The organism is Rhizobium leguminosarum, from assembly GCF_010668065.1.
In the GTDB taxonomy this organism is placed as follows: Bacteria; Pseudomonadota; Alphaproteobacteria; order Rhizobiales; family Rhizobiaceae; genus Rhizobium; species Rhizobium leguminosarum_S.
Window position 1 is genome coordinate 55,539 of record NZ_WUEN01000019.1, and the last position, 51,270, is coordinate 106,808.

General features: G+C 60.5%; 61 protein-coding genes and 3 pseudogenes (1 of these 64 cut by a window edge). 27 read left to right on the forward strand and 37 right to left on the reverse strand.

Features of this window, described 5'->3' with window-relative positions; all coding sequences use genetic code 11:
* The 9 genes from GR198_RS32055 to GR198_RS32095 form a co-directional block, all read right to left on the reverse strand.
* Positions 1-62, reverse strand: the 5' end (the start) of a protein-coding gene (locus GR198_RS32055; RefSeq protein WP_164070313.1) for a hypothetical protein. The gene continues 511 nt to the left of window position 1, outside the view; only the first 62 of its 573 coding nucleotides appear in the window; its start codon is at positions 60-62; the stop codon falls past the left edge of the window.
* 304 nt (positions 63-366) lie between these two features.
* Complete coding sequence (locus GR198_RS32060) at positions 367-1,152, reverse strand: hypothetical protein (protein WP_164070281.1); 786 nt, start codon at positions 1,150-1,152, stop codon at positions 367-369.
* 22 nt (positions 1,153-1,174) lie between these two features.
* The gene (locus GR198_RS32065) at positions 1,175-2,149 is read right to left on the reverse strand and encodes a phage major capsid protein (protein ID WP_017990701.1); all 975 of its coding nucleotides are present in this window, start codon (positions 2,147-2,149) and stop codon (positions 1,175-1,177) included.
* Between the two features lie 15 nt (positions 2,150-2,164).
* The gene (locus GR198_RS32070; protein WP_164070282.1) at positions 2,165-3,250 is read right to left on the reverse strand and encodes a hypothetical protein; all 1,086 of its coding nucleotides are present in this window, start codon (positions 3,248-3,250) and stop codon (positions 2,165-2,167) included.
* Positions 3,251-3,312: 62 nt separating this feature from the next.
* Positions 3,313-3,624, reverse strand: coding sequence for a hypothetical protein (locus GR198_RS32075; protein ID WP_164070283.1), 312 nt, complete (start codon positions 3,622-3,624; stop codon positions 3,313-3,315).
* Between the two features lie 13 nt (positions 3,625-3,637).
* Entirely contained in the window at positions 3,638-5,746 is a 2,109-nt protein-coding gene (locus tag GR198_RS32080) for a hypothetical protein (protein ID WP_164070284.1), read from the reverse strand.
* Positions 5,746-7,317, reverse strand: coding sequence for a terminase (locus tag GR198_RS32085; protein WP_164070285.1), 1,572 nt, complete (start codon positions 7,315-7,317; stop codon positions 5,746-5,748). Before GR198_RS32085 ends, GR198_RS32080 begins: the two co-directional genes overlap by 1 nt.
* Positions 7,283-7,756, reverse strand: a complete 474-nt coding sequence (locus tag GR198_RS32090; protein ID WP_164070286.1) for a terminase small subunit protein — start codon at positions 7,754-7,756, stop codon at positions 7,283-7,285. Before GR198_RS32090 ends, GR198_RS32085 begins: the two co-directional genes overlap by 35 nt.
* Positions 7,757-7,777: 21 nt before the next feature.
* Complete coding sequence (locus tag GR198_RS32095) at positions 7,778-8,014, reverse strand: spike base protein, RCAP_Rcc01079 family (protein ID WP_164070287.1); 237 nt, start codon at positions 8,012-8,014, stop codon at positions 7,778-7,780.
* A gap of 681 nt (positions 8,015-8,695) precedes the next feature.
* On the opposite strand from GR198_RS32095, the gene GR198_RS32100 reads away from it, so the two are divergent.
* Positions 8,696-9,577, forward strand: a complete 882-nt coding sequence (locus GR198_RS32100) for a dienelactone hydrolase family protein (protein ID WP_164070288.1) — start codon at positions 8,696-8,698, stop codon at positions 9,575-9,577.
* Between the two features lie 33 nt (positions 9,578-9,610).
* Here the strand turns inward: GR198_RS32100 and GR198_RS32105 are convergent, their stop codons facing one another.
* From GR198_RS32105 to GR198_RS32125, 4 genes are all read right to left on the reverse strand, one after another.
* A complete protein-coding gene (locus GR198_RS32105) occupies positions 9,611-10,102 on the reverse strand; it encodes a hypothetical protein (protein ID WP_164070289.1) in 492 nt (163 codons plus the stop codon).
* Between the two features lie 170 nt (positions 10,103-10,272).
* Positions 10,273-10,422 (reverse strand): hypothetical protein, encoded by a 150-nt coding sequence (locus GR198_RS32110; protein WP_246711143.1) that lies wholly within the window; start codon positions 10,420-10,422, stop codon positions 10,273-10,275.
* A gap of 83 nt (positions 10,423-10,505) precedes the next feature.
* On the reverse strand, positions 10,506-10,904 hold the full coding sequence (locus tag GR198_RS32120) for a DoxX family protein (protein WP_105005317.1): 399 nt from the start codon (positions 10,902-10,904) through the stop codon (positions 10,506-10,508).
* Between the two features lie 79 nt (positions 10,905-10,983).
* The gene (locus GR198_RS32125) at positions 10,984-11,814 is read right to left on the reverse strand and encodes a DODA-type extradiol aromatic ring-opening family dioxygenase (RefSeq protein ID WP_164070290.1); all 831 of its coding nucleotides are present in this window, start codon (positions 11,812-11,814) and stop codon (positions 10,984-10,986) included.
* 150 nt (positions 11,815-11,964) lie between these two features.
* Between GR198_RS32125 and GR198_RS32130 the strand changes: the two genes are divergently transcribed.
* From GR198_RS32130 to GR198_RS32150, 5 genes are all read left to right on the forward strand, one after another.
* A complete protein-coding gene (locus GR198_RS32130) occupies positions 11,965-12,861 on the forward strand; it encodes a LysR family transcriptional regulator (protein WP_204337292.1) in 897 nt (298 codons plus the stop codon).
* 226 nt (positions 12,862-13,087) lie between these two features.
* Positions 13,088-14,140 (forward strand): sensor histidine kinase, encoded by a 1,053-nt coding sequence (locus GR198_RS32135; protein ID WP_164054835.1) that lies wholly within the window; start codon positions 13,088-13,090, stop codon positions 14,138-14,140.
* Between the two features lie 73 nt (positions 14,141-14,213).
* A complete protein-coding gene (locus tag GR198_RS32140; protein ID WP_029874406.1) occupies positions 14,214-14,606 on the forward strand; it encodes a response regulator in 393 nt (130 codons plus the stop codon).
* A 160-nt stretch (positions 14,607-14,766) separates the two neighbouring features.
* A complete protein-coding gene (locus GR198_RS32145; RefSeq protein WP_164054834.1) occupies positions 14,767-15,084 on the forward strand; it encodes a hypothetical protein in 318 nt (105 codons plus the stop codon).
* 199 nt (positions 15,085-15,283) lie between these two features.
* Complete coding sequence (locus tag GR198_RS32150) at positions 15,284-16,075, forward strand: aldolase (RefSeq protein WP_164070292.1); 792 nt, start codon at positions 15,284-15,286, stop codon at positions 16,073-16,075.
* Positions 16,076-16,153: 78 nt separating this feature from the next.
* Here the strand turns inward: GR198_RS32150 and GR198_RS36410 are convergent.
* Positions 16,154-16,240 (reverse strand): annotated as a pseudogene (locus tag GR198_RS36410) (ethanolamine utilization protein); the annotation flags it as partial.
* 210 nt (positions 16,241-16,450) lie between these two features.
* Between GR198_RS36410 and GR198_RS32160 the strand changes: the two are divergent.
* On the forward strand, positions 16,451-17,785 hold the full coding sequence (locus tag GR198_RS32160; protein WP_029874409.1) for a TadE/TadG family type IV pilus assembly protein: 1,335 nt from the start codon (positions 16,451-16,453) through the stop codon (positions 17,783-17,785).
* Between the two features lie 62 nt (positions 17,786-17,847).
* Here GR198_RS32160 and GR198_RS32165 read toward each other — a convergent pair whose 3' ends face one another.
* Genes GR198_RS32165 through GR198_RS32175 form a run of 3 tightly spaced genes read right to left on the reverse strand, consistent with a single transcriptional unit; the run spans position 17,848 to position 19,201 of the window.
* Positions 17,848-18,321, reverse strand: a complete 474-nt coding sequence (locus tag GR198_RS32165) for a nucleoside deaminase (protein ID WP_164070293.1) — start codon at positions 18,319-18,321, stop codon at positions 17,848-17,850.
* Positions 18,322-18,335: 14 nt separating this feature from the next.
* The gene (locus GR198_RS32170; RefSeq protein WP_164070294.1) at positions 18,336-18,755 is read right to left on the reverse strand and encodes a nuclear transport factor 2 family protein; all 420 of its coding nucleotides are present in this window, start codon (positions 18,753-18,755) and stop codon (positions 18,336-18,338) included.
* On the reverse strand, positions 18,752-19,201 hold the full coding sequence (locus GR198_RS32175) for a VOC family protein (protein ID WP_164049544.1): 450 nt from the start codon (positions 19,199-19,201) through the stop codon (positions 18,752-18,754). The genes GR198_RS32170 and GR198_RS32175 overlap by 4 nt, the downstream gene beginning before the upstream one ends.
* A 51-nt stretch (positions 19,202-19,252) precedes the next feature.
* Between GR198_RS32175 and GR198_RS32180 the strand changes: the two are divergent.
* Positions 19,253-19,852: pseudogene (locus GR198_RS32180) on the forward strand (TetR/AcrR family transcriptional regulator); the annotation flags it as partial.
* Positions 19,853-19,907: 55 nt separating this feature from the next.
* Here GR198_RS32180 and GR198_RS32185 read toward each other — a convergent pair.
* Both GR198_RS32185 and GR198_RS32190 read right to left on the reverse strand, forming a co-directional pair.
* On the reverse strand, positions 19,908-20,228 hold the full coding sequence (locus GR198_RS32185; RefSeq protein ID WP_164070295.1) for a hypothetical protein: 321 nt from the start codon (positions 20,226-20,228) through the stop codon (positions 19,908-19,910).
* A 75-nt stretch (positions 20,229-20,303) separates the two neighbouring features.
* Complete coding sequence (locus GR198_RS32190; protein WP_164023272.1) at positions 20,304-21,020, reverse strand: SOS response-associated peptidase; 717 nt, start codon at positions 21,018-21,020, stop codon at positions 20,304-20,306.
* Between the two features lie 196 nt (positions 21,021-21,216).
* Between GR198_RS32190 and GR198_RS32195 the strand changes: the two genes are divergently transcribed.
* The 6 genes from GR198_RS32195 to GR198_RS32220 all read left to right on the forward strand — a co-directional run bounded on the left by GR198_RS32195 (position 21,217) and on the right by GR198_RS32220 (position 26,906).
* On the forward strand, positions 21,217-21,807 hold the full coding sequence (locus tag GR198_RS32195) for a TetR/AcrR family transcriptional regulator (protein WP_164049549.1): 591 nt from the start codon (positions 21,217-21,219) through the stop codon (positions 21,805-21,807).
* Between the two features lie 71 nt (positions 21,808-21,878).
* Positions 21,879-22,508 (forward strand): hypothetical protein, encoded by a 630-nt coding sequence (locus tag GR198_RS32200; RefSeq protein WP_164070296.1) that lies wholly within the window; start codon positions 21,879-21,881, stop codon positions 22,506-22,508.
* A 230-nt stretch (positions 22,509-22,738) separates the two neighbouring features.
* On the forward strand, positions 22,739-23,317 hold the full coding sequence (locus tag GR198_RS32205) for a DUF308 domain-containing protein (RefSeq protein ID WP_164070297.1): 579 nt from the start codon (positions 22,739-22,741) through the stop codon (positions 23,315-23,317).
* Between the two features lie 171 nt (positions 23,318-23,488).
* A complete protein-coding gene (locus GR198_RS32210; RefSeq protein ID WP_029874421.1) occupies positions 23,489-23,767 on the forward strand; it encodes a hypothetical protein in 279 nt (92 codons plus the stop codon).
* Positions 23,768-24,123: 356 nt separating this feature from the next.
* Positions 24,124-26,055, forward strand: coding sequence for an adenylate/guanylate cyclase domain-containing protein (locus GR198_RS32215; protein ID WP_164070298.1), 1,932 nt, complete (start codon positions 24,124-24,126; stop codon positions 26,053-26,055).
* A gap of 116 nt (positions 26,056-26,171) precedes the next feature.
* A complete protein-coding gene (locus GR198_RS32220) occupies positions 26,172-26,906 on the forward strand; it encodes a phosphotransferase enzyme family protein (RefSeq protein ID WP_164070299.1) in 735 nt (244 codons plus the stop codon).
* 65 nt (positions 26,907-26,971) lie between these two features.
* Here GR198_RS32220 and GR198_RS32225 read toward each other — a convergent pair whose 3' ends face one another.
* Positions 26,972-27,466 carry an SRPBCC family protein gene (locus GR198_RS32225; protein ID WP_029874424.1) on the reverse strand — a complete coding sequence of 165 codons (495 nt, stop codon included), beginning with the start codon at positions 27,464-27,466 and terminating at the stop codon, positions 26,972-26,974.
* Positions 27,447-27,809, reverse strand: coding sequence for an ArsR/SmtB family transcription factor (locus tag GR198_RS32230; RefSeq protein WP_164070300.1), 363 nt, complete (start codon positions 27,807-27,809; stop codon positions 27,447-27,449). The genes GR198_RS32225 and GR198_RS32230 overlap by 20 nt, the downstream gene beginning before the upstream one ends.
* Positions 27,810-28,002: 193 nt before the next feature.
* On the opposite strand from GR198_RS32230, the gene GR198_RS32235 reads away from it, so the two are divergent.
* The 4 genes from GR198_RS32235 to GR198_RS32250 all read left to right on the forward strand — a co-directional run bounded on the left by GR198_RS32235 (position 28,003) and on the right by GR198_RS32250 (position 29,911).
* Complete coding sequence (locus tag GR198_RS32235; RefSeq protein ID WP_003557417.1) at positions 28,003-28,335, forward strand: ArsR/SmtB family transcription factor; 333 nt, start codon at positions 28,003-28,005, stop codon at positions 28,333-28,335.
* Positions 28,328-28,813, forward strand: coding sequence for an SRPBCC family protein (locus tag GR198_RS32240; protein WP_164070301.1), 486 nt, complete (start codon positions 28,328-28,330; stop codon positions 28,811-28,813). The genes GR198_RS32235 and GR198_RS32240 overlap by 8 nt, the downstream gene beginning before the upstream one ends.
* On the forward strand, positions 28,806-29,426 hold the full coding sequence (locus tag GR198_RS32245; RefSeq protein WP_204337293.1) for a glutathione S-transferase family protein: 621 nt from the start codon (positions 28,806-28,808) through the stop codon (positions 29,424-29,426). The genes GR198_RS32240 and GR198_RS32245 overlap by 8 nt, the downstream gene beginning before the upstream one ends.
* A gap of 110 nt (positions 29,427-29,536) precedes the next feature.
* Positions 29,537-29,911 (forward strand): VOC family protein, encoded by a 375-nt coding sequence (locus tag GR198_RS32250; protein WP_003557411.1) that lies wholly within the window; start codon positions 29,537-29,539, stop codon positions 29,909-29,911.
* 55 nt (positions 29,912-29,966) lie between these two features.
* Here the strand turns inward: GR198_RS32250 and GR198_RS32255 are convergent, their stop codons facing one another.
* Together GR198_RS32255 and GR198_RS32260 are read right to left on the reverse strand one after the other, a co-directional pair.
* Positions 29,967-30,326, reverse strand: a complete 360-nt coding sequence (locus tag GR198_RS32255; protein WP_164054748.1) for a VOC family protein — start codon at positions 30,324-30,326, stop codon at positions 29,967-29,969.
* Positions 30,327-30,705: 379 nt separating this feature from the next.
* On the reverse strand, positions 30,706-31,638 hold the full coding sequence (locus GR198_RS32260; RefSeq protein WP_164070302.1) for a LysR family transcriptional regulator: 933 nt from the start codon (positions 31,636-31,638) through the stop codon (positions 30,706-30,708).
* Positions 31,639-31,759: 121 nt separating this feature from the next.
* On the opposite strand from GR198_RS32260, the gene GR198_RS32265 reads away from it, so the two are divergent.
* Positions 31,760-32,452 (forward strand): type 1 glutamine amidotransferase domain-containing protein, encoded by a 693-nt coding sequence (locus GR198_RS32265; RefSeq protein ID WP_164070303.1) that lies wholly within the window; start codon positions 31,760-31,762, stop codon positions 32,450-32,452.
* Positions 32,453-32,517: 65 nt separating this feature from the next.
* Here the strand turns inward: GR198_RS32265 and GR198_RS32270 are convergent, their stop codons facing one another.
* The gene (locus GR198_RS32270) at positions 32,518-32,991 is read right to left on the reverse strand and encodes an AtaL-like protein (RefSeq protein ID WP_164070304.1); all 474 of its coding nucleotides are present in this window, start codon (positions 32,989-32,991) and stop codon (positions 32,518-32,520) included.
* A 33-nt stretch (positions 32,992-33,024) separates the two neighbouring features.
* Positions 33,025-33,894 carry an SDR family oxidoreductase gene (locus GR198_RS32275; RefSeq protein WP_164070305.1) on the reverse strand — a complete coding sequence of 290 codons (870 nt, stop codon included), beginning with the start codon at positions 33,892-33,894 and terminating at the stop codon, positions 33,025-33,027.
* A 104-nt stretch (positions 33,895-33,998) separates the two neighbouring features.
* Between GR198_RS32275 and GR198_RS32280 the strand changes: the two genes are divergently transcribed.
* Positions 33,999-34,889: a LysR family transcriptional regulator gene (locus GR198_RS32280; RefSeq protein WP_164070306.1), complete on the forward strand. Its 891-nt coding sequence runs from the start codon at positions 33,999-34,001 to the stop codon at positions 34,887-34,889.
* A gap of 108 nt (positions 34,890-34,997) precedes the next feature.
* On the opposite strand, the gene GR198_RS32285 is transcribed toward GR198_RS32280, so the two are convergent.
* On the reverse strand, positions 34,998-35,681 hold the full coding sequence (locus GR198_RS32285; protein ID WP_164070307.1) for a hypothetical protein: 684 nt from the start codon (positions 35,679-35,681) through the stop codon (positions 34,998-35,000).
* A 56-nt stretch (positions 35,682-35,737) separates the two neighbouring features.
* Positions 35,738-35,842: pseudogene (locus GR198_RS36015) on the reverse strand (CopG family transcriptional regulator); the annotation flags it as partial.
* Positions 35,843-36,075: 233 nt separating this feature from the next.
* Between GR198_RS36015 and GR198_RS32290 the strand changes: the two are divergent.
* Positions 36,076-36,621, forward strand: coding sequence for a BA14K family protein (locus GR198_RS32290; protein ID WP_164070308.1), 546 nt, complete (start codon positions 36,076-36,078; stop codon positions 36,619-36,621).
* Positions 36,622-36,719: 98 nt separating this feature from the next.
* On the opposite strand, the gene GR198_RS32295 is transcribed toward GR198_RS32290, so the two are convergent.
* On the reverse strand, positions 36,720-37,466 hold the full coding sequence (locus GR198_RS32295) for a glucose 1-dehydrogenase (protein WP_164070309.1): 747 nt from the start codon (positions 37,464-37,466) through the stop codon (positions 36,720-36,722).
* Positions 37,467-37,573: 107 nt separating this feature from the next.
* Here GR198_RS32295 and GR198_RS32300 point away from each other — a divergent pair, with 107 nt between their 5' ends.
* On the forward strand, positions 37,574-37,918 hold the full coding sequence (locus GR198_RS32300) for an ArsR/SmtB family transcription factor (RefSeq protein WP_132610369.1): 345 nt from the start codon (positions 37,574-37,576) through the stop codon (positions 37,916-37,918).
* A gap of 227 nt (positions 37,919-38,145) precedes the next feature.
* Here the strand turns inward: GR198_RS32300 and GR198_RS32305 are convergent, their stop codons facing one another.
* Complete coding sequence (locus GR198_RS32305) at positions 38,146-38,436, reverse strand: hypothetical protein (protein ID WP_164070310.1); 291 nt, start codon at positions 38,434-38,436, stop codon at positions 38,146-38,148.
* A gap of 298 nt (positions 38,437-38,734) precedes the next feature.
* Between GR198_RS32305 and GR198_RS32310 the strand changes: the two genes are divergently transcribed.
* Positions 38,735-39,718, forward strand: coding sequence for a phosphotransferase enzyme family protein (locus GR198_RS32310; protein WP_164070311.1), 984 nt, complete (start codon positions 38,735-38,737; stop codon positions 39,716-39,718).
* A 604-nt stretch (positions 39,719-40,322) separates the two neighbouring features.
* Here the strand turns inward: GR198_RS32310 and GR198_RS32315 are convergent.
* Positions 40,323-42,029: an adenylate/guanylate cyclase domain-containing protein gene (locus tag GR198_RS32315; RefSeq protein ID WP_029875757.1), complete on the reverse strand. Its 1,707-nt coding sequence runs from the start codon at positions 42,027-42,029 to the stop codon at positions 40,323-40,325.
* A gap of 296 nt (positions 42,030-42,325) precedes the next feature.
* Positions 42,326-43,213, reverse strand: coding sequence for a LysR substrate-binding domain-containing protein (locus GR198_RS32320; RefSeq protein WP_164023290.1), 888 nt, complete (start codon positions 43,211-43,213; stop codon positions 42,326-42,328).
* A gap of 116 nt (positions 43,214-43,329) precedes the next feature.
* Here GR198_RS32320 and GR198_RS32325 point away from each other — a divergent pair, with 116 nt between their 5' ends.
* Both GR198_RS32325 and GR198_RS32330 read left to right on the forward strand, forming a co-directional pair.
* The gene (locus tag GR198_RS32325; protein WP_164023291.1) at positions 43,330-44,034 is read left to right on the forward strand and encodes an SDR family oxidoreductase; all 705 of its coding nucleotides are present in this window, start codon (positions 43,330-43,332) and stop codon (positions 44,032-44,034) included.
* A 94-nt stretch (positions 44,035-44,128) separates the two neighbouring features.
* On the forward strand, positions 44,129-44,698 hold the full coding sequence (locus tag GR198_RS32330; RefSeq protein WP_164023292.1) for a pyridoxamine 5'-phosphate oxidase family protein: 570 nt from the start codon (positions 44,129-44,131) through the stop codon (positions 44,696-44,698).
* A gap of 66 nt (positions 44,699-44,764) precedes the next feature.
* Here GR198_RS32330 and GR198_RS32335 read toward each other — a convergent pair whose 3' ends face one another.
* The 5 genes from GR198_RS32335 to GR198_RS32355 all read right to left on the reverse strand — a co-directional run bounded on the left by GR198_RS32335 (position 44,765) and on the right by GR198_RS32355 (position 48,245).
* On the reverse strand, positions 44,765-45,415 hold the full coding sequence (locus GR198_RS32335; RefSeq protein WP_164023293.1) for a pyridoxamine 5'-phosphate oxidase family protein: 651 nt from the start codon (positions 45,413-45,415) through the stop codon (positions 44,765-44,767).
* 152 nt (positions 45,416-45,567) lie between these two features.
* The gene (locus tag GR198_RS32340) at positions 45,568-46,620 is read right to left on the reverse strand and encodes a Cj0069 family protein (RefSeq protein ID WP_164023294.1); all 1,053 of its coding nucleotides are present in this window, start codon (positions 46,618-46,620) and stop codon (positions 45,568-45,570) included.
* Positions 46,621-46,831: 211 nt separating this feature from the next.
* Entirely contained in the window at positions 46,832-47,410 is a 579-nt protein-coding gene (locus GR198_RS32345; RefSeq protein ID WP_246711144.1) for a hypothetical protein, read from the reverse strand.
* A complete protein-coding gene (locus tag GR198_RS32350; protein ID WP_246705800.1) occupies positions 47,392-47,586 on the reverse strand; it encodes a hypothetical protein in 195 nt (64 codons plus the stop codon). The genes GR198_RS32345 and GR198_RS32350 overlap by 19 nt, the downstream gene beginning before the upstream one ends.
* 278 nt (positions 47,587-47,864) lie before the next feature.
* The gene (locus GR198_RS32355) at positions 47,865-48,245 is read right to left on the reverse strand and encodes a hypothetical protein (protein ID WP_164023295.1); all 381 of its coding nucleotides are present in this window, start codon (positions 48,243-48,245) and stop codon (positions 47,865-47,867) included.
* A gap of 687 nt (positions 48,246-48,932) precedes the next feature.
* Between GR198_RS32355 and GR198_RS32360 the strand changes: the two genes are divergently transcribed.
* Both GR198_RS32360 and GR198_RS32365 read left to right on the forward strand, forming a co-directional pair.
* A complete protein-coding gene (locus tag GR198_RS32360) occupies positions 48,933-50,105 on the forward strand; it encodes a glycosyltransferase family 2 protein (RefSeq protein ID WP_164023296.1) in 1,173 nt (390 codons plus the stop codon).
* 391 nt (positions 50,106-50,496) lie between these two features.
* Positions 50,497-50,769, forward strand: coding sequence for a BON domain-containing protein (locus tag GR198_RS32365; RefSeq protein ID WP_164023297.1), 273 nt, complete (start codon positions 50,497-50,499; stop codon positions 50,767-50,769).
* A gap of 108 nt (positions 50,770-50,877) precedes the next feature.
* On the opposite strand, the gene GR198_RS32370 is transcribed toward GR198_RS32365, so the two are convergent.
* On the reverse strand, positions 50,878-51,135 hold the full coding sequence (locus GR198_RS32370) for a GlsB/YeaQ/YmgE family stress response membrane protein (protein WP_164023298.1): 258 nt from the start codon (positions 51,133-51,135) through the stop codon (positions 50,878-50,880).
* Between the last annotated feature and the right edge of the window lie 135 nt (positions 51,136-51,270).

Genomic DNA, 51,270 nt, shown 5'->3' on the forward strand with positions numbered 1-51,270 from the left:
AAGGTCTGTTCGACCGGTTCGAGGCTAAAGGAGGCATAAATTCCGGTGCTGCTGTCGGGCATGGTGCGTGTCTCGCTGTTGATGGCGGGGAAATGGGGAACGGGCGCCGAAGCGCCGGCTTGATGTCGCGCCCGGTGGCTGCCCCTCACCCTAACCCTCTCCCCGTTCTGACGGGGAGAGGGGACGTGCCCCGCGATAGGTCTGAGGGGAACGGAGAGGTTACGGCATATCCCCTTCGCCCCGTTTACGGGGGTCCGAAGGACGGGTCGAGACGCGTGGCTCGACCCTGGTTGGTGCCGGCAGGCGATGAGGGGCAGGCCGCGTATGGATAGATTGACGAAACGGGCGCCGAAGCGCCCGTCGATGTTAGTTCACCTTCGACAGGAACGGACGCATCAGCGTCGCCTCGAGCACGCCCGTCGCGGTGATGGTGATGCCCGAGCCGTTGGCGGTGGCGTTGGCCGAGAGGGTGATGCTCTGGACGACGCCGCTCGGGCTGTAAGTGATGCCCGAGATGGTGGTTCCGCCTGATATGCCGGTGCCGGAAACGGCCGCACCGATGAACGGGCCGGAACCGGCGTTGAGGCCGGAAAGGCTCGTCAGCAGGTTGGAGCCGTTGACCGTGGTTGCGGTAAACGTCTGGTTGGCCGCCGCGAAGTTGACGTTGGCGATGGCCTTGGTGGTTGCCGTGGCGGATGCCGGGGCGCTCGCCTGGCCGGCCGTGGTCGTGGTTTCGGCAACGACGAGGGCCGCCGTTGCGGTTGCGACCAATACCGGAGCCTGGCCATTGCGCTGCAGCCAGATGTAATAGGTGCCCGGTGCAAGGGTGATGGCACCGACCGGGCCGCCGGTCAGCGTGGGGGGCTGGGCGGCGCCGGAAAAGACGCCGCAGCGCTGGCCGACGACGGCAGCCGCCGTGGTCAGCAGTGAGGCGACATAATCCCGGGTCCACTGGAACCACTGGCCGGGCTGAAGGGTCGTCTGCGAGGCCAGCACCAGCTGGCAATAGACCCATTCGGATTCGCGGTCTCCGCCGGCGACAGCGCCGAGGGAGAAATTCGGGCCCGGAATACCGGAGCCGGAAACGATCGGGCCTTCGACGACGAACGGGTTCGCGCCAAGACGATCGGACTGGATTGAAGCGACCGACATTTGCTTTTCCTTTCGTTGACGATCAGGCGAACAACACGCCCTGCAGGAAGGCGTTGTTCATGGTGAGGTTGCCGGCGAAGCCCATGAGCTGCACGAAGGCATCCTGGTTGGTGTTCATGCGCTCATCGCCGATCGGCGCCATGTCGCGGTCGCGGTGCGGGCGATAGAACAGGTACTTGGTGTTCAGGAAGAACATCTGGTTGAGCGGCGCACCGCCGCCGAAGCCGCCGTCGAAGATCACGTCGGCGCCCATGTATTGCAGCGACTGGAAGCCGGCCATGCCCTTGTCCGCCGAGGTGATGCGCTGGATCGCCTGCAGCGATTCCCAGTAGAGGCGGAAGAAGTTGTTGTCGGCGACGACAAGGTCAGGCGCATCGGAGCCGCGAACGCAGGACATATAGAGCCGGTTCATGTAGCTCTGGATGTTGGCATTCGAGGCGGCGGCACCGCCATCGGCCGAGGCCGAGAATTTCTGGTTGCGCCAGAAACCCCAGGTGGCGCGCGAGATGCCGCCGACGGTGCCTGATGTCGGCGAGGTCGAGATCAACAGCTGCAACCCGCCGATCTGACGCCCGCCATCGGCCGTGCCATCGGAATAGCAGTCGAGCGCGATGTTGTTCTTCAGCGTGGTTTCGGCGTTTTCGATGCGCTGCTCAAGCAGGTCGAGGATTGCATCCTCGCCGGAGTTCTGCAGCTGTTCGAGGCCGGACATGGAAACGGCAACCGCAGCCTGCTTGAGGTCGTATTCGGCAGCGGTGATGACGTCGGAGGGTTGAACGTTGAGGATATCGTAGCCGGAATAGCGCTTGAAAGTGCTGTTTTCCTGGTACTGCAGTTCCTGAACGATGGTGCGGCCGCCGGAGATGGGCTTCTTGCGGCCACGGCTGTTCAGACGGGTGAGAAGACCGTTGTTCTTCGTCACGTCGTCGGCGACCGTGCCGCTGCGGTTGCGCAGCGTCGTGGTCACGATTTCAGAGAGGTTGGGCGAGATGGGCATTGATCATTCCTTTGATCAGACTTGCCCACGCGAAAAACGCATGGCGTCGCGCAGCGAGTCTCGGATGGAAGTGGGCTGGCCTCTTGCCGCATCGCGGGTCGGGCCCGGCGCGGAAGATCCAGAGATGGATCGCGAGGCGCGGCGGGCTTGATCTGCCGCTGCTGCCCTCTGGGCTTGCTGTTGGACGGGTGCCTGTGCAGTCTGGCTGATCAACTGCCGGCGAATGTCCGGGCGCATCCAGCATGCGGCGTCGTAGGCGTCCTGAAGCGACGATGCCCGCCCTGCGTTGATAAGGGCGATCATATCGTCCAGCACGTCATCGGCGTGCGCGTTTGCCGGGTCGGAAAGGAAGGCATCGACTTGAGTTTCGGTGTCCCTTTTCCGTAGAACGTGTTCGACCGTCGCCTCGACGTTGACGTGTCGAGGCTGCGGTCCTCCTTGTTGTAGTCCGGGCTGTGGTCCGGCCTGCTGCGAACTCCGCTGCAGGACGTGATCCATCTGGCCATTGACCAGGGCATGAAGATTGACCCCGGCCATCCTGGCGACGTGAACGACGGTGTTGACGGGATCGTGGATGAGCGCCTTTTCCCAGTCGATCGCCCGGCGCATGACATCGGCATGGGTCATGCCGGCCTGGCGTATGAGCGGCGTGAACTCCTCGAGCCCCTTGTAATCCTGCAGGACGCGGAAGCCGTTATCGACCTCCTGTTCCCGCTTGGTAATCGCCGCCTGCACTTCCCCGGGAAGGGTCGCGAATTGCGCCTTGGCTTCCGCCGACCAGCCGGGCGGAACCCGGCTGCCGATGTTTGCGGGCTGTTCACGGGTCTGCATCTGGGTCTGTGCTTGGGGCGTCTGTTGAGCGGCGTTTGCCGCAGGCGTCTGCCCTGCCCTCGCCGCCGCTGTCGCTTGCTCCTGCCCCTTGGCCAGGAAGCGGCCGTTTTCCCCGTCGCGCGGCTGGCCCGCAATATCGCCTTCGACGGTGTCGATCGCCGCCTTCAGGCTGTCGCGGATGCTGACTGGCCTGTCATTCAGGGGTTTGTCGTCGAACGCGCCAAAATCTTCGCTGCCGTTGCCGGCCTCGTTCAGGTCTTCCATGTCCATGTCGGAAACTTCCTTTGTCGGGGATTGATGCCCGTAAAAACAAAAGGTTAGAGCAGTTTGCTCTAGGCGTTGTATTCGGCGTGAACTCGCCGCAGCTCCTTGCGGATCTCGGCGCGATCCGTCTTCGGCTTTTCGATCGGCTGCGGCCTTTCATTGCCGATCTCGACCACGCCGGCTGCCCGGTAGGCGGAGCGCAGCTTGGCTTTCGAGGTGTAATGCCTGCCGTCATGCATCGACTGGATGTCGATGCTGTCGCTGACGAAATGCGGCGCCGGCAGATCGGACTGCGCCGGATTCTCAGCCGGCATGCAGTTGTGCGGCCACTCGTCGAGCTGGTGCCAGCCGCCGCAGACACGGCAATAACGTTCTCTCATGCTTCAACCCCAATCATTGATAGGCGGGCTGCTGCGCCTGGAACTGCTGCAAGGCCTGCGCCGCTGCCTCACCGCGCGCCTGCTCGACTATGGCGCGATGCTCGATCTCGGCCTGCGCAACGCCAAGCTCAGCCTTCCGCTGCTCCGCACCGGCCTTCACTTCAGCCGTTTTCAGCTTGATCATCTGCTCGGCCGGTGGCTCCGGCGGTTGCTTCGGCGCGGTCGCCGCCTCGGAGAGCTGGGCGCCGACCTGCTCCAGCGTGCTTTCGAGCTGGCGGCCGGCCCTGAAGCCGCGGGCGGCAAAGAGCAGCGTCTCGACCATCACGGGCACCAGCATCGGGTTCTGCTGCGCCATGGCGCCGGCCTGCTGCAGGAAGCCGCCGATCATCTGCACGAATTCCATGCGGCGCTGCTTTTCGGCGTCCTCGTCGGGCTCGATCGTCGAATCTGTTTCGATGTCGATCTGGAAGCCGCGAATGCTGTCATTGCGCAACAGCTGCACGACCTCGTCGATCGTCGGTTGCTGCATCATTTGTTTGAGCTGCGGCGGCATCTCGGGCGGCGGCGGGGCCGGCTGGCCCATCTGCTCGGCGCGCGCCGCGGCCTGCTGCGCCGCCATCTGCATCTGTTGCATCTGCATTTGAACCTGCTGCTTCTCGGCCATGGTCGGCAGATTGATGCCGCTGACCAGCATCAGCGTTTCCGGCTGGAACTGGTCGCAGATGATTTCACCGGCAAGGCGGATGATGTCGCGGGCGAAGCGGGCAAGTTCCGACTGGCGGTCGCGGATGCGGATCGAGCCCCATTGGCTCTTGATCCGCTGCGCCGTCGCCGTTTCGGACGCCTGGGTATCGCCGCGGACGATGTCCGAGATCCCGGTGATCTGGTAGACGTCCTCGATCAGCTGCTTGCGGGCCTGGATGCAGGCGATGATGACCTTCTGCACCTCGTCGATCGGCAGCGTCACGATGGCCTTCGAGCCGCCCTTGTCGGTGAAGGCCGCCCATTCCGGGATCGGCACCATGACGGTATCGTTTTCCGGCCGCATCGCCTTCTCGATCGCCGGCGAGATTGCGCCGTCGCCGGAGGGATAAAACACTTTCAGCCGCAGCTGATCGGTCAGCTTGTTGACGCGCTTCGTCAGCAGATCGATCTCGTCGCATTGCTGCTGGTAATAGACATAGTCGGGAACCGGGATCAGCGAGCTCGTCGACATCGTGCCATAGGCCGGGCGCGGGCAAGGCCAGAAGTGTGTCAGATCCAGCGGCGGCTCCGACACTTCGAGCGCCACCGGCGCGCCGTCGGCGATCCACACCGTATAATTTTCGCTCTTGCACCAGATTTCCCAGACATGGGTCTTGCCTTCGTTCTCGGCGCGCTCCGTCTGGTTGGTGCCCTTGTTGCTGCCCGCAGCTTGCGCCTGGAGCGATGTCATGGCGTCAGGGCCGAACCGCTTCTCCAGCTCCTCGTCGGTCATCGGTACGCGCCGCGCCACCCATGTCACATCCTTCCAGCGCCGCGCCGGCGAATGCAGGAAATCCGACCAGTGCACATAATCGATGCAGACACGCTCGTCGCTAATCGCCTCGGGCGGCGCTCCGCCATCCTCGCCCATGCCGCCGAGGAGACCTTCGGGCAAGCCCTCCTTCGCAGGCGCGTCGGAAGGCTGGACGCCCATGTCGAGCGGCTCGAAATCGGCCTCATAGCGCAGCCACACCGTGCCGCGGGCGCAGAGCAGGAAATCGTCGCGCACCGCCCGCATGATGGAATCGATATCGGCTTCGTCGCCCATATAGGACAGGTTACGTTCGACGAGTTCCGAGGCCATGCGCGCCACCGGCTGGGCGTCTTTGAAGCGGCGCTCGACGACGGGCTGCGGCACCCGGGCGTAGACGGCCGGCTGCAGCACCGAGGTGTTCGCCCAAAGCATCGGAAACCTTCGCTTGGCCGCATTCGTCTGGTCGGACTGCTGGTCGAGATAGATCTTCTCGATCTTGACGCAGCGGTCGTGCCAGGATTTGAAATAGCGCTGGCCACGCTCGAGCTCCTGCTGCCAACGGGCGCCGACCTTTGCCAGATCCCATTGCTGCCCGCCCTCCAAAGCCGTTGTTTCGTCTTCCATCAAACACGCTCGCTATATGCAGGGGTGGAATCGGCAAATTCGTTGAATGTCATCGTCTGGAAGGTCGGCAGCGCCTTGGCCTGCGGCTTCAGCGGTTCGGGCGCCAAGCCGGTAAAGATAATCGCCAGTCCCCCGAAAGCATCGGCGCCATGCGAGGCCCAGTTGTGCAGCGGCTCGTCGCGGAAGACGCTCAAATCCTCGTCCCAGTCCTTGCGGTAGTTCCTCAGGCACTTGATGCCCTGGATGCAGCCGGCCTGGTCGAACTCGATCTTCGCCAGAATGCGCCTGGTGCCGTTGATCCGGTCATGAACATAGGCGCGCTCGATCTTGCGGACGGTGCCGAGGCCGCGAGCCTTGACCTCTCTCAGCATCACTTCGATGCGGGTCATGCCGCCGCGCGTCCATTCCCTGACCTTGATGTCGTGCGGCATGTTGTGGACGCCGTAGACATAGCCATGCTCGGCGCCGCGCCGTTCCAGCTCGTCGAGCATGCCGTCCATGCCGGTGCCGGTATGCTCGAAATAGCCGATCATCCGGACACGGCCGGGCAACACCTGAAACAGCCAGACGCTGTTGGTATCGTCCATGCCGATGTCGGAGATGGTGTGGACGGGATAACCTTCGACATGCGGGAAAAACCCGATCCGCTCTTCGGCGTCGGCGACCGCCATCTGGTCGGCGTAATAGGCGCCCTCGACGCTCGCCTCGAAAGCTTCTGCCGGCGTCGAGGGATATTCGCGCTTCATGTCGCCGAGCTGGGTTTCGGCCTTCTTGACGTACCAGGCCTTCTGCCGGTCCGTCAGCGCGATGCCCTGGTCGGCCAGGTTGCGGAAATATTTTGCGAAAGCATCGGTGATGATGACGCCTTGAGGCGCGATCGCATATTGCGGCTCCTTCCACCAGGGGAAGAAATGGAACTTGAAATCCAGTTCGGTGAGCTTTGCCGCCTGGCGCTGCTTGACCTGGCCATCTTCGCAGAGCGTGTAGAAATGCCCTTCCTGGCCTTCCGCCGTGCTTTCGACGAAGACCAGCTGGCCGGCCTGCACGGTATTCAAAGCGCCGGTGCGGACTTCCCTCGCCTTCTCGGGATATTTCGCGCAAAGCTTCCCATATTCGGAAATATGAAGATATTGCAGCGTTCCCGAGCGCAGCGAGGTGCCGACACGGATGCTCGAATTATTGCCAAGCAGCAGTTCGGTCTGGTTGGCCCTGACGACAGGCACGGCGTTGCGGATACCATCAGGCAGATTGTCATAGGGGTATTTGATCTTGTCCCGGAAGATCGTCTGCACGTCGCCGAGCGTATGGGCGATCGTGCCGGCCCTGATATCCCGGTTGAAGACGCAGGCATCGAGCATGAAGATCTGAATGAAGGTCGTCAGACCCAGCTGGCGGGCCTTCAGCAGCACATTGAGGTAATGCATCTGCTCGAAAAAGGTCATCTGCGTCCAGTTCATCTCGAACCTAACGCGTTTGCCCGATTTGTCGGTGATCCAATAGAGGTTGTTCAGACGCCAGCGCCAGTCGGAAAACTGGTCAACGGCCGTTTGGAAGTCCGCGCGTCTTGCCATTGATATCTTCCAGCAACTGCGAAACTTCACTCGCGACGACACCATGGTCGGGCTCGACCTTGGAACCGTATTTCTTCGGCTTCAGCTTCTCGGCGACCCACTGACGGGTGGCGATGCGGAGCTGCGAACGCCTTATGGCCTCGCCATTCTCCTGCCAGCCGGTGGTCTCGCCGGCGGCGTTCTTCTTTTCGATCCAGTCGTCTGCGCGGTCATCGGCAATCTCGACCATCTCGTCGACAAAACCGTCCGCCTGGATCTCGCGCGCCAGGGCGTATTTGGCCCGAAAACCGGCCTTGTCCTCATCGGCGAGCCAGGACAGCACGCTCGACATGGACGGCATCTCTTCATCCCGACAGATCGACCGGAGGCTTTCCCTGTCGGCGATGCGCTCGCAAATCCTGTCGGCAATCGCCTGGATGAACTTGATGGGTCTGCCCATGAGGCGCCGCTTCTGGAGGGTCTAGAACAGCGCGACGATGTTGGAGGCCGTAGTCCCGGTCAGCGCCACGATGGCGGCGTGAACCGGCAGGATCGTCCCGGCCGGCACGTTTCTGAAGATGACCGGATCCATGTCCCGACGCAGCGCAATGGCAACATCGCCCGTCGTACCGATATAAAGCGCGCGGGCACCGACAATGGCGGTATCGTTCGGCGTCACCACTGCCGCCCGCGAGGCCGGAGCAATCGAAGCGTCCATTGCAGTTCTCCTTGAAAGAGGCGAGCGCTATCCGGCCCGATCCCGATGTGATCGAAGATGAGCGGTCAGGCGGAAGAGGATGGGGATCAACGATGATCTGGGGAAGCTGGCCGGACGGTGACAGACACACCGATCGGAGGGCGGCGCCGACTTGGTCGACATCACCGTCTGGATTCAAATTTCGCAGCTTGGATTTACGGTAGTCTTAACTGATTTGCCGGGGGGTGATCAACGGCTAATCGTGCGTCGCGGTCAATTTGAAATCGAGCTTGCCCGACATAACAGGCGGCAGAATACCATCCGCTCCGGCAAGTTTGGCAAGCCGCGCTCCCCACCCTCCGTCTTCCTCGGCCTTGTGGCGAGGATCCATGCCCGCTGCTGGTGGAGGTCCGCGTAGATCCTCGGGACAAGCCCGAGGATGACGGAGCATGAGGTGGGCCTGTGGCAAACCCGCAAGCCTTGGCGAATGGCGCGTACGATCGAAGGGCGGCGCCGACTTGGTCGACATTCCCTCTTGACTCAAATCTCGCAGCCTGGATTTACGGCAGTCATAAATGATGTGCCAGGGGGTGATCAAGGGCTTTTGATCGCAGGTCATGCGCCGGTTTGAAATCGACCCAACCCAACCCAATAGGTGGCAGAACACCTCGCCGCTTTGCGCGCCTTCAGGTCCGGCGTACAATGAGTGGGCTGTTGATCCAACGGTGGAGAAGTTCAGTGAAAACCACGAGACTTTTTCTTTGCCTCGTCGCTTTTCTCAGCGTCACGTTCGCTGGAAACCCAGCTGATGCCGACGAACTGGTTCAGTTCGAAAGCGCGCCCGTAAAGCTAAGCCCATTTCGAATAAGCAAGGCTAGGGAACAGGGAGAAATTCTTTCTCAACCGCAAGGTACGCCCCTGCTGGGATATCTATCCCGCCCCCGCGGCGATGGCCCCTTCCCGGCGGTCGTCGTCCTGCATGGATGCGAGGGTATGCGGTTGAGCATCAAAGACCTTTGGCCGAAACGGCTGGTTTCATGGGGTTACGTCGTGCTCGTCGTCGATAGCTTCACCACCCGCAACATCAAGGACACGTGTCAAAGCCATCTCCCCGATCGCGTCTTCGACGCCTATGGCGCTTTGAATTTTTTATCGAAACAAAGTTTTGTCGATATCAGGCGCGTCGCCCTGATGGGCTTTTCAACGGGCGGCACGGCGACGCTGGAGGGAACAAAAATTGAAGGCAACGAACAACTGATGGAGCACAAATTCCAGGCGGCGGTTGCCTACTATCCCCGCTGCGCGGCAACTCAGGGCGATGCGACGGTGCCGATCCTGATTTTGACTGGCGACCGAGACAATTGGAGCCCGGCCGACCGATGCCGGAAGAGGCTTGCCAATCTGAGTGACGATAGCCCGCCCATCGAACTCAATATCTACAAGGGTACCTACCACGATTTCGATGCCCCGGAGTTCAAGGTGGGAAGGAAGGTGTTGGGTCACATCGAAAAATACAATCCGGACGCCGCCGAAAAATCCATCCGCAGCGTTCGCACATTCCTTCGAAACTACATCTCGAACTAAAGCACGAGGCTTGGAGCGCCGCCCGCGGAGGCGCTACCGCGAGAGCATGGCCTTCAGTCGCTGTTGCAAGACAAGAGGTTCGCCGGACATTCGAACCTGACTGAGCGCATGGCGCATGGCCGGCGTGAAGGGCAGCCAATGTTGTAGACGATCCAGCAACTCCTCCGACATCATGTCTTCGAGCGGGCCGGCGCCCAATTGGCCGAGCGCTTTTTCGTGGCGAGGCAATTGGCCTTGCTCGATAATGGCGAGCACTCGCTTCAAGACGATCTCGCTCGGATCGTGCAGTAAAAGCGTCGTCCAATACCATTCGCCAGGATCTGCGAGATAGGCCTCTACATAGGCTTCAGCGGTAAGCGCTGGCTTTCCAACAGCCGTCATATCCGGCAGCCACGTCAGATCCGACGCAAGCGCGCTCCGGGTGAACGCGTCGACCGCTGGAGCGTCGGCGGTGTGTTTTTCCGAGCGCGGGTTGCTACGGTTTTTCTTGGTCACTTTTGCGCCTTCTGCGTCCACCGTCACCATAGTTCAGATGCCGGAGAAAACAAGGCAATGGCGCCAGAGCATGATGCCGAAAGTGTGCGCGGTTTTCAGGCGATGTCAGGCTCAAACCGTGCACTTCGTCCAACGCGCCACGACGCAGGCGATGCCCGGAGAGTTCAATTTCCGGCGTGACGCTCGATCGGCTCGGCCAATCAATGCTTGAGCACGACCTTGCCCGCGGCTCCGGCTGCGACCGCATTCTGCGCCGCACCGATCTCGTCCAGGGTGAAGGTGTGGGAAATCGGGATGACCAGGAGGCCGCGCACGGCGGCACCGTAGGATTTGAGAAGGGCGGCTTTCATCGTGGATCTCCAGAATTGTCGTCGCGTTTGGGCGTGAGGCCAGGCTGTCGACAGGCAGCCCGGTAGAGGCCGGTTCCCGTCGTTTAAGCCGTGGCCGGACGACGCGCGGTGTCGAGCGTCCATGCGCCACCACCGGCAAAGGCGATGTAGAGGAAGATGAAGCAGAACAGGATGGCGACTTCGCCCATGTTCAGCGCCGGCCAGAAGCCATAGGGCATGTGGCCCATGAAATAGGCTGCCGCCATTTCGCCCGAGGCGATGAAAGCGGCGATGCGCGTTTGAAAGCCGACGAGCATCAGGGCCGAGGTGATCACCTCGATGGCGCCGGCAATGATCATAATCGTAGGAAGCGGATAGGGCACGCCCTGAATCGGACCCGGAAATTGCAGGAATTTCATGGTCGCGTGTTCGAGGAAGAGAAGCGCGGTGATGATGCGCAGGATGGCGAGGACATATGGCGTCCATTTGCTGGTATCGGTCATCGGGATTTTCCAAAGAGGGGTTGATGGGAGGGTTCAGGCGGCGGATGCCGCCTTCTTGAGTTCTGGTCGTCGATCCGGCTCAAGCCGGGGCTAAGGGAACATCGCCGAAGCGGAAGCTCGACGCGGTCAGGCCGCCGGCGAAGTCTTTCTGGTGATAGGTGACGGCGCCTGGCTCGTCCTCGGCCGCCCCCACCGCCACCATCAAGGGGATCAGGTGGTCTTCACGCGGATGCGCCGCGCGGGCGGCGGGCGCCTTCTCCCATTCGACAAGCCGCTCGGTGCGCTGGTCGAAGGGCGAGCGGATCAATGTCTCCTGCAGCCAGGCGTCAAAATGACGGGAGGGGCCATGTCCGGCCGCGCCCTGCATGGCCGACAGGTTATGGTAGCTGAGGCCGCTGCCGATGATCAGTACGCCTTCGTCACGCAGCGGCGCGAGCGCCCGGCCGACCTTGAGGTGCAGCGCCGGATCGTAACCGGCATCCAGCGAGAGCTGGACCACGGGGATGTCCTCGTTCGGATAGAGCGGCTTCATGATGCTGAAGGTGCCGTGATCGAAGCCGCGGGTGGGGTCGGGCCTGGCGTCGATGCCGGCGGAGTGCAGCAGATCCTGCACATGACGCGCCAGCTCGGGGGAGCCCGGCGCGCCATATTTGATCTGATAGAGGTAATCGGGGAAGCCGTTATAGTCGTAGACCATGCCCGGATTGCTGCCCGAAGAGACGGCAAAGCCCCTCTCCTCCCAGTGGCCCGAAACGACCAGCACCGCCTTCGGCAGATCCTGAAGTTCGGCCCGCATCTCGACGAGGGATTGCTCGAGCTTATCGAAATTGCTGCGAAAACCACCGGTCATATAGGGCCAGGGGCCACCGCCATGGCTGACGAAATAGGTGGGCAGTCTTGATGTCTTCACGTCGCCATTCCTTTCGGCACCGCCGCGGCGGCTGGACATCAGGCGGATCGATCGCCTCAGTCCGCCAGCTGTATCAGCGACTGTCTTGATTTTCCCTGGATTGATCAATCGGCTTTGCGAACATGCATTCTTTCCTCTAGGTTGATGATCATGGACACCATGATCAGCCTGCGGGTGTTTTGCCTGGTTGCCGAGCTCAAGAGCTTCACTGCGGCAGCACGCCGTTTGAACCTGTCGCCGGCGATGGTGAGCAAACATGTGATGCATCTGGAGAAGCGCCTGGGAAGCCGGCTGCTGAACCGGACCAGCCGGAGTGTCACCCTCACCGAACCCGGCGCACTTTATTTCAACCAGACAAGGCAGATGCTCGAAGGGCTCGACGAATTGGAAGCGTCGATCGGCAATGTCACGGTCGCGCCGCGCGGAACGCTCAAATTCAGTGCTCCGGTGTGGGCGGCGAGTTCAGGCTTTGTGAACATTCTGGCCGAATACAACCAGCGTTATCCGGATGTCAGCCTGGATATGGATCTGAGCGGCCGCATCACCAATCTGGTCGATGAGGGCTTTGACCTTGCATTGCGGGCCATGTCGTCCGAACGGCTCGATCCGGGTCTCGTCGCGCGCCCCTTGGCGACGATAGAATTCCGCCTGATGGCATCGCCGGATTATCTCAGGCGCTCCGGGCGCCCCCAGAGCATCGCCGAGCTGAACGGCCACGCGCTGCTTCGCTATAATGGTATCAATATCAGCGAAAGCCTTCTGTTGGGCGGTCACAACGACCGGCATAAGGTCACCTTCCGCAATGTGCTGCTGAGCAGCAACGAGACACTTCTGCACCTGGCGGCTTTGCGGGGCATGGGCCTGGTCTTCCTGCCGGAATGGCTGGTGGAGGAGGATTTGGAAGCAGGCCGGCTCGAAGTGGTGTTTCCGGAGACGCTCGGCATCAGCAACACGCTCCATGCCGTCTATCCGAGCCGGAAATACCTTTCCGCCAAAGTCCGCACCTTCATCGATTTTCTCGTCCTGCGCTCGCCACAGGTATTCTGACGCGCACAGAACGCCCGACCGGGCAAACCAGTTGAGACCATTCCCAAATCTTTTAAAGCTGCAGCAATCGGCTCATCGCTCGGTATGGCAGCCGCGATATTTAGCATGAAGAGATTACGCGTCACGCGTGTTATAGTCTCCTTGTCCATCTGATCCTTCCGGCCGGTTGGCATTGTTGCCGAGTAATGACTTGCTCCGTGAGTCTCCGGCCCATGAGGGCCTCTCCATGCAAAAGATTCCCACTGTGCATTTCGAAGCGGCGAGCACTCTTGCCGTGGTGGTATCGTCCAATGAACCGCTGCTTTTCCTGTCGGACGACCAGAAGGTCATCGCGGCGAGCGCATCCTTCTGCCGGGCCTTCGACATCGACCCCAAGACGGTTTGCGGCCAAAGCCTCAGCGAAATTGGAAACGGCGAATGGGCGATGCCCCAGCTTGCGTCACTGCTGAGGGCCACCGCCTCGGGGAGTGCCACCATCGAGGCCTACGAAATCGACTTTCAACGGCCAAACCAGAAAACACGGCACCTGGTCGTCAATGCAAGGACGCTCGATGACGGCGACATCGACCATATTCGCCTGCTTCTGGCCATCACCGACGTGACCGATATACGCGCCGAGGCTCGGCTGAAAGATGATCTCGTTCGCGATAATGCGATCCTGCTGCAGGAGGTCCAGCACAGGGTCGCTAACAGCCTCCAGATCATTGCGAGCGTTCTCATGCAGAGCGCCCGGCGGGTCCAGTCGGAGGAAGCGCGCGGGCATCTCCATAACGCCCATCACCGGGTCATGTCGATTGCGGCACTGCAACGCCAACTCTCCATGTCCAACAGCGGCAAGGTTGAACTCCGTACCTATTTCACTCAGCTTTGCCAAAGCCTCGGCGCGTCGATGATTGCTGACCCCGACAGGCTTTCGATTCAGGTGATGGTCGATGACAGCGCCGTGGAAGCGGACGTTTCCGTTCGCCTGGGGCTTGTCGTGACCGAACTTGTCATCAACGCCCTCAAGCACGCCTTTCCCGATGAACGACCGGGGTCAATCGTCATCGACTATCGATCATCCGGCAAGGATTGGACTCTCTCTGTTACCGACAACGGCATCGGCATGCCTGCGGGTGGGGAAGCACTAAAGGCCGGCCTGGGGACTGGCATAGTGGAGGCGCTGGTCAAGAGCCTGAATGGTGACATCCAGGTGAGCGATGCGGGTCCCGGCACCGCCGTCACAATCCGCCACCTGGAAAGCGCCGGTTTGCGAACCGACATTTCTACGGCCGCGTAGGAACCGATTGGCTTCCCAAACGCTACACTACCGGAGCCCGCGAGGTTCACACTCCAATTTGACCGAGTGAATGATGAAAAATGGCAAGGCGGTCGTCCTGGTCGTCGAAGACAGCACGCTTATTCGGATGAGTGCCGTCGATCTGGTATTCTCTGCGGGTTACGAAGCGCTTGAGGCCTGCGACGCGGACGAGGCAATTCGCATCCTCGAGGCGCGAAACGACATCGATCTGGTTTTCACCGATGTTCAGATGCCCGGCACGATGGACGGCATCAAGCTATCGCATTACATCCGGGATCGGTGGCCGCCCGTCAGGCTGATCGTTGCCTCCGGCGCGGCAATCCTCGAAGAGAGCGATCTGCCCACGGGAAGCAGGGCCTTCTCGAAACCCTATGATAACCACGCAATTACCGATGCGATGGCTCATCTGCTGTCGATCGGGAACACGACTGAACTGGTAAGTTAGGTGCTTTTCGACGGTGGGACTCTGGGCGAGTAGTACGGCGCGCCGTCTGACACGCAACCGCAGGAACTGAACATTGACACAACCCGCAGCCGATAAGGTCCGCTTCAAATTTGTTACGCAATGTCCAAGAGATGATGGCTGCGGCGTTTTCGTCTTGCAGATGCTGACGGGCAAACCCTACGACCAGATTGCCGGCATGATCGATTGGGGCGTTCAGACCAATCATTACACGACGTGGAAAGAACTGCGCGGCGTCCTGACCGAGTTGGGCTGGCAGACTGGCGGATTACGCAAGGCAGAGAGCTGGGGCGATGTTTACGGGGTAGCGGTCGTCCATGTCGAAGGAGACCATTTCATCCTCTATGACGCCGACAACGGCGTCTTCTATGATCCGGGGCAACCCGATGGCCCCGATCTCCATAGCCGCCTCGTTCCTATGAACTACCTTCCAGTGCAATTGCCGGAGAGCGGTGCGTAAAAATGCAAAAGCACGTCCCCAACCTCCGTCATCCCAGGCTCGCGCATACGGAAAGACACACCCGCCGAGCAGCTTACTCACCCCAAATAGGCAAATGAACCGAACCATGTTTGTCTCTAGCCGGCTTGATGCGAGGCTGATCCGGGGGTAATCCAGAACACAGCCACCCTCTCCTTCGACACCAATCTGAAACGACCCCATGGCGCACTCCCTCAACACAGCCCCATCGCCTGCCGGCGGCCCCAACCAGCCGAAACTTGACACGGACGACATCTGGCAGGCCCGCGTCGATCTTGCGGCCTGCTTCCGGATGGCAGCAAGGCTCGGCATGGAGGAAGGGATCTGCAACCATTTCTCGGCCGTCGTTCCCGGCTATGACGACCTGTTCATCGTCAACCCTTATGGCTACGCTTTCGCCGAACTGACGGCCTCGATGCTGTTGATCTGCGACTTTCACGGCAACGTGGTGTCGGGCAGCGGGCAGCCCGAGGCCACCGCTTTTTACATCCACGCCCGAATTCATAAGAACATTCCCCGCGCCAAGGCGGCGTTCCACACCCATATGCCTTACGCCACCGCCCTTTCCATGACGGAGGGCGATCCCCTGATCTTTGCCGGGCAGACCGCACTGAAATTCTATGGACGTACGGCCGTCGACCGCAACTATAACGGCCTGGCGCTCGACGCGCGCGAGGGCGATCGCATCGCGGCCGCCATCGGTGATGCCGACATCGTCTTCATGAAGCACCACGGCGTGATGGTCTGCGCACCCAATATCGCCGAGGCCTGGGACGACCTCTATTACCTCGAGCGCGCCTGCGAAGTGCAGACGCTCGCCCTGTCGACCGGACGCCAAGTCCTTGCCGTCGCGCCTGAGATCGCGGAAGCGGCGTACCGGCAAATGCGCGAAGGAGACCCGGAATCGGCCCGGCTCCATCTGGAGTCCGTGAAGCGCACGCTCGATCGCAGCGAGCCGGAATACAAGCGCTGAACCGCAGACCGCGTCTTACGCGTGCGCCGGCCGCCAATGGGGATAGGTCAGTCTGTCGAGACCGAAAGCGGCTTCCAGAACGATCATGACGTCGTCGACATCAATCGTCTCGGTGAGGCTTTGGCCGGGTGCGTAGCGTCCATAACCGATGGTGACCGGCCCTCCCGACGCGCCAAGAGCGCTCGTCTATCCGCGGCGAGCATGCCGATGACTGCTCTGCGGGCTTCGATGGCGCCCGCGAGTTCTTCAGCGATTTAGTGAAAATACAACCATACGTTTTTGCCTTTGATTTAAGTTCCGCTGTTACTGATCGCGGTTGTAGCAATTTTCTTGCGGCGCAACCACGAACACGGATACCGGGAAGGCAGCCTTTGCATGTTGCATCGTTTCATCGTTGACCGATCCGGCAACTTCGGAATCATGACGGCGCTACTCGTCGTCCCCCTGTTCGGTGCGGCGGGTACAGCCATTGATTTTGGCAGCGCCCTGTCGCTTCGCACCGAACTCTATGCCGCTGCGGACGCGGCGGCGGTCGGATCCATTACACCGGCTTCGGAAGCAGCAAAGCAAGCAAACACGATGTCCGGCGATGGGGCGCTGACGCTCGGAAAATCCGAAGCCCAGAAGATCTTCTTTTCACAGACGTCACAAAAACAGGACGTGCCCGTTAACGTCGACATCAGCGTTCAGAAACAGGGCGGTGTTCTCAGCTCCACCGTATCCTTTAGCGCGACGATGCCCACGACCTTCATGCAGGTGATGGGATTTCATCAGATCACCGTTTCCGGGACGGCAACAGCCCGGTATGAGACGCCGTCCTACATGGATTTCTTCATGCTGTTGGATAACACGCCCTCGATGGGCGTTGGGGCCACCGCTGCTGACATAACCGCCATGAAAAATGCGACAGCAAACGGCCACGATGGCGGCAAAGATAAAAACTGCGCATTCGCATGCCACATCGTTTCTGAAAAGGGCGTAGAGGATAAGAAAAGCTACTACAATGTCGCTCGCAAAAACGGCGTGACCATTCGTATCGACGTGGTCGCAGCTGCCGTTAAAGCCTTGATGGCCAAAGCGAAGGACACGCAGTCCATGGCAAGCCAATTCCGGGTCGCCGCCTATACGTTCGGCAAGACGGCCCAGGACGCCAAAGCGGCGAAGCTCTTTAAGGTCTCCGACCTCGACTATGATCTTGGCGCCGTAGCAGTCGCGACGGACATGATAAGTCTTATGAGCATTCCATTTCAGAACTACTACAGCGACCAGCAGACGAGTTTTGACGAAGCGTTGAAAGGCATCGAAAGCGAAATCAAGGGTGCCATCGGCAAGGGCACCAGCAATGCCGATCGCCAGAAGATCGTATTTTTCGTCGCTGACGGCGTTGGGGATAGCTATAAGCCGACCGGCTGCACCAGCCCGAAAGGGGCAAACGGTGGACGATGCATCGAACCGATCGACACGAGCTATTGCAAGAAGCTCAAGGATCGCGGCATCAAAGTCGCCGTCCTTTATACGACCTATCTGCCCTTGCCCGACAATGGCTTTTATAATGACTGGGTAAAGCCTTTCGAGACCAAAATCGCCGCGAAAATGGAAGAATGCGCAACCCCCGGCTTCTATTTCGCGGTCAGTCCCACCGAAGGCATTGAAGAGGCCATGGAGGCCTTGTTCCTGAAGATCGTCAGCGCACCTCGGATAACCAGCTAGGCCGATGCGAGGATTGAAAGTGTTAGAGCGTCCTTTGTGCGTCCGAAAGGACGCACGGCGCTCTAAGCCTTGCCCAGATGTTTCGGCCAGAATTCCTGATGAACTTTGGCGGCTTCTTCTTCGAGGTTCGTCGGGCCAACCACGGTGACGTTGCGCGCGCCGGTTTGCAACACCGCCCGGCTCGGCACGTTCAACCCGATCCCGGCGATCTCGCCAAGCCGCGTTTCGGAGCATGCAAACACCATGCGCCCGATGCCCGACCAGTAAATCGCCCCGGAGCACATCGCACACGGCTCCGTGCTGGTGTAGAGCGTGCAGCCGGCGAGAAAAGCAGTGTCGTAGTGCTGCGCCGCCAGTTTGACCAGGTTCATCTCGGCGTGGTTGGTCATATCGTGGCCGCTGAAGACGCTGTTTTCGGCGCGCAGGATGACTTCACCGTCCTTCACCAGCACCGAGCCAAACGGTTCGTCGCCGTTTGCCAGCGCGGATTTCGAGAGTGCAATCGCCTCGCGTAAAAACGGCTCGTGGTTTTCCATCAGAGTCCCCCCAGCTAGAGCGGGATGATCTTGTCTTGAATCGGAGCGATTTCCAAGGGGCTGCAAACAGGGGTGAGGTGGGTCAGTACGCACCGCCACCTGTTACCCTCCCGGTGATAGACGTCGGTGATCCATTCGTCGGCTGATATTGGTTCGCCACGGAACATCCCCGTGTTCTGCCCGCGACCGGTCACCGTGGCGACATTGCCGAGCAGATGGACGTGATGCGTCGTCTTGGTCATCGTGTCATGGCTCAGGACACCGGATCCGATCGCCGAAAGAACAGCCTGTGCAGGGATGGGGCCACGCTCAGGCGTCACCAGCACCCAGTCCTGCGTGATGCAGGCGGCGATCTGGGTGGGATCGTTGGAAACCATCGCCGCGTTGAAGGCGCGCTCGGCCTCCTCGAGCGCTTCAAGGGCTGCGGCACTCACGCCGACATGTCCTCGTTCCAGCGGCGTTGCATCTCCTCAGGCGTGACCTGCTCGATGGTTTGCGACAACATCCAGCGATGACCGAAGGGATCAAGCACCTGCGCCACCCGCTCGCCAAAACTCTGGTCGGTCGCCGGGCGCAACATCGTCGCCCCGGCCGACAGCGCCTGCGCCAGTGCTTCGTCGGTCGACACCGTGTCCATGTGGAAGGTCACCGGCGAGCCTCCGATGGCATCGGGAGACAGGGCGCCGAAGTCCGGATATTCGTCTGCCAACATCATCATCGTCTCTCCGAAACGCAGCTCGGCATGGCCGATCCGCCCGTCCGAAGGATCGGTCATGCGGAAGACTTCCGTGGCGCCGAAAGCCTCCTTGTAGAAGTCGATGGCCCGTGCCGCATCCTTGACGATGAAGTAGGCGCTCACTTTTCGGGCAAAACTCGGCATGGATGATCCTCCTTGACTGGGTCCTTTATTAACGTTACGTATCGTAAAGATATGAGTCAAGAGAGTAATGCAACACCGAAGAAACGAGGGCGGCCGCCAAGCGCAGCCGCCCAGAGGCGTGCCTTGGAGGCGGCCCATGAAATCCTGATGGCCGAAGGTTTTGGCCGCATGACGATCGAAGCCGTGGCGGCGCGGTCCGGTGTCGGCAAACCGACGATCTACCGCTCCTGGGCCAACGCGCAGGAACTGGCGATGGCCGCTCTTCTGGTCAACCGGCTACCGGAAGCGGAGGTTGGAGGCGGCACGGCGCAGGCGGCTCTCGGCGCGCAGATGAGCGGACTGGTGACTGCCTTTGCGAGCACGCGCGGGCGGCAGATCACCATGGCACTTGCCGCCGCCGACCCGGAAAGCGAATTCACCAAGGCCTTCCGCAACCAGGTGATCCTGTCGAGCCGCAACGCGGGTCGTGTCATCCTGGAGGAGGCTCTGGCTCGGGGAGAGATCGTTCCGCCGCTTGATATGGAGGCGCTGCTCGACATGATCTATGGACCGGTCTTCTTCCGGCTGCTGGTCGGCCATCGCCCGGTCTCGCCGGAGTTCGGCGATGCGATCGTCAGGACCGCGTTGCGGGCCGTTGCACCATCGGGCGCGTCAGACCCTTCCGTCGCGATGGGCGAAGCCGATATCCCCCTGCCTGCTTCGATGCTCATGGATGCACCGTCCTCCGTTTCCCGCTCTTGATGCTCTCATAGATCATTTCCAGCCGCCTTGAGGCGACATAGGCACTGTCCTCGTATCCGGCTGACGGCCAATCCAATCGATTGCTGCCGTCAGCCGCCACGATCCAGAACCATCGATTATCGATCCCTTCGCCGGCCTGTGACCGGAATATCCTTCCGATCTGGGTATCGCCGTCGAAAGCGACGTAGTCGTCGCCGGGTTTCTCCTTCCAGGCGTGCCGCCATTTGTATTTGATTTCTCGGCCGCTGACATGTTCCCACGATTTCCATGTGATTTGTTCTGGCATGCGTCGTCCTGTCCCCTCGCGAGGTTTCCGTTTGACCGCATAGTTGATGGATGGCTCCCGCCCGAGCCGGTGAATTCAGATCAGCGTCGGTTCCGGATCGGGGTCGATCGGATCGATAATGTCAGCCGTGTCATTCTTCGGCGAACCCACATTGCGGCCGATCGGCCACATGGTCATCAACTCGGCCGGGAATGGCTTCATCAGGTCGTTCGGATCGGGTTCCGGCGATAGCCAGCGTTCATAATCCTCACGATGCAGGATGACCGGCATCCGATCATGGATCTGCGCCATCATCTCATTCGGCTCGCAGGTGACAATTGCGAAGCTCCGAGTCTCTATGTCATTGTCGCGCCGCGTCTCCCAGATGCCGGCGAGCGCAAAGGGCGAGCCGTCAGCCATGGCGATCGCATAGGGCTGCTTGTTCTTGCCCGTGCCGAAGATATCCTTCCACTCGAAGAAGCCGTTGATCGGCACCAGGCAACGGCGCGATCTGTAGGCCGAGCGGAACAGGCCGTTGGTATCGATGCCTTCGCATCTGGCATTGATCGGTGGGGGACGCCCTCCCGGCTTCATCCATGCCGGCATCAGACCCCAGCGCGCCGAGGCGAACACCGGCCCCATAATATCAGGTTCGCGGACCATGTCGCGAATGATGATTGGATAATCCAGCGTCGGCGCGCCGTTATAGCGCGGAAATCGGTTCCCGAGCGCATCGATCGCACCTCGCTCTGCGAAGGCGAAATTTCCCACCAGTTCCTCAAGCGAGGTCTTGATATAGACGCGGCCGCACATCCGGAACTCCATCCCCTATATTAGATGTTCCGATTATGTTCTGGTGGCTCGAGGCGAGTCAAGGCCGGTCGCTACAACCGACGCCGTCATCACTTTCGCCAGCGTCAAGGTGAAGCCGGTGACGGCCTCGACGACCTCCGATGGCAGAAAACTGCATTCCGCTTGACAGCCTTCCTACTGGAAGGTAGATAGACCTATGAGCAATCTTTCGACGACGTCCGACGAGATCCTGGCCTCCGCCCGAGCATTGATCATGACTGGAGGCTATAACGGCTTCAGCTATGCCGATATTGCTGCCGTCGTCGGGATCCGCAAGGCCAGCATCCATCACCATTTTCCCAGCAAGACCGACTTGGTGCGCACGCTTGTCATGCGATATCGTGAGGATGCCGAGGCGGGTATCGCGGGCTTGGAGCAGCAGGTGCAGGATCCCCTGGCGCTCCTCCAAACCTATGCGGGCCACTGGGCCCAGTGCATCGAGGATGCAAGCCGGCCGTTTTGCGTGTGCGCCCTGCTTGCGAGCGAACTGCCGGCACTGCCGCCGGAGGTCGCAGCCGAGGTCAAGGCTTTCTTCCGCTTTGCGTCGGCATGGCTGACCTCGGTGATGGAGCGAGGCGCTCAGGGCGGGAGTTTGAAACTGTCGAGCGCACCGCGCGTCGAGGCTGAAGCCTTCATGGCCTCCGTCCATGGCGCTATGCTGTCGGCCCGGGCTTACGGGACCCCGGAGGTCTTCGCCACCATTCTGGCCCCCACCTTGCAGCGGCTCACTCCGACCGCCGCTCGATAAAGTTCCGGGCGGAATATAGCCCGGAGCGATAACCACGTTCAGCGAAACTACCAACTAGTAGGAAGAACGACATGATCAAGAACATTCTCCCCGCCCTCGTGCTGGGGCTCACCACTATCGCGTCGGCGGCCCTTCCCGCGGCGCCTACCCATGCCGAAGACCAGAAGGCCGAGCAGTTCCATGTCAGGGGCAGCATCGTCACCTATAGCGGCTCCACTCTCACGGTGAAGACCCGCGAAGGAGAGACCATCGATGTCACCCTCGCCGACGGTTGGAACCTGGCGAGCGTTGCAAATGCTGCGATCACCGACATCAAGCCGGGCGACTTCGTCGGCATCGCATCGCTGCCGAGTGAAGGCGGCGGCGATGGCGCGCTTGAGGTGCTGATCTTCCCGCCGGCGATGAAAGGTGCCGGTGAAGGCAGCTACGGTTGGGACCTCAAGCCCAACAGCAGCATGACCAATGCGACCGTGGCCGACGCCGTCAAGGGCGTCGACGGCCGCACCGTCACCGTCTCCTATCACGGCAAGGAAAAGAAGATCGCCATTCCGGACGGCACCCCCGTCGTGACCATCGCTCCGGCCACCAACGACGATCTCGTTCCCGGCGCCGTCGTCTTCATTCCCGCCGAGAAGGCTGCCTCAGGGGCCCTCGCCCATCAGGTGCTTGTCGGAAAGAATGGCGTGGTCCCGCCCATGTGACCACGTCGTCGCCGGTCGGCCGGGCCGCCCCCGGTTCGACCGGCGATTCACCAGGGAATGCCGCCTGACCGGCAGGCGATGGACTCGAACGACGGAGAACGTCGTCGCGACAGCAGCCCGGCGGTGCTGGGGGCGATTCCGTGAAACCCAATCTCGATGACGGACGCCACCGCTCGTGACGGTGAGCCCGCCCCTATCAGACCAACACCATCACATTCAGGAAAGAGATCATGATGACCACCGATCAAACCACCGTCGCGTCTGGCGACAGGGAAGAGTGGCTGACGCGCTATTACTTCACGCGAGCAGCCTTTTCCGCCATCTGGGTCGCCGCAGCCTTGACGGCCGGCCGCCAGTCTCTCGCCGTCGCGGCAGCATTGCTAATCGTCTACCCGGCCTGGGATGCCGCCGCCAACCTCATCGACGCAGCGCGGAACGGCGGCCTGGCAAACAACCGCAGCCAGGCGATCAACGTCGCCGTTAGCGCGGTGACGACAGCGGCGGTGATCGTCGCGCTGACGATGAGCATGAACTGGGTTCTCGGCGTCTTCGGCCTCTGGGCCATCTTTTCCGGCCTGCTGCAGCTTGGAACCGCTGTCCGGCGCTGGAAGACCCATGGCGGCCAGTGGGCCATGATCCTCAGCGGCGGCCAATCTGCTGTCGCAGGCGCCTTCTTCATCGCCCAGGCGCAAATGCCGGAAGCGCCATCCATTGCCAACATCGCCGGATATGCCGGCCTCGGCGCCTTCTATTTCCTGGTGTCGGCCGTCTGGCGGAGCGTCACGCAGATGCGGCGGAAGCGGGCCTGAGGCGGCCGGAGTGGGAGATTTCCCGGCCGCGGCGGGCCGGGCGGCGGAGGTCGGCCTATCAGCATCTCTCGGAGCGGTTTGGACTTCGCAGGCTCCGTCATGGAACCATCGCATCCGCAAATGCTTAAAGCCATCTATCGACGATGGCGCGCAAAGCGGATGGGCCACGACATGAAAGATCAATACCAACCGATCTACACATGGCGCGAGACCTGGCCTGGAGAAGGACATCAGGATTTTAGCGGCTTCGACGGCGACCAGTCTTTCGGCCGCGTCGAGCTTGAGAACGCGGCTGACCTGAAACCCGGCCTGTGGAAGTGGAACGCTACCCACCTTCCCTGGGTGCGAAAGGAGATAATGCCTCGCAGCGGCTCGGAGGAAACCTCGCGAGAGGCATGCCGCCGGGTCGAGGAGCATTATGAGAAGCTGAAGGCGGTTCACGGGCGGTAGAGCACATCAGTTGATAGGGCTCCGGTCTCGGATCGCTGGTTCTCTGCCATTGAACCCAACCTCCGTTATCCCGGGCCTTGAGCCTGGGATCCATGCCCGCTGCCGATCGAGACGAGAGTGGATCCTCGGGTCAAGCCCGAGGAGGACGGAGCGCGGAGTGGCGGCTGGAGCAAGGACAGGACGCATGCGGACATGATCGGCGACAGGTCGCACGGTCGGCGATCTCGTTCTGCCGAAACGCGCAGCGGCGGTGTGACCGCTAGCACCGCCTTGTGTAAGTTTTCAAAAAGCGGTTAGCTGCCATCGTTGGCTATGCCTCGTGTGCTGAGACGTGTCCGCATTTCGGGGGAAATCTCGTGCACTGGTCCAAACCCCTAAGACTGCATCTCGGCGTCCTGGTCGTCGCATCGCTGCTTTGCACGTCGACGCCGATCATCTGGCTGGCGTTCAGGCAAGGAAGCGATGCTGCCGTCAGTGCGGGCGTGCAGCAGATGCGCGAGATGAGCCTGCGGCTGATCGAGGGGTACCGCAATACGCTGCAGGGTGGCACCGAGGCGGTGGCACTGGCATCGACCCTGCCGCAGCTCACCTCCCCGCCGCCTCAGGATATCGCGGCGAAACAGCAATTCTTTCTGGAGGTTCTCAGAAACGTCCCCAACGCGACGAGCGTCTACACCGGCTATCCTGACGGCTCGTATCTGCAGGTCATCAACACGCAAAGGCAGGATGTCCGCCGGATCCTCGCAGCACCCGATGGCACGGCTTTCGCGATCCGCACGATAGCACGCAGACAGGGCCCGGACGTCATGTCGACGTTTCGCTTCCTCGACCTCCAGGCAAGGCCGATCGCCGAGCGAGACGTCGACCATGCATCATTCGATCCGCGGCAACGCCCCTGGTACCAATCCGTCATCCAGCAGGGCGAGGAAGTATCCGTCGGACCCTATGTTGCGGGAACGCTGCAGCTTCCAACGCTGACGATCGCAGCACCGATGAAAGACGACGATCAGGTTGTCGTCGGCATCAACATCCACCTGATGACTGTCAGCCGGCTGCTGGATGCGCAGGAAATTTCGCCGCGGGCGCGCGCCTACATCATCGATGATGCCGATGATCTGATCGCCCATTCCGACCCGGCAATCATGAACAGGCTTCTCGGCATATGGTCGAAAAATGCCGATGGCGCCGTTGCCGTCGACACGACGACAGACAGTTACGACACGAGCCTGGAAACGGTGGCGAGGCTCAGGCGGGATCCGGCCTTTGCAAGCGGCGGCGTGGTGCGGATCGATCTCGATGGCGAACGCCAGATCCTGCAGATCGCCCCCGTCGGTGTGTCCGGTCTGTTCAAGGGAAGCGTCGCCGCAATCGTCGTGCCCCTGGAAGATCTGGTGGCTGAGGCCAATCGGCTGCTCATGCACAATCTCCTGATTGCGGCCGCCTTCGTGATTGCGGGTGTCGCTGCCTCGGTGATGCTCTCGCGCATGGTCAGCCGCTCCCTCTATCGGCTGGCGGACGAGGCGCGCAGGATCGGCGATCTCGACGTCGGCGAGAAAGGTGTGTCCCACTCCTGGATATCGGAGATCAACACGCTGGCGAGCGCGCTGGCGGCAAGCCGCCATGCCATCAGCCAGTTTGCCCTCTACGTGCCGCGCGAAGTCGTCAGGCGGATCGTCAATCCCGAAGGGCGAGCGGTCGCCAAGGCGCAGCGGCAGGATGTGACGGTGCTGTTCACCGACATCCGCGACTTCACCACCATATCCGAGCAGCATTCGCCAGAGGATGTGGTCGATACGCTGTCGGCCTATTTCGAACTGTTGAACACCATCGCCGAGCGCAATGGCGGGACTGTCGTGCAATATCTCGGCGATTCCATTTTCGTCATGTGGAACGCCCCCATTCCAGATGCCGGACATGCCGAAAACGGCTGCCGATGCGCGCTTGCCATGAAAGCGGCGGTCGACGACTTGAACGATGCCAACCGCCGGAATGGCCGTCCCGCGCTCGTCACGCGGTTTGGATTGCACACCGGCCCCGCGGTCGTCGGCAGCTTCGGCGCGATTTCCAGGCAGCAGTACACAGCCATGGGCGATACGATCAATGTCGCCTCACGGCTGGAAGGACTGAACAAGGAATTCAACACCTCGATCCTGGTGAGCGCCGCCATCCACGACGCCGTCGCCGATAGCTTCGCCCTTCGCCCGCTTGGCCTGGTGCAGCTCAAGGGGCGCGCCGAGAAGGTCGATCTATGGGAACTTGTCGGGGAAAGCCGGAGGACGCAGGAATGAATGAGGCGTTCGGGTTTGCTGCCAACGGCAGCTTCGCGCCGCCAGCAGCCTTTGTGGCGTCGTAAACTTTCTCTATTTCCTTCGTCATTTAATCATGGCCGCCAAGGGTATCGCCAATGGGATGGGAAGCACTCGGGCAATGGGGCGAAGACGCGGTTCGCATCGAACGGCTCACGGGTGGCGTTGCCAACGACGTGTGGAGCGTTCGCCTCCATGGGCAGATCGCGGTCGCTCGTCTCGGCTCCAGGAGCGACGCTGATCTTGCATGGGAAGCCGAGCTGCTCCAATACCTCGACCGTGAAGGCATGACCGTTCCAGTGCCGATCCCGACGACTGACGGCCGCCTATTCGCAAACGGTCTGGTGGTGATGAAATACATGGAGGGCGGACCGCCCGAGACGGAGTCCGACTGGCGTCGCGTCGCCGACACGCTGCGCGAGCTGCATCGGCTGACGCAGGGCTGGCCGCAGCGCCCGGGCTGGCGATCGTCGAGAGACCTCCTGCATACTGAGACCGGAACGAGGATCAACCTTGCCGCGATGCCGCCGGAGGGCGTTATTCGATGTCGAGCAGCGTGGGCGCGGCTCATCGGGCGTCAGACATGCGTTGTCCACGGCAACCCCAACAGCCCTGGCAACATCCGCATCACCGCAGATCGGGTCGCGTTGATCGACTGGGATGAGACACATGTCGACGTCCCCGACCTTGACCTGGTGCTGCCCGGCAACGCTGCCGATCTCGACGACGGCGCACATGACATCGCCGCGCAAGCCTCAGCCGCATGGGAAGCCGCCGTCTGCTGGCAGGACGAATACGCAGTCAAGCGGCTTGCCGAGGTTCGGGCGGTCTGAGCAGTTTCGCCGGATCGACTGGCCGCATCCACCAGTCAAGAGGCATGGCCGATTGAGTCGAGCTGTCACACGCTCGCGCTGAGCGTGATGAGAAGTTCATCCAACTGCTCGAACTGCTCGGGCAACGCGTCTTCCATGCCGACGAAAGACTGGTCGAGCGCTTCCTTCGAGGGATAGAGTTCCCGCAGCACCAGCAGCGTCCTGCCGTCCGCTTCCTCGAAGGTCACCGTGGTGACGGCGCCCTCCTCCCCGCCTTCGTCATTGGTCCAGACGAGGCGCGATGGCGGCGACACGTCGAGATACTTGCCGAAGAAGGCCATGGCGTCGGCGGCGTCGTGTCCGAACGCGATGCGATAGCTGCCGCCGGTGCGAACATCCATCTCGCAGGAAAGAATGGGCACGCCCATCGACTTCGGCGCCCACCACAGCTTGAACAATTCGGGCTTGGTCCACGCGTCGAATACGAGGCGAACCGGGCCGTTGAAGGTGCGCGTCACCACGAGTTCAAGCTCCGACCTCCGTTCGACCACCGTGCGGCCGTTACTCGCTCTGTCCCCCATCGACTTTCTCCTTCCGTTTCAGGGCCTCGATGACTTCATCAAGCGCGTCGAAGCGTTCGTTCCAGATCTGGCGGCGCGCTTCGATCCAGGCCGCCTCTTCCTCGAGCCCGCGTGAGCCCAGCCTGCAGGTCCGCACACGCCCGACCTTCTCCGTCGTCACCAGCCCCGCCTGCTCCAGGACGCCGATATGCTTCTTCATACCCGTGAGGGTCATGTGGAATTTCTCTGCGAGCTCCGTGATCGAAGCATCCGCGCTCCCGAGCTGCTCCAGAACACCGCGTCGCGTGGCGTCCGAGAGCGCGGCAAAGGAGGCATCAAGGCGAGCTGTCGAAAACTGAACCATCTAGTTCAGTGTTTAGCACGCGGGTTGGCGTCATGCAAGGGACCGAAATCGGCATCAGGCTGCCAAGGCTCCACCGTTCCGTCGTCCCCGAGCGTCAGTTTCTTTCCCCTCATTGCCAATCCAGCGCAAAATTGCCTTTGACATTTCGCTGAACAGAATATATCTATGCGGCTATATAGCTAGATGGTGATATATGGACGACAAGCTCGATGCGATTTTCTCCGCACTCGCCGATCCCACGAGGCGCGCAATTCTTGGGCGGCTTGCGAACGGCAAGGCGACGGTGGCTGAACTCGCTGATCCCTTCGAGTTGTCTCAGCCTGCCATATCAAAGCATCTCAAGGTCCTGGAACAGGCCGGATTGATCCGCTCCGGCCGTGAAGCGAATTCGCGTCCCCGCGTCCTCGAGCCGGCCGCGTTGAAGACGGTTGCTGATTGGGTCGCCGATTACAGACGCTTCTGGGATCAAAGCTTTGATCGTCTCGATGACTATCTGTCCAAGGTACAAGGATACGACAATGACTAATCCAGAGACCGATACCGCCAATACCCGCGACCTGGTTCTTGTCCGAAGGTTTGATGCCCCATGCGATCTGGTTTTCAGGGCATGGACCGACCCGAAAGCGTTGGTGCAATGGTGCGGCCCTCACGGTTTCAAGGCGGTGGGCGATCGGCTTGAAGCCTGGCCCGGCGGCAGACACCGCGCCTGTCTGATCGCGCCAGATGGAGAAGAGCATTGGGTCGGCGGAAAATACCTGGAGGTCGAGCCGCCGCACAGGCTTGTCTTCACACATGCCTGGGAGCTCGCAACCGGCGAAAACAGCCCGGAAACGGTCGTCACCATCACGTTCAGGGACAGCGACGGAGGCACGGAAATGACGTTTCGGCAGAGTGGATTTGAAAGCGCATCGTCACTTGAGGGGCATGAAGCCGGCTGGTCGCAAAGTCTCGAGCGATTGAGCTTCTTTCTCGGGACTAGACCCGAAGGGCCGGATCATGCCTAAGGCGGCGATGAAGCTCTATTATTGCGAGACGCTCAATCCCCGGAAGGCCTGCGCCGCCGCTCGTTTTCTCAAAGCCGACGTCGAGTTCGTCAGGGTTGACCTGGCAAGCGGAGAACAGCGCACCGCAGAATTCCTGGCGCTTAACCCGAACGGGAAAGTCCCGGTACTGCAGGATGATGCCGGAACTTTATGGGAAGCGAACGCCATCATGTGCAGGCTGTCTGACAGCATCGAATCGGATTTTTGGCCGCATGACCACCGGCAGATCGACGTGCTGCGCTGGTTGAGTTGGGATGCCAGTCACTTCACCCAGCACGGGGCAACGCTGTGGTTTGAAACCTTGATCAAGCCGTTGTTCGGCGGGGAGCCTGACGTCGCCGTGATCGAAGATGCGAAGACGAGCTTCCGACTACATGCTCGCGTGCTCGACGACCATTTGGCCACTAACAGCGTCGCGGTCGGGAAGACACTGACTGTCGCAGATTTCGCATTGGCCGCTGCACTTCCTTATGCGACTTCTGCTGAGATTCCACTTGCCGAGTTTCGGCATATACAGGCGTGGTACGAACGGCTCGAAGAACTGGATGCGTGGCGAAACCCGTTCCCAGCCTAAGAGGGTACGGGCGAAGGACCTTTTTTTGCCAGGGTCAAAGGCGTTGGCAAAGGCACGCAAATTATCGAGATCGGCCACTGATCTATTGGCTACGTTTCTGGAGATGAAGCATGTTCACCCACGTGATGATTGGAAGCAACGACTTGGAGCGGGCCAGAAACTTCTACGACGCCACGTTCGCTGCATTGGGAGGCAAGCCCGGCGAGATGGATGCAAGAGGCAGGCTGATCTATGCCCACGAGGGTGGTCGGCTGATGATCACGAAACCGATTGATGGCAAACCGGCGACCGTAGCCAACGGTGGGACTATCGGTATCGCCGCCGCAAGCCCCGACCATGTTCTAGCGTGGCATGCCGCCGGTACCGCGCATGGTGGCACAGCGATCGAGAGCCCGCCACGGGAACGTCCGAACGGGTCATTCGTCGCCTATCTTCGCGATCCTGACGGAAATAAACTGACCGTACGATCGCAGCCGACGAAATGAGATAGCCTTCAGCAGCGCCTACTGGACAGCGTGGTCGAGAGCGACCCATGTGCCATCAATCCTGCGCCGGCTCCCACAGCTCGACTGGGTTGCCTTCGGGATCGTGAATCCGGGCAAAGCGGCCTACCTCCGAGTTCCACTCGTCCCGGGTTTCCACCGCAATCCCACTTGCCGTCAGGCTGGCGATCAGCCCATCGAGATCGTCCACGCGGAAATTGACCATCCATTGTTGTTCCGCACGACCGAAATAGTCGGTGTCCTTCGAGAACGGACCAAATATCGTCATCCCGGCCTCCTGCCGCCATACCGACTTGTGCAGGTCGTCAATACCGAGATGCTTTTGATACCATTCAGCCAGGTCGGCCGGGTTCGCCGCCCTAAAAAACACACCGCCGATTCCAACGGCCTTCGGCATAGAATTCTCCTCATCTTGAAACAGAACAATGCAATCGATCGGGCACGTGTGCAACCTGAAGGTTGGGAGGGACGCGGTGTCCGCTTCGGGCTGGCTGATCACCATCGTCAAGCAGGAGAGGACCTGCCCCTGCCCTCAAGAGCGTGAAGATAGTCTTTAAACCAAGCGGATACTCGCCTATCAGGCAGGCGCCCGCCTCATCCACTTCCCGGAGGAGGAGACCAGAGTGGATCCTCGGGTCAAGCCCGAGGAGGACGGAGCGCGGGGTGGCGTCTGCAGCAAGGAACAGCGACGTATGCCATAATCGGGTGCCATCAACACCGATTTCTGCCCCTGAATTTCGCCCATGAAAGCGTCGCCGAGGCATCAACACCCGTTTTCAATTTCCAGCCATCGCTTCTGCCACCGCAGCGTCGGAGATTTCCTTTGCCACCTCAGCGATCAAAGATCTCAGCCACCGGTGGGCGGGGTCGTTTCGGTAGCGGACATGCCATGCCAGCTCGACCGGGAAGCTGCCGAGATCGACCGGTGCGGGCAGGACTTTGAGACGCGGGTCGCGGGCAAGGCGATGGCAGATCAGCCGGGGCAGCGTGGCGCAGTAGTCGGTGACGGCCACCATTTCCGGGACCGCCAGGAAATGGGTGACGGAGACCGAGACGTCGCGCCTCAGGCCTGCCTGCTGCAGCATCTGGAACAGGCCGACGCGCATCCGGCCGGGCGGAAGCACGTTCACATGCCGCATCCGCTGATACTGTTCCTCGGAGATGCTTTCGGCGATCTCGGGATGATCTTTGCGCACGACACAGGCCAATCCATCATCCATGAGATGCTGCACGACCATGTTATCAGGCGGCTCGACGATCCTGCCGAGCACCATTTCGGTTGCCCCTGATATCGCGCCGGTCTCGGCCAGATCATTGCCGAAGGGCGTCAGGCGAAGCCTGATCCCGGGAGCGCATTCGCGCAGCCGCGCCACGATCACCGGCATCAGCACAAACTCGACGTAGCTGTTCGGGGCGATGGTGAACTGCCGTGTCGCTCGCGCCGGATCGAACGCCTGCTGACCGAGAATGACGTCATCGAGGCTTGCCAAGGCCCCGCGGATCACCGGAGCAAGTGCCTCTGCCATCTCAGTCGGCTTCATGCCGTAGCGCTCGCGGATGAAGAGCGGATCGCGCAGCGTCTCGCGAAGGCGGTTCAAGGCGTTGGAGACGGCAGGCTGCGTCATGCCCAGTTGTTCGGCTGCGCGCGTGACATTGCGCTCTTCCATGAGCGCCAGGAAGACAGGCAGGAGGTTGAGGTCATACTTCATCCAGATATATTGCCGAACGCATAACTGAAATCAAAGAAATAAATTTCAGGAATGAGAGCCGCCGAGGCATGATCCCCTCATCGAAAGCAACCGATCACATCTGTCACAAAAGGATCTCCAGATGAAAATCCTCATGGTTCTCACCTCGCACGACGAACTGGGCGACACCGGCCGGAAGACCGGCTTCTGGCTCGAAGAGTTTGCCGCCCCCTATTATGCCTTCCTCGAAGCCGGCGCCGACATCACCGTCGCATCGCCGAAGGGCGGACAGCCGCCTCTCGACCCGAAGAGCGACGAACCCGGCTTCCAGACCGACCAGACCCGCCGCTTCCATGCCGACCCGGATGCCCAGGCGGTACTCGCCTCGACCGTAAAGCTCGCTTCGGTCTCCGCTGACGATTACGACGCCGTGTTTTATCCGGGCGGCCATGGCCCGCTCTGGGATCTGGCGGAAGACAAGAATTCGATCGCCCTCATCCAATCGCTCTATCAGGCCGGCAAGCCCGTCGCCTTTGTCTGCCACGCCCCGGGTGTGCTGCGCCACGTCAAGGCTTTGGACGGCACGCCGCTGGTTCAGGGCAGACAAGTCACCGGCTTCAAGAACTCCGAAGAAGACGGCGTCGGTCTCACCCAGGTGGTGCCGTTCCTGGTCGAGGATATGTTGAAGGAGAATGGCGGCGTCTATTCCAGCGGCGATGACTGGTCGTCCTATGCTGTGAAGGACGGCCTGCTCATCACCGGGCAGAACCCCGGTTCATCGGTGGAGACTGCCGGCATTCTGCTCGCTGCCGTGACGGCGGCAAAGGCCGCCTGACACAGAGCGGCTGGTCGGGGATAAACCCAGGACCAGCCGCCCCGTTGCTTGTGTTGCGGCGATGATCAGAGCTTTCCCTCTGCCAGCAGCTCGCGGGTCCGCTTCAGTGTCGACAGCAGGGCGGCCTTGTAGCCGGTTTCGCCATCAAACTGCGCCTGCTCGGCCCGCTCTTCCGGGCCGTTCGGCTGTTTGCCGCGCAGGCCGAGATAGCAGTAGAAGCGCAGCTGCAGTTGACCTGCTTCATCCTCGAAGAGTTCATTGATGATCGCTCCCTCGCGTGGGCCTGCCGCCTGAAAGAAGGCGACCTTGCTTTGCTGGTCCAGGGTGATGATCTCGCGCAGATCCTGCCCGGCGATCGTCGCCTCGCGCACGAAATGGGTCGGGCTCTCCTCCACGACATCGCAACGGGTGCAGAGACCGGCGGGAAGAAAGAGCCGGGCGTCGCGCGCCTTGCGTTCGAGACCTTGCCAGGCCTCGGCGCGCGTCAACGGGGTTTCGCCTTCCGGGTTCACCGGAACTGTGGCGGTCGAATAGATCATGGTGATCGTCCTTTTGAGATCGCTGTTGCTGCCTCAGGCGGAGGCAACGGTTTCCGAGGCGAAGGCGCGATAGGAGTGCAGCGGGCGGCCGAGCAGCTTTGTCAGGCGCTCGACGTCACCGGCCTCGGGCAGCATCCCGTCGGTCAGGAAGCGCTCGCCCATCAGGCGCATGTCGTAGGCCATCCAGGCGGGCATGAACTGCTTGAGATTTTGCTCGAAGCCCTCGGTATTGTCGCCGCCATAGTGGATCGGGCGGGCGAGCACGTCTGACCAGATGGCAGCGATATCGGTTCCGGTCAGTGTCTGCGGACCGACGAGGTTGATCCGGTCGAGCGCCAGCGGCTCTGCAGACTGTTCGCGGCGCAGCAGCTCAAGGGCGGCGATCTCGGCGATATCACGGACGTCGATCATGGCGAGACCCTTGGGCCCGATCGGCATCGGGTAGGCGCCGTAGCCGGTGATGACGTCTTTGACCGTCAGATCGTTCTGGATGAAGTAGGCCGGGCGCAGGATCGTCGCCTTGAAACCCATCTGCTCGATCATGCGCTCGACCCCGAACTTGCCGGCGAAATGCGGCACGTTCACGTAGACGTCGGCGTGGATCACCGAGAGATAGACGATCCGCTCGATGCCGGCCGATTGGGCGACATTCAGCGCAATCAAAGCCTGGGTGAATTCGTCCGGAACCACGGCGTTGAGCAGGAAAAGGGTCGACACGCCTGACATGGCGTTACGCAGCGAGTCGACGTCGAGGAAGTCGCCTTGGGCGACGCTGACGCCAGCCGGGAATTCGGCTTTCGAAGGGTCGCGGACAAGAGCACGGACATCGGCGCCGCGCTTGACGAGGTGTTCGACGACTTGGCGGCCAACATTGCCTGTGGCGCCGGTAACGAGAATGGTCATGGTCTTTCTCCGTGTTGGATTGCTTGACACGTCGAATATGTGTGGTTCACTGGCAGCCCGATAGACGGCGATTTTAGACAGACCGTCTCGCTGGTGGAACAGACATGGATCTTCTTGCGCTTGCCGATTTCAATCTTGTCGCCCGCCATGGTGGCTTCGGCAAAGCGGCACGGGCGACAGGCCGGCCGAAGGCGACATTGTCGCGCCGTGTCGCCGAGTTGGAAAGCAGCCTCGCTCTGCGGCTGTTTGAACGGGGTGCGCGTAACCTGAAGCTTACCGAGGAAGGACGGGCGCTCTTCGAGCGGACGGGGGCGCTGCTCGCCGAACTGGACGAGACGGCTGCGGCGATTGCGTCCGGCGGTCAAAAACCCAAGGGCAAATTGCGGATCAGCGCACCCTTGCATTTTTCCCAGACCGCCATGGGCAGGATCGCCGCCGGCTTTGCCCTCCAATATCCGGAGGTGCGGCTTGAGGTGACGAGTGAGGACCGGTCTGTCGATATGATCGAGGAAGGCTATGATCTGGTCATCCGGGTCAATCCGGATCCCGACGAAAGCCTGGTCGGGCGGGCGTTTCTCCGCGATCGGCTGGTGGTGGTGGCAAGCCCCGATCTTCCGCGCCCGACCGGCGGACACGCCGCTCCCGGCGTTGCGCGCGGGACAGGCGAAGCTCAAACATGGCAGGTGAAGACAGAAGGCGGCCGGGCGACGATCAAGATCGAGCCGGTCCTCACTTTGTCAACGCTCATCACGATCCGGGATGCGGTGCGCGCCGGCGTCGGCGCAGGACGTCTTCCCATTTCGCTGGTGAGCCACGACCTGGCTGACGGCACTCTGGTCAATTGGGGAGATATAGACGGCCCCGAAATCGCTCTCTGGACGCTCTACCCCTCCAGGCGGCTGCTCAGCGCGCGCGTGTCGGCGTTCCTGGACTTTCTGAAACAGGCCTTCCCCAATGGGACGGCCGACGAACTGGCCGCCTATATCGGCAGGTGATAACGGCGCTTTGCCAGCATCTTCGGCGGGTTTACCGCGTTAAGCTCTCTTAGCTCGCTACTTTGTTTCCAACGGCGCGCCCATTTCTCTACCACAATTCGGAAATGCTTATTTCTTCGATGATATATTGGCCCTCGCGTATGGCCCGCGGAATGGCTCCCTCACGGCCGATACGTTGACGTTTTTTCTTATAATTGCGCATAGTTCGATGGCGGCAACGTTCTCTGGATTCAGTAACGTATGTATCTCGTCTCTGCTTACTTTCAGATCCTCGGTAACCACCTGGAACATATCTCCGATTTCCATCCTCGGAATCGGTTCGCGATACTTTCCATCCTCATATGCATCAAACTGAGCCTCCTGGTACTTCCGATAGGCTTCATTCACGCTGCGAACAGACAGCGCTTCGTCAGAGATATCATTGCGAACGAACTCGATGCATCCTCGCGGATAGTGATCGCCCAGAGCATCAACGACATCGCCTGCCTTCTTCAGCACCTCAATCGCAGAAGCGTCGCTCGCACGCGAGAGTGCCGGGTGTCCGTATTTTTGAAGCATATCGTACGCGGCTTTCATCGCGGCCTCCTCGTCTCCTGCCTTAAACGTCTCGTTTATCTCCTTCGCTTCATCCATATGATCTGTGAAAATCGCGTGGAGCAAAGGGTTGGTGCTTGCAAGTTCATTCATTAGCTCCTCGACCGATCCCGGCGTCGCATCTTGGGCAATCGCTCCGGATGCGAGAAACCCAACCCCCGCGCATAGCGATAAGAAATTTTTCAAACTCGTTCCCATTTTGCACGTCCCCAGAAGACTTATCAGTCTATCGTGACGCCGCCGGTGTCAATGTGGCTTCGCGTCACGCCAAATTCGTCGGCAAGGTCGCGCAATGCTTCCTCCACGTCGGCGTCCAACGAGAGGGGTGCGGAGTTGCGCAGACGCAGCGCCGCCCGACGACATATGCCGAGCCCCACGTCGCATGTTTCATGGAGCGCGCACCGGTTCATATGAGATGACGGAGGGTGGGCGCGTGCTTTCGCCGCGACCCCGCCGTCGAAGAAAGGCCTTCCTGCGAAATTCCTCGAATCCTGGCCGATTTTAGGGTAAAATTAACCAGCGCATCGAGAGGGCGGAAACGTCCTTGCGCGCCGCATGCGTCGCGCAGCGCTTACGAAGGAAAGATGAGCCAATGAAAAGGTTAGCAATCGTTATCCTGTCGCTGGTGACGGCGCTGACGAGCGTCCCGCAGGCCATGGCGTTTCCCACCATTGCCGTGCCGAAGATCGAAGCCGCCAAGGCGCAGCCGGTCCAGTACAGAAATTATCGCGGTGGATACCGAGGCGGTTATCGAGGCTATCGCGGGCGTGGATACCGCAATCGTAACGACGATTGGGCCTGGGCACTCGGCGGGCTCGCCACCGGCGCAATCATCGGCGGAATGCTGGCGCAGCCCAGGTATTATGGCCCCAGCTACTACGGTCGGGGCTACTACGACGGGGGCTACTACGGATCGCCCTATTACGGTCCGCCGCGCTACTACGGGTCGACCATTTACCGTCCGCGCTACTACGCGCCTTACCGCCCGCGCTACTACGCGCCGCGTTACCGCCAGGTCTATAGTGGCGGCAACGGACATGTAAGCTGGTGCTATGCGCGCTACCGGTCCTACAGGGCCTACGATAACACGTTCCAGCCCTATTACGGCCCGCGGCGGGCGTGCATCTCGCCCTACTAAGGCATGCCGCGCGAAACTGTGCAGCGGTTTTGCGCAACGACCTGCGCAAAACCAAGACCTAAAGCGCGACATGCGAGCCTGACAGATCGCGACGCGCTTTAGCGAAAACCGCCGCTGGCGGCCAATCGTTCGCCGGTCAGCCAGCGGGCATCGTCGGAAGCGAGGAAGACGGCGACACCGGCGATATCGTCCGGTTGGCCGATGCGGCCGAGCGGCGTCTGGGCGACGATGGTTTGTTCGAAATCCGAGCCGATGACGCCGGCCGAGCGCGTGCCCTCGGTTTCGACCATCCCTGGCAGGATGGCGTTGACGCGGATCTTGCGCGGGCCGAGTTCCTTGGCAAGCACGCTGTTGATGCCCTCGACGGCTCCCTTCGTCCCGGTATAGACGGCGGAGTCTGGCGGCGCCAGACTGGTGACCACCGAGGAGATGTTGATGATGCTGCCGCCCTCGCCGAGATGCTTGACCGCTGCCTGGGTGGTCAAGAGAACACCGAGAACATTGACGTCGAACATGCGACGATACTGTTCCTCGGTCACCTCACCGATCGGCGCGAATTCATAGACGCCGGAATTGTTGACCAGCACGTCGAGCTTGCCGAACTCCTTGACCGCAGCATCGACCAGTCCCTGTGCCTCACCGGCCTTCGAAACATCGCCCTGCACCGCAATGGCTTTGCCACCGGCCACGCTGATCGCCTGAACGACGGCGTCCGCTCCCGACTTGCTCGAAGCGTAGTTGACCACCACCTGCGCACCCTCTGCTGCGAACGCCTTGGCAATCGCAGCGCCAATGCCTTTGGAGGCGCCCGTTACGACAGCGACCTTTCCTGTGAGCTTAGCCATTTCTCGTCCCTTCAGATCTGGATAGCCGCCGGGATTGGCAGGCTTGTTCCATAGTTCAGAAATTCGGAACTGTTGATCTCGATGTCAAGGGACGCTATATAAAATTCATGAGACCGCTCTTTCACCCAGCCCTGGAGGACATCAAGCCCGAGGCAATCCTCTATGCGCTGTCCGATCCGGAGCGCGTTGCCATTTATGCAAAGCTTGCCGGCGCCAGCGGTGGCGGGACGTGCTCTGCGCTTGCCGATCTCGGCGACCGCGTCATTCCAAAGTCGTCGCTGTCCAACCATTTCAAGGTGCTGCGCGAATCCGGGCTGATCATGAGCGAGCGCCAGGGTGTGGAGATGCGCAATCAAACGCGCTGTACCGAGCTGGACGAACGCTTCCCGGGCCTGATCAGGGCCATCCTGACGGCTTACGGCCAGCTTCCCGGGCAGCCGAAGACGGACTGATCGCCCCTAGAGGAATTCCAGGAAAAGTGCGAAGCGGTTTTCCGTCCGGAATTGCGTGAAAACAAAGAGATAGAGCAGCATAGCCCCCAATGGCCGCTGCCGACGGAGGTTCGGCTAGGTGCTTGCAGGCGACACGAATGGTCGCATGGATCCAGTCGCCCTTTCCACCGACGACGGAGGCCCAGGCTTTGCCGATGATCGACGGGATCGATATCGCTGGCCTTAGCTTAGTTCTTGATCACATTGATGTTGACGGTGACGTCCTTGATGGTCCCCTCGCCGTAGGACACCCTCACCTTGTATATGTCTGGTCCAGAATAGCCGCTGTTGGAAGTATAGTATTCCGACACGCCGAGAGATTTCCTGGAATTGCATTTAATGCGGATGCCATCCTTGTAATTTGAATAAATATTCTCTTTGACGAATTCAACCGAGCCATGGGCCGGGGCTTGTACCAATTCTATATTGGCCATTGTTGCAGGCGTGCAGTCTACATTCAAATTGTAGGACTGGCCCATCTTTGTCCGCTCTCCACTCAGCGCCCGACTGTCATCCTCGGAAATAGTAACGCCGTTACTACTAGTGACGCATCCAGAGAGACCTAAAATTATGGAAAGCACAGAAAGCGAAATATGATTTTCTCTCAAAAATCGCGAAGACAGCATTTTGTTTTTCATCTCTTGGTTTTACTAATAGTGCCATTAATCTTATCCAATCAGTAGCTCATTGCAATGGTACAGGCGTGCGCCGCGCCCTCCTCTATGGTCCCCTCACCGCGGAAGCAGCCTTCCAGCAAAGCCCGATGGTACAGCGCCCATGCTCGACTTTAATCCGCTCTATTCGACCCCGCAGATTGCGGCCATCGAACAGTTCATCGATCGGCATTATCCGCTTGCTGGGCCGGTTTCCTGCCGGATGCTGCAACGCGGCTTGAATGATGTGTATCTTGCCATTGCAAGCAACGGCGAGCGGTATGTGTTCCGGCTTTCCCATCGCCGCGCCCGTGGTCCGGCCGACGTCAAGACCGAAACGGCGTTCCTGGCGCATCTTGCGCAATCGGGTGTTCCGGTCGCAGCACCCATCGCGACACACGAGGGCAGCTTGTTCGTTGAGGGACAGGCGCCGGAGGGCGTGCGCCAGGCCGTGCTTTTCCGGGCGATCGAGGGCCGCAAGCCGGATGCGGCGGATGCCGGCGATGCACGGGCCAACGGCAAGACCCTTGCCTTGATGCACGACGCCGCCGAGACATTCCAGCCGGACGGAGCGCTCTATCGGCTCGACCTCGAACACTTGCTGCATCGGCCGCTTGCCCGCATATGCGATAGCGGCGTCGTGGAAGACGCCGAGGTCCGCAGCGATCTTGAAGACATCGCTGCGCGGACCGCAAAGGCGATCGAAACCGTCGGCGATTTGACGTCGACTTATTGCCATGGCGACTGTCACGGCTTCAATGCACGGATCAACGACGCCGGCGAAGCCGTATTTTTCGACTTCGATGACGGAGGTCCGGGATACCTCGCCTACGACTTGTCGGTGTTCTTGTGGGCGCAAATATCCTTCGGTCGGAGATCAACCGCCATGTGGGCCGCCTTCGTCGATGGCTATCGGGCCGTCCGGCCGATCACGCCAGCCGACTTCGAAGCCGCCCACCGCTTCGTGATCGTCCGCCACATCTGGCTGATGGGCGAGTACGCCAGCCGGGCCCAGGAATGGGGAAGCGAGACGGTCGGCTGGATTGCCCGGGAAGCAAATTTCCTCAGGCGGTGGGAGACCGAGCGGTGTGTCGAGCGCCTGTTTTGAATTCAGGTCTGCTCAGCAGCCGGAGCATCGGAGTAGCAGCCCCAGAGGTGGACGAAGACAGTGCCCCACAGCGGGCGGTGCGCCGGCGTAGTCGGCGATCGCTTCGACCTTCGCCCGCTTTGGCCTGGTGCAGATAATGGGACGCCCGAGAAGGTCGATACATGGGAACTTGTCGGAGACATCAGCGCTTAGGGGCCACCGACCCCTGTTGGCCCAAGCGGACTTCTTTCGTTATCGAAGGATAAGGCTGCTTTGCGCCCTCGGCCGTTGAAGCATACCTTGCACCTGCTGGAAAGCAGACATCGTCTAGTTTCAAGGTAACGGCATCTTTGCGCCGCCGATTGCGGAAGCAAGCGTCGTCGCCTTCATGTCTCCGCGAAGCTGCCTAAATGTTTCGCAAAGCATCCTGTCTTCATTCTGGGCTACGGGCTCATCGCCACTATGATGCAAGGCGGTCCAACGGAAAAGTCATGCAAGACTCGGCTGATTGACGCGTTTTGTTTAGCGTCTGAAAGCTTGGCACTGCGAACCGGACCGCCGCTCTCGCGCAGCGCATATCCGTCGATAAAGTTCTCGAACGCGTCGCGATTGTTCTCACCCGCTGTCACATCTCCGGCAGGCCGGCCTTTCGAAAGCCGTCGACAAAGTGGTCTCGTACAGATGCATCGCGCAGCGGCTGGGAGCTGAGCCAATGGCCGATCGTGAAATGAGGGTGGGCGATCAGGAACAATTCTGCTTCTCGCCGCGCCTCCTCACGGTGGCCCAACTGCGCAAGCGTAGCAGCCAGGAATTTGCGTGAGTTGGTGCGATACGTGTCTTTCCTGCGAAGCGTAGCGGCTGCCGCCTCATAGTCGCGCGCGGCGTATTGCGCCTGCCCAAGATGACAAAGATACCAGCAGGTTGGGTAGGGATTGAGCCGCAGAGCTTTTTCGATCTGCGCCAGTCCGTCAGCAACCCTGCCGTCCAGCACGGACATGTCCGACATGGCGGCCCAGGTGTCGGCGTGGTTGGGGTCCAGCTCCAGGGCCTTGGCGAAGGCGGCCTCCGATTCCTCCCATCGCCGCTCATAAGCCAAAATGGTCCCCAGAACGTAACGGCAGCCGGCATCGTTGGGATCCAGGTCGACCGCCTTCTGCGCGAACGTCGCCGCCATCCGACGGTTAGGATCTTCGGGCTCGCCGAAATGAGTCCAGGCAAGCCAACGGTTATAGGCGAGCAGACCGAGCGCCTCGGCATATGATGGCTCGAGCTCAACCGCGCGTTGGAGCAGCATATAGGCCTCACGCTCAGTTTGCGGCGACTCTTCCGTCAGGAGGCGGGCGCGCACACACAGATCGTACGCCTCAAAGTTCTTCGGCCGATTGCGCGGCGTCGGGATGGTCAGCCGGCCGACGAGGGCTTCAAGAATCTTGGCGTTAACTTCATCCTGTAATTCGAAAACATCTTCCACCGTCCTGTCAAACCGGTCGGCCCACAAGTGCTGGCCGGCAAGCGTGTCGACCAATTGGGCATTGATGCGGACACGGCCCATTGCGCGTCTGGCGCTCCCCTCGAGGACATAGCGGACGCCGAGTTCCTGGGCGACCAGCCGTACGTCGACCGGCTTGCCCTTGTAGACGTACACGGAATTGCGCGCGATGACGAACAGGCCAGCCGTACGGGAAAGGTCGGTGATCAGGTCTTCGGTCAAGCCGTCGACGAAAGGCGCGTCCGCTTCATCCCCACTCATATTCGTGAACGGCAATACAGCGATCGAGGGACATTCGGGCAGCGGCAATATGCTCTGCAGCGCATCCGGCCAATGCCACACGTGGACCGGGCGAGTCAGGTTCTTCAGGTAGCGTTCGCCTGCATCAAAGAACCGGTCGCTAATCTTGCCGACGATCTCGCCGTGAACATTGGCTGAAATGCAGATACCTCCCGGTGCGGCCTGCGTCTGGAGGCGCGCCGCGACATTGACGTCGTCGCCGAGGACGTCTGAACCGTCGTCAATGACATCTCCCAGATTGACGCCTACACGCAAAAGCAGGCGCCGGTCTCCGGAAGCGTCAACAGCGGTGGTGGCCCGTTGCATTTCCAACGCTGCTGCGACCGCGTCCACCGCGCTACCGAATTCGATTAAGAATCCGTCGCCCATGACCTTGAAGATGCGACCCTTGTGGCGCATGACAGCCGGCTCGACAACGCCAGAACGGAGTTCCCTGAGGTTCGCCAGCGTTGCGACCTCATCAGCCTCCATCAGGCGTGAATATCCCACCACATCGGCAACGACGATGGCGGCAAGGCGACGCTGAAGAGATTGATCCGTCATGTGAGGACAAGCCTAACGACCGAATTCGCAGGTTATTGTTCAACCGCGGGTGAGTCAACAAGTGGTAAAGAGGTAATGTCCAGGCGATCTCCACCTCCATCGAGCCGTCATCCTTCTTTGTGACCGACGGCGTCGAGGTGGACGACACGGAAATCAGTATCCACGGAAAGCGGACGGTTCTTGAACGTCTGGTGATGGGTGGCGAGCGGGGGCCTCGGCGGAAGTGCCTCAACGACTGCTACTGGGCGCAAACCTGCCGCAGCTGGTTCATTCCTTGAGCGATGGCTGTCCGACCATCAGCTCTGCACCTTTGACCGCAGCCAGTCCTGAAGCTTTTCCACCGCTTGAGACTTCCGATATCGCGGCTTCACCAGATAGAAGTGCGACCGCGTTTTGAGGGCGCCATCGAAGACTTGCCTCAGCCTGCCCGCCTCGATGTCGGTCGCGACGAAAGCGCGGGTCGCCACGGCGATGCCCTGTCCGGCGATGGCGGCTTCGATCGCGTGCGATGTCTGTGAGAAGCTGATGCCCCGAAACAGCGTGGGATCGCCGCCGCCGAGGAAGCGATCGATATATTCCGGCCAGGAATTATGGGCATCGTGAAGCAGCGTATAGTGCGAGAGTTCTTCCGCATTCTCCGGCTCGGCTCCCTCGGCGACGAGGTTCGGATTACAGATGGCAATGATCTCCTGCTCGAACAGCAGTTCGGCGGCGAGGCCGGGACCGAAGGGAGGGCTGCCATAGCGGACGGCGAGATCGACGCCGTCGACCTGAAAGCTGGAAATGCGGTCGGTCGCCAGGATGTGGAGATCGAGATCGGGATGCCTCGAGGTGAAATCAGGAAGACGCGGGATCAACCATCTCGAGGCGAAGGTCGGTGTCGTGCTGACCACCAGTTTGACCGGCTGTGGCTTCAGGTTCGCCGTCGCGTTTGAAAGCAGTTCGAAGGCGCGCCGGACGTCGGCGACATAGCTTCGCCCCTCACCCGTCAGCGCCAATGACTTCGGCAGGCGCTCGAACAAGGTCACCCCGAGCTCCGCCTCAAGCCCTCGCACGTGCTGGGCAACCGCCCCTTGGGTGACGCCGAGCTCTTCGGCCGCGAGCCGGAAGTTCAGATGACGCGCCGCCACGTCGAAGGCCTTGAGGCCGTTGAGGGATGGAAGATTACCGATGGACATGGACATTCGATAGTTTTTCTACTGGGATATTTTACGAAAACTGGTTCGCTCTCGCTTGGAGCCCATGATATTGCAGGGATCAACGGCCGGCAATGGGTGCAAATCGAACAGGGAGAGCGACGATGACAGTAGAAAAGGTAGCGATCATTACGGCTGGCGGCAGTGGCATGGGTGCGGAGGCCGCGAGGCGGCTGGCGGCCGATGGCTTCAAGATCGCCATCCTGTCCTCATCAGGCAAGGGCGAGGCGCTTGCCACCGAACTGGGCGGCATCGGCGTCACCGGCTCGAACCAGTCCAACGACGACCTCAAGCGCCTGGTCGATGCCACGATGGAGAAATGGGGCCGCGTCGACGTGCTCGTCAACAGCGCCGGCCATGGCCCCCGCGCGCCGATCACCGAGATCACCGACGAACAGTGGCACGCGGGCATGGACATTTATTTCATGAACGTGGTCCGTCCCGTGCGGCTGGTCACGCCGATCATGCAGGCGCAGAAGTCGGGCGCAATCGTCAACATCTCCACCGCCTGGGTGGCTGAACCGTCGGCAATGTTCCCGACCTCGGCCGTCTTCCGCGCCGGGCTTGCCGCCTACACCAAGATTTATGCCGATACCTATGCGGGCGACGGCATCCGCATCAACAACGTCTTGCCGGGCTGGATCGACAGCCTGCCGGCGACGGAGGAGCGCCGCGACAGCGTGCCGATGAAGCGCTACGGCACCAGCGCCGAAGTGGCGGCGACGATTTCCTTCCTCGTTTCCGAAGGGGCGGGCTATATCACCGGCCAGAGCCTCAAGATCGACGGTGGCCTTACCCGGTCTGTCTGATAGGAATCGCCTCCAACCCAAGGAGAGCAACAATGTCCGGTTACTCGATCGTCAAGGGCGGCGAGATAAGGAACGCTGAGGCGGAGGCGACACGGTGACCCTCGCCGAGGTCGATGCATCGGCCTGGGCCGAGCTGGAAGGTGCTGCCGCCGATCCGCAGTCGGCCTTCCGCTACCTGAACCTGTGTTCGGTCGATGCCGGCGGTCGGCCGCAAGCCCGCATGGTGGTGCTGAGGCGCGTGGATGTGGCGCGACGCGTCCTGGAAATCCATACGGATGTCAGAAGCCCTAAATGGCAGGAAATATCGGCCAACCCTTTGGTCACCATCCTCGGCTTCGGCCCGCAGCCGAAAGTGCAGCTTCGCCTGCAGGGATCGGCCGAACTCAATGGGCCGGCAAGCGAATGCGCGACTGAAGCCTGGAGCCTGCTGCCGCTGTCGACCCGCAGTACCTATATGGGCGGGCCGCCGGGCGACGACATCGGCGAGAGGCCGGCAAGCGAGGGTAAGGCCGCAGACGCCGACGGACGGGCCTTCTTCGGGGTGCTGATATTCCGGGCCGAGACGCTGGACTGGTTCCAGCTGCGCCATGCCGACAACCGACGCGCAGTCTTTGCCTACGACCATCTGGGCGCGCTCGCCTCCTCCCGCTGGATCAATCCGTGATCGCCGGACGGCGTCGAAACCGCCATCGCTTTGTGATCGTCCGCCCCTTCGGCCAGCGCCGGGCAGCTAATAAAGTGTCCTTCGGTAGGCTTGTTCCAGGTCTTCGTCCATCTTTCGCATTTCATCCCCGTCCTTCGGCGCCCCTGTCGTCTCGTCCAGAATGATCTTTATCAGCGAGGGCATCTCCTTGCGGTCCTGGAAATGATCCGGGCTCCACAAGCGGGACCGTCTGAAGGCCTTGGCGCAATGCATGAAAACTTCGCTGACGTTGACGATGATAGCGAGTTTCGGGAGACGATCAGCGACGCTCATGCTCGTCAGCAGTTGAGGATCATGGGTCAGACTTGCCCGCCCGTTGACGCGCAATGTGTCGTCGAAACCGGGGATAAGAAACAAGAGCCCGACATTCGGGTTGGCGATGATGTTGCTTAGGGTATCAAGACGATTGTTGCCAGGTCGATCCGGGATCGCCAGGGTGCGCTCGTCGAGAACCTTGACGAACCCCGGAGGGTCGCCGCGAGGACTGACGTCGGCCTTTCCCTCCGAACTCTGCGTGCCGATACAGAAGAATGGCGAGCGCCGAATGAATTCCTGCGCGTGCTCGCCAAGCAAATTCTGACACTTCACGACTGCCAGAGCGTGGGTCGGCTCGAACAGCGCCCGAAGCGACTGCTCATCCGCGATGGCAAAATCTGGATTGAGTTGTAAGGCCGTCATGATCCCCTCCCGAAATCCCTCTCATCGCATGACCGAACTGCAGGTCTGGATCCTCGCAACGCTCGTCTCCGTCCGCAAGCCATGGATATGATGTACGTACCTCAGAAGATATACATGAGTTGATATCCGGGATCAATGCGCCGGCGACAGAGTTACGCTGCGGACCGGCGCAGCCGCAACGCCATCGCGCGTGCAATCTCCGCAGGGGCTTCGTCAGGAATGGCGAAGACGGAGCTGACGTTGATCTCGCAGAGAACGTAGGTGTCGTTGCCTGAAGCGTCTGGTGGCCCGTAGAGGAAATCGGCGTCCCAGATGATTGGCAACGACGCTGCTTCGATCGCAAGCGTCGACATCATTTCCGGCGTCCACTCGCTTTCCATTCTTGTCCTCAAGGTCTGGAACGGCCCTGCGAATGCCGGATGCATGATCCGTGGACCGGGCTGAAGTGGATCGCCAGGTCCCGACGGCGGCGTCACCAGTGCCTTGACCAACTGTTGCCCGAAGCCCACGACCCTGCATCCAGACATGTAGCAGCGGATCATGCCCTCGGGCAGACGGGACTGAAACGGCTGATCGACGATGCAGCCACCCTCGGTGAAGTAGGCTTCGCAGCGGCAAATGAAGGCTGACAGGTCGATGGTTTCAGGGACACTGCCTGATTTCGCTTCCAGCACACTAATCGAGGTCGCACCGCCGGCGGGCGTTCCAGCGAGTTCGACCTTCCAGATACCTTGCCCGGCGTTGCCGCGGTTCCGCTTCAACACGCGCGGCCCGGCGACTAGGAACGTTGGCACGAACGCCTGGCGGAAGTCCGCCGCCGTGCGATAGAGCCGTGTGTCGACGCCCCAGCCTATATGCCTGGTCTCGTAGAGCACCTCCTTGACGCCCATCTTGAGGATCACGTCCGGATGCGCACTTACAAATCGGCCGGCTTCCGCCACCTGTCGCAGAAGCGGATCGAGGATCTTTCTCGTCTTTCCATCGTCGAGCGGGTTCACCCAGACAAGCACGGCGTCGACTGCAAGGAGCTGTTCGAGGATCTCGTCGGCGAATTCTTCGTCGAAGACGGCGGGCTCCGGCGAAAGGCCGACTGCCGCGAGTTCTTCGAAGATCCGGTGGAAGCGGTTGTTCTGCGGCGTCGCCGCTCGCCGGGCTTCCCGGTCGCCGCGCCAGACGATCGCAATCCGTGGGGACGCGTTCGTCATGGATGCAACTCGAACGACAGGCAACCGGCGAAGACGCCGGGCGTGCCAACGATCCGATTCAGCTTGTCAGGTGTGCTTTCAAGAAATGACGGCATGGCGCGTCCTCCGTTGGTGCGGGTTCAAGGACGCGATTCTTCGGCCGTAGCCTCGTGGGGCGATCGCTGCCCCATGATCCGAAATTCTCAAAGCAGGATCGCCCTGTCAAGCGGCTTCAGTTTTCAATCCGCTGCTCGGAGACGACGCTCGCCACGACCTCGTCGGCGCCGTTCGGATAGATTGGAAGGTCGAGCGTTAGCGCTTCCTTCACGCCCTCGCGCTCGATCGCAAAGAACTTCCGCACCCGGCCTTGTCCCTTTTGCTCTCCAGAAGGCCGCGCTGCTTCTGTCGAGGCGAAACTCCGTTCGAATGCGGCCGCGTCGGTCCCGGCGAACGCCATGGTGCAACTCTCGACGGTCTTTGGACCAACCGCCCCACGTGCGACCACCACCGCCTCGAAAGGAGAAGTGCCGTCCGAATTCACGAGCCAGCCCTTGAAGGTCGCTGGTTCCCCGAGCGGCTGAATGCCCATCGTCATGTCGTCCGCCAGATCCGACCAGCCGCTTTCCCTGGCGAGTGCGACCGTCTGGTCATAGCGCGGTCCGTGTTCGAGGCACCGCTCGGCGAACCGCTGGAACGGCGACTTCGTCTCCTCGCATTGGGCCACGCCTGCCAACGCCAGCAGCGCTGCCGTCGCGCCAATCAGCGCTATTTTGGTTCGACGCATTAATGCCCTCATGTAAACGCCAGCCAATTCGCTATCTCGACCGCAGCGACGGCAACCAACACCAGCCCCGCGAGTGCACCCGTCGCACGGGATACGGAACCCAGCAGCCGCGGCCACGTCCTCATCAGATAGGCGATGCGGTCACGGAAAACCACGGTCAGAAGGGCGACCACGGAGAGCGTCAGCCCGACGCCTATCATCATGGTGCCGACGCCCGGGGCCGGGGCTTCGTCCGTCGTGTAGTCCTTTCGGGTGAGAGGCGGAACTGCCGAACCCTCAGGCGGGTTTGAAAGCAGGTCGCTCGGCTGGTTTTCACCCCGAAAACCGCTGTCTCCTGTTAAGCCGGGCGGCCGCCTTGGCTTGCAGGTCGACGGTCCTCTTGATCGATGTTGCAGATCCTTCAAGAAGGACGACTGCTCAGCTGCTTCACCGGTGTTTGCAGCGCCCGCGCCCGGTTTGCAAATCAATCACGGCATCGAGGCTATTTCCAAGAATTTATGCCAATATTCTCTTTTCCATTCAACGCGCTAACAGACTTCGGGCCTGTTTTATTCCAGGCCTCACATACCGCCTTGCCCGCGTCCCTTCCCCCCTTCCAGGTACGGCAGAACGTGTTGCCAGAAATGCGCCACACGCCGTCAATTGAGATTACATCTCCGGAATCGAGTTTAACCTGACCATGTGCGGTTCCGTCCTTGAGTACAGAAATCTCCCCACTGTAGCCCTCTTTTGGGCCGCCCAGCGCAATCACCTTGCCGTCTGAAAGCAGAGCCTGAAGCTCCTTTCCTATCATCGCGGTAGCAGCAATAGCTTGCGTTCCGAGAAACATCACAGATAGTCCAATCAGTATAGTTCTATGCATTGGCTGATTTCTCCCATCTCCGCCAAGCACAGTTTCTATCCGACATATATGAACTACAAGTCATCTCTTGTAATTAGCTACAACTCGCCTTGCCGAAAAAGCGAAGTCGAACGATAATTTGATAGTTTTTAGCAGATATCTGGGGAAAAGTTAGTCCATAGATTATTGTTTTATTGAAAACATATGATTTATGTTCGAAATAGCTTTTGCAGCGTAATTAATTCGCCAGCCCAGAAAACACCCCCTTTCCTGATCCCCGCTCCAGCGGGGGTTTTCTTCTCTGAACTCAGCAATCGTTGCGCAAGTACAGATTAATTCAAGCATTGGTGCGGAAGCGCACAGGAACTTTTTCGATCAATCGGTGTTTGGCCATCAGGATCGTACAGGTGGCCCCAATCCCGGGGCCGTCCGCCATCCCTTCCTTCCTGTACGATCCGTCCTTTCCAGATTGCCTCGTTTCGGCGGGGCTCCTTTTTGATCCGCAGCGAGCAAAGCGCAACCAGCCGGTTCCGCCGAGAAATAAAGGTGGCGCCGCTCGAGGGAGTGTACGTTTTTGACCGAAATTTCTGAAGGGCGGCTGCATCGCACGAAAGTCCATTTCGGGTCGCCCGAAGTTAGAATAAAGCGTGACTGATCGCCCATCATCAGAACGAAGAGAATTATTGTTGGCCGAATGAGGGATCTTGAATGCTTTTCGCTTCAGACACGGATCGGAGGGACGTTCGTCATTTCAACGGGCCGCTGGTTTCGGTGGTCATCCCGGCCTTCAATGCTTCCCGTTATATCGAACGCACACTTCGATCCGCCGGACGCCAGACCTACCGGAACCTGGAGATCATCGTCGTCAATGACGGCTCTACCGATGATACGGCAAAGGTGGTCGAGCAAGTGGCGCTGGCAGATTCGCGGATCCGCCTGCTGTCCACGCCAAACCGCGGCGTTGCCGCAGCAAGGAACACCGGCATCCGGGAAGCAGCAGGTCGGTTCGTAGCATTCCTTGACGCGGACGATCTTTGGCATCACACGAAAATCGAAAAGCAGGTGAATGCGCTCAATCGCTTAACCCCACAGTGGGCTGCGGTTTATGTGCTGCATTACATCATCAATAGTGACGACGAGATCCTTCGCTCCTGCCGGCCCGATGTCGCCAGAGGATATATCTTCGCGCGGCATCTGACTTTCAAATATGTCGGCAATGGCAGCGCGCTTCTTGTCCGCCGGGATGCAGCGCTCGAGATTGGCGGATTTGACAGCTCCTATGCAGCTGCAGGAATTGGCGGCTGCGAAGATCTCGACTTCGAACTCAGGCTGGCCGCGCGCTATCAAATCGAAGTCATCCCTGAACGGCTCGTTGGATACAGGCAGTATCCCGGCAACATGTCGTCCAATCACCTGCAAATGGGCCGAGGCGCTGTGGAAGTTATCAGGCGTTCGCTGGCCGCAAACCCTCAACTCCCCCAATACGCAACCCGAAGCGCAATCAACGCTACCCAGAAATACGCATTTTGGGAGTTCCGCCAAGCCAGGAACACGTATCTGTCACTTGTGACGATCTGGTCGATCTTAAAAAGCGAACCATCTTTCGTGGTTCGGCTTGCATTCGAGAAGTGCCTGCGCCTGAGACAACACTGTCATCGTCTCGTGACGACAACAGCAACCGGTCGTGATCCACCGCGAGTGAACAGGTCGAAATTCGCCCAGCAAATTGTCCCTTCTTCGGTCGAACGCCCGGACGAGACCGCGCAATCTCGACGTCACCTGATGCGGCTGACAGAGGTGGATGCCGAGCTGCATTCAACCCTGGATCCAGTGGCGGACCGGCTCGGCCAGGTGGCAAAATCACAAACCCGGTCTTCGTAACCGGAGGCGAAATCAGACATTTGGGTCGACATCGGATGGTGCCAGGGCGCCTAGCCTTTTCCGCTTGTCACAAGCATCAGAGGAGCGAAGTCCTCGCCTTCGCGCGCTTCCCTATTACCGGCCGCCTGCATTCCTATTCATCCCCTCCTTGCCGAGCTCGGACGCTCGACACTGGTCGATAAATTGAAGCGTCATCAGGGAGGTTCTGACTGGAGTCGGCAACATTGCTAGAACCTCCCTGATGTCCTTTCAACAAGGATCAGGAGAATCTAAGCCGGATCGTGCCGAGGGAAAGCCGGACTTAAGTCCGGCTGGTGATGTCAGGGCACGCCGCTCATATCTAGTGCGAGGTCATGTGTACGTCCGTGGAGGGGCGGAACAGGAGGAGAAAATGAAGTTCGGCCCCGATAACTACAATCACGAAGAGCGCTGCTCGCAAGGCCATAGTTCGGCATCCACCATCGCCACAATCGAAGCGACCCTTGCCGCCGATCCTGATATCGACAGCAGTGCCATCGAGATCAGGATGCTCGGCCCTGTCGTCCTGCTCGAAGGCTTTATAACCAAGGCTGTGGACCGCGACAAAGCCATCTCGCTTGCCGCGATGATCGTCGGCTGGGAGAACGTCCAGGACCGGATGCTGAGCCGTTTTCCCACGCAGTAGGCAGGCGAATCCTGTTCCCGCTGGATCAATCCGTGAACGCCGGACGACCACGCGTGAGCGCGAAAACGTGATGAAGGCGGCCGGTTTGCAGGGCCGCCTTCTGTTTGATCAGGCCGTCCGCCTGACCATTCTCGCAATGGCGATGAGGATGCAGGCTCCGATGAAGCCCGCGATCAGATAACCCAGCCATCCGCCAAGGGCGACGCCGAAGAGCGACAGGATAAAGTTGGCGACGATGGCGCCGACAATACCGAGAAGGACGTTCATCAGCACGCCCATGTTGCTCTTCATCAGCATTTCGGCGAGCCAGCCGGCAATGCCGCCGATGACGATTGCGGCGATCCAGCCGATACCTGCACTTTCCATAGCAATTCCCCTTGTGAATGATGAGCGGCCGGCGCGGGCAATCACGTCTCGCAGATCCGGGCTAAACCGATTGCCAAGCGACAAGACTATAATCTTCGCCGCGCCAGTTGGTTCCATAACCCCGCCCCAAGAGGT

What these genes read in the sequence shown, in the direction of transcription:
- GR198_RS32060 (WP_164070281.1), bottom strand. Translation starts at nt 1,152, where the DNA reads ATGTCGGTCGCTTCAATCCAGTCCGATCGTCTTGGCGCGAACCCGTTC.
- GR198_RS32065 (WP_017990701.1), bottom strand. Translation starts at nt 2,149, where the DNA reads ATGCCCATCTCGCCCAACCTCTCTGAAATCGTGACCACGACGCTGCGC.
- GR198_RS32070 (WP_164070282.1), bottom strand. Translation starts at nt 3,250, where the DNA reads ATGGACATGGAAGACCTGAACGAGGCCGGCAACGGCAGCGAAGATTTT.
- GR198_RS32075 (WP_164070283.1), bottom strand. Translation starts at nt 3,624, where the DNA reads ATGAGAGAACGTTATTGCCGTGTCTGCGGCGGCTGGCACCAGCTCGAC.
- GR198_RS32080 (WP_164070284.1), bottom strand. Translation starts at nt 5,746, where the DNA reads ATGGAAGACGAAACAACGGCTTTGGAGGGCGGGCAGCAATGGGATCTG.
- GR198_RS32085 (WP_164070285.1), bottom strand. Translation starts at nt 7,317, where the DNA reads ATGGCAAGACGCGCGGACTTCCAAACGGCCGTTGACCAGTTTTCCGAC.
- GR198_RS32090 (WP_164070286.1), bottom strand. Translation starts at nt 7,756, where the DNA reads ATGGGCAGACCCATCAAGTTCATCCAGGCGATTGCCGACAGGATTTGC.
- GR198_RS32095 (WP_164070287.1), bottom strand. Translation starts at nt 8,014, where the DNA reads ATGGACGCTTCGATTGCTCCGGCCTCGCGGGCGGCAGTGGTGACGCCG.
- GR198_RS32100 (WP_164070288.1), top strand. Translation starts at nt 8,696, where the DNA reads ATGAGTGGGCTGTTGATCCAACGGTGGAGAAGTTCAGTGAAAACCACG.
- GR198_RS32105 (WP_164070289.1), bottom strand. Translation starts at nt 10,102, where the DNA reads ATGGTGACGGTGGACGCAGAAGGCGCAAAAGTGACCAAGAAAAACCGT.
- GR198_RS32110 (WP_246711143.1), bottom strand. Translation starts at nt 10,422, where the DNA reads ATGAAAGCCGCCCTTCTCAAATCCTACGGTGCCGCCGTGCGCGGCCTC.
- GR198_RS32120 (WP_105005317.1), bottom strand. Translation starts at nt 10,904, where the DNA reads ATGACCGATACCAGCAAATGGACGCCATATGTCCTCGCCATCCTGCGC.
- GR198_RS32130 (WP_204337292.1), top strand. Translation starts at nt 11,965, where the DNA reads ATGGACACCATGATCAGCCTGCGGGTGTTTTGCCTGGTTGCCGAGCTC.
- GR198_RS32135 (WP_164054835.1), top strand. Translation starts at nt 13,088, where the DNA reads ATGCAAAAGATTCCCACTGTGCATTTCGAAGCGGCGAGCACTCTTGCC.
- GR198_RS32140 (WP_029874406.1), top strand. Translation starts at nt 14,214, where the DNA reads ATGAAAAATGGCAAGGCGGTCGTCCTGGTCGTCGAAGACAGCACGCTT.
- GR198_RS32145 (WP_164054834.1), top strand. Translation starts at nt 14,767, where the DNA reads ATGCTGACGGGCAAACCCTACGACCAGATTGCCGGCATGATCGATTGG.
- GR198_RS32150 (WP_164070292.1), top strand. Translation starts at nt 15,284, where the DNA reads ATGGCGCACTCCCTCAACACAGCCCCATCGCCTGCCGGCGGCCCCAAC.
- GR198_RS32160 (WP_029874409.1), top strand. Translation starts at nt 16,451, where the DNA reads ATGTTGCATCGTTTCATCGTTGACCGATCCGGCAACTTCGGAATCATG.
- GR198_RS32165 (WP_164070293.1), bottom strand. Translation starts at nt 18,321, where the DNA reads ATGGAAAACCACGAGCCGTTTTTACGCGAGGCGATTGCACTCTCGAAA.
- GR198_RS32175 (WP_164049544.1), bottom strand. Translation starts at nt 19,201, where the DNA reads ATGCCGAGTTTTGCCCGAAAAGTGAGCGCCTACTTCATCGTCAAGGAT.
- GR198_RS32185 (WP_164070295.1), bottom strand. Translation starts at nt 20,228, where the DNA reads ATGCCAGAACAAATCACATGGAAATCGTGGGAACATGTCAGCGGCCGA.
- GR198_RS32190 (WP_164023272.1), bottom strand. Translation starts at nt 21,020, where the DNA reads ATGTGCGGCCGCGTCTATATCAAGACCTCGCTTGAGGAACTGGTGGGA.
- GR198_RS32195 (WP_164049549.1), top strand. Translation starts at nt 21,217, where the DNA reads ATGAGCAATCTTTCGACGACGTCCGACGAGATCCTGGCCTCCGCCCGA.
- GR198_RS32200 (WP_164070296.1), top strand. Translation starts at nt 21,879, where the DNA reads ATGATCAAGAACATTCTCCCCGCCCTCGTGCTGGGGCTCACCACTATC.
- GR198_RS32205 (WP_164070297.1), top strand. Translation starts at nt 22,739, where the DNA reads ATGATGACCACCGATCAAACCACCGTCGCGTCTGGCGACAGGGAAGAG.
- GR198_RS32210 (WP_029874421.1), top strand. Translation starts at nt 23,489, where the DNA reads ATGAAAGATCAATACCAACCGATCTACACATGGCGCGAGACCTGGCCT.
- GR198_RS32220 (WP_164070299.1), top strand. Translation starts at nt 26,172, where the DNA reads ATGGGATGGGAAGCACTCGGGCAATGGGGCGAAGACGCGGTTCGCATC.
- GR198_RS32225 (WP_029874424.1), bottom strand. Translation starts at nt 27,466, where the DNA reads ATGGGGGACAGAGCGAGTAACGGCCGCACGGTGGTCGAACGGAGGTCG.
- GR198_RS32230 (WP_164070300.1), bottom strand. Translation starts at nt 27,809, where the DNA reads ATGGTTCAGTTTTCGACAGCTCGCCTTGATGCCTCCTTTGCCGCGCTC.
- GR198_RS32235 (WP_003557417.1), top strand. Translation starts at nt 28,003, where the DNA reads ATGGACGACAAGCTCGATGCGATTTTCTCCGCACTCGCCGATCCCACG.
- GR198_RS32240 (WP_164070301.1), top strand. Translation starts at nt 28,328, where the DNA reads ATGACTAATCCAGAGACCGATACCGCCAATACCCGCGACCTGGTTCTT.
- GR198_RS32245 (WP_204337293.1), top strand. Translation starts at nt 28,806, where the DNA reads ATGCCTAAGGCGGCGATGAAGCTCTATTATTGCGAGACGCTCAATCCC.
- GR198_RS32250 (WP_003557411.1), top strand. Translation starts at nt 29,537, where the DNA reads ATGTTCACCCACGTGATGATTGGAAGCAACGACTTGGAGCGGGCCAGA.
- GR198_RS32255 (WP_164054748.1), bottom strand. Translation starts at nt 30,326, where the DNA reads ATGCCGAAGGCCGTTGGAATCGGCGGTGTGTTTTTTAGGGCGGCGAAC.
- GR198_RS32260 (WP_164070302.1), bottom strand. Translation starts at nt 31,638, where the DNA reads ATGAAGTATGACCTCAACCTCCTGCCTGTCTTCCTGGCGCTCATGGAA.
- GR198_RS32265 (WP_164070303.1), top strand. Translation starts at nt 31,760, where the DNA reads ATGAAAATCCTCATGGTTCTCACCTCGCACGACGAACTGGGCGACACC.
- GR198_RS32270 (WP_164070304.1), bottom strand. Translation starts at nt 32,991, where the DNA reads ATGATCTATTCGACCGCCACAGTTCCGGTGAACCCGGAAGGCGAAACC.
- GR198_RS32275 (WP_164070305.1), bottom strand. Translation starts at nt 33,894, where the DNA reads ATGACCATTCTCGTTACCGGCGCCACAGGCAATGTTGGCCGCCAAGTC.
- GR198_RS32280 (WP_164070306.1), top strand. Translation starts at nt 33,999, where the DNA reads ATGGATCTTCTTGCGCTTGCCGATTTCAATCTTGTCGCCCGCCATGGT.
- GR198_RS32285 (WP_164070307.1), bottom strand. Translation starts at nt 35,681, where the DNA reads ATGGGAACGAGTTTGAAAAATTTCTTATCGCTATGCGCGGGGGTTGGG.
- GR198_RS32290 (WP_164070308.1), top strand. Translation starts at nt 36,076, where the DNA reads ATGAAAAGGTTAGCAATCGTTATCCTGTCGCTGGTGACGGCGCTGACG.
- GR198_RS32295 (WP_164070309.1), bottom strand. Translation starts at nt 37,466, where the DNA reads ATGGCTAAGCTCACAGGAAAGGTCGCTGTCGTAACGGGCGCCTCCAAA.
- GR198_RS32300 (WP_132610369.1), top strand. Translation starts at nt 37,574, where the DNA reads ATGAGACCGCTCTTTCACCCAGCCCTGGAGGACATCAAGCCCGAGGCA.
- GR198_RS32305 (WP_164070310.1), bottom strand. Translation starts at nt 38,436, where the DNA reads ATGGGCCAGTCCTACAATTTGAATGTAGACTGCACGCCTGCAACAATG.
- GR198_RS32310 (WP_164070311.1), top strand. Translation starts at nt 38,735, where the DNA reads ATGCTCGACTTTAATCCGCTCTATTCGACCCCGCAGATTGCGGCCATC.
- GR198_RS32315 (WP_029875757.1), bottom strand. Translation starts at nt 42,029, where the DNA reads ATGACGGATCAATCTCTTCAGCGTCGCCTTGCCGCCATCGTCGTTGCC.
- GR198_RS32320 (WP_164023290.1), bottom strand. Translation starts at nt 43,213, where the DNA reads ATGTCCATGTCCATCGGTAATCTTCCATCCCTCAACGGCCTCAAGGCC.
- GR198_RS32325 (WP_164023291.1), top strand. Translation starts at nt 43,330, where the DNA reads ATGACAGTAGAAAAGGTAGCGATCATTACGGCTGGCGGCAGTGGCATG.
- GR198_RS32335 (WP_164023293.1), bottom strand. Translation starts at nt 45,415, where the DNA reads ATGACGGCCTTACAACTCAATCCAGATTTTGCCATCGCGGATGAGCAG.
- GR198_RS32340 (WP_164023294.1), bottom strand. Translation starts at nt 46,620, where the DNA reads ATGACGAACGCGTCCCCACGGATTGCGATCGTCTGGCGCGGCGACCGG.
- GR198_RS32350 (WP_246705800.1), bottom strand. Translation starts at nt 47,586, where the DNA reads ATGATGATAGGCGTCGGGCTGACGCTCTCCGTGGTCGCCCTTCTGACC.
- GR198_RS32355 (WP_164023295.1), bottom strand. Translation starts at nt 48,245, where the DNA reads ATGCATAGAACTATACTGATTGGACTATCTGTGATGTTTCTCGGAACG.
- GR198_RS32360 (WP_164023296.1), top strand. Translation starts at nt 48,933, where the DNA reads ATGCTTTTCGCTTCAGACACGGATCGGAGGGACGTTCGTCATTTCAAC.
- GR198_RS32365 (WP_164023297.1), top strand. Translation starts at nt 50,497, where the DNA reads ATGAAGTTCGGCCCCGATAACTACAATCACGAAGAGCGCTGCTCGCAA.
- GR198_RS32370 (WP_164023298.1), bottom strand. Translation starts at nt 51,135, where the DNA reads ATGGAAAGTGCAGGTATCGGCTGGATCGCCGCAATCGTCATCGGCGGC.